Origin of the sequence: Chamaesiphon sp. (assembly GCF_041738855.1) — a bacterium.
Lineage (GTDB): Bacteria > Cyanobacteriota > Cyanobacteriia > Cyanobacteriales > Chamaesiphonaceae > Chamaesiphon.
In genome coordinates, this window is sequence record NZ_JBGSPA010000108.1 from 1 (window position 1) to 49,202 (window position 49,202).

The 49,202-nt window shown below is 48.6% G+C and carries 34 protein-coding genes and 1 pseudogene; 26 read left to right on the plus strand and 9 right to left on the minus strand.

Annotated elements, in window-relative coordinates:
• On the plus strand, positions 1-193 hold a 193-nt coding region (locus tag ACEW9I_RS09960), incomplete at its 5' end, for a carbohydrate porin (protein WP_373540191.1).
• Between the two features lie 353 nt (positions 194-546).
• On the opposite strand, the gene ACEW9I_RS09965 is transcribed toward ACEW9I_RS09960, so the two are convergent.
• The 4 genes from ACEW9I_RS09965 to ACEW9I_RS09980 all read right to left on the minus strand — a co-directional run bounded on the left by ACEW9I_RS09965 (position 547) and on the right by ACEW9I_RS09980 (position 5,540).
• A complete protein-coding gene (locus ACEW9I_RS09965) occupies positions 547-822 on the minus strand; it encodes a MoaD/ThiS family protein (RefSeq protein WP_373540192.1) in 276 nt (91 codons plus the stop codon).
• 188 nt (positions 823-1,010) lie between these two features.
• Complete coding sequence (gene thrC / locus ACEW9I_RS09970; RefSeq protein WP_373540193.1) at positions 1,011-2,309, minus strand: threonine synthase; 1,299 nt, start codon at positions 2,307-2,309, stop codon at positions 1,011-1,013.
• A 115-nt stretch (positions 2,310-2,424) separates the two neighbouring features.
• Complete coding sequence (locus ACEW9I_RS09975) at positions 2,425-3,810, minus strand: alpha/beta hydrolase family protein (protein WP_373540194.1); 1,386 nt, start codon at positions 3,808-3,810, stop codon at positions 2,425-2,427.
• A 275-nt stretch (positions 3,811-4,085) separates the two neighbouring features.
• Positions 4,086-5,540: a sugar transferase gene (locus tag ACEW9I_RS09980; protein ID WP_373540195.1), complete on the minus strand. Its 1,455-nt coding sequence runs from the start codon at positions 5,538-5,540 to the stop codon at positions 4,086-4,088.
• 720 nt (positions 5,541-6,260) lie between these two features.
• Here ACEW9I_RS09980 and ACEW9I_RS09985 point away from each other — a divergent pair.
• The 12 genes from ACEW9I_RS09985 to ACEW9I_RS10040 all read left to right on the plus strand — a co-directional run bounded on the left by ACEW9I_RS09985 (position 6,261) and on the right by ACEW9I_RS10040 (position 31,815).
• Positions 6,261-13,943: an amino acid adenylation domain-containing protein gene (locus ACEW9I_RS09985; protein ID WP_373540196.1), complete on the plus strand. Its 7,683-nt coding sequence runs from the start codon at positions 6,261-6,263 to the stop codon at positions 13,941-13,943.
• Between the two features lie 197 nt (positions 13,944-14,140).
• Entirely contained in the window at positions 14,141-18,307 is a 4,167-nt protein-coding gene (locus ACEW9I_RS09990; RefSeq protein WP_373540197.1) for an amino acid adenylation domain-containing protein, read from the plus strand.
• On the plus strand, positions 18,294-19,571 hold the full coding sequence (locus tag ACEW9I_RS09995) for an O-antigen ligase family protein (RefSeq protein WP_373540198.1): 1,278 nt from the start codon (positions 18,294-18,296) through the stop codon (positions 19,569-19,571). The genes ACEW9I_RS09990 and ACEW9I_RS09995 overlap by 14 nt, the downstream gene beginning before the upstream one ends.
• Positions 19,571-20,863, plus strand: coding sequence for an oligosaccharide flippase family protein (locus ACEW9I_RS10000; protein ID WP_373540199.1), 1,293 nt, complete (start codon positions 19,571-19,573; stop codon positions 20,861-20,863). Before ACEW9I_RS09995 ends, ACEW9I_RS10000 begins: the two co-directional genes overlap by 1 nt.
• Before the next feature lie 278 nt (positions 20,864-21,141).
• Complete coding sequence (locus ACEW9I_RS10005; protein WP_373540200.1) at positions 21,142-22,365, plus strand: glycosyltransferase; 1,224 nt, start codon at positions 21,142-21,144, stop codon at positions 22,363-22,365.
• Positions 22,366-22,396: 31 nt separating this feature from the next.
• Positions 22,397-23,620, plus strand: a complete 1,224-nt coding sequence (locus ACEW9I_RS10010) for a glycosyltransferase family 4 protein (RefSeq protein WP_373540201.1) — start codon at positions 22,397-22,399, stop codon at positions 23,618-23,620.
• A gap of 133 nt (positions 23,621-23,753) precedes the next feature.
• Positions 23,754-24,551 (plus strand): WecB/TagA/CpsF family glycosyltransferase, encoded by a 798-nt coding sequence (locus ACEW9I_RS10015; protein ID WP_373540202.1) that lies wholly within the window; start codon positions 23,754-23,756, stop codon positions 24,549-24,551.
• Between the two features lie 31 nt (positions 24,552-24,582).
• Positions 24,583-25,749: an endo-1,4-beta-xylanase gene (locus tag ACEW9I_RS10020; RefSeq protein ID WP_373540203.1), complete on the plus strand. Its 1,167-nt coding sequence runs from the start codon at positions 24,583-24,585 to the stop codon at positions 25,747-25,749.
• 20 nt (positions 25,750-25,769) lie between these two features.
• On the plus strand, positions 25,770-26,669 hold the full coding sequence (locus ACEW9I_RS10025; protein WP_373540204.1) for a hypothetical protein: 900 nt from the start codon (positions 25,770-25,772) through the stop codon (positions 26,667-26,669).
• Positions 26,670-26,824: 155 nt separating this feature from the next.
• Complete coding sequence (locus ACEW9I_RS10030; RefSeq protein ID WP_373540205.1) at positions 26,825-29,146, plus strand: GumC family protein; 2,322 nt, start codon at positions 26,825-26,827, stop codon at positions 29,144-29,146.
• A 40-nt stretch (positions 29,147-29,186) separates the two neighbouring features.
• Positions 29,187-30,557, plus strand: a complete 1,371-nt coding sequence (gene trmFO / locus ACEW9I_RS10035) for an FADH(2)-oxidizing methylenetetrahydrofolate--tRNA-(uracil(54)-C(5))-methyltransferase TrmFO (RefSeq protein WP_373540206.1) — start codon at positions 29,187-29,189, stop codon at positions 30,555-30,557.
• 304 nt (positions 30,558-30,861) lie between these two features.
• Positions 30,862-31,815, plus strand: coding sequence for a DUF1517 domain-containing protein (locus ACEW9I_RS10040; protein WP_373540207.1), 954 nt, complete (start codon positions 30,862-30,864; stop codon positions 31,813-31,815).
• A gap of 189 nt (positions 31,816-32,004) precedes the next feature.
• Here ACEW9I_RS10040 and ACEW9I_RS10045 read toward each other — a convergent pair whose 3' ends face one another.
• A complete protein-coding gene (locus ACEW9I_RS10045; RefSeq protein ID WP_373540208.1) occupies positions 32,005-33,963 on the minus strand; it encodes an FHA domain-containing protein in 1,959 nt (652 codons plus the stop codon).
• Between the two features lie 115 nt (positions 33,964-34,078).
• Entirely contained in the window at positions 34,079-34,924 is an 846-nt protein-coding gene (locus tag ACEW9I_RS10050; RefSeq protein WP_373540209.1) for a universal stress protein, read from the minus strand.
• Between the two features lie 300 nt (positions 34,925-35,224).
• Between ACEW9I_RS10050 and ACEW9I_RS10055 the strand changes: the two genes are divergently transcribed.
• The 5 genes from ACEW9I_RS10055 (at position 35,225) to ACEW9I_RS10075 (ending at position 37,850) form a co-directional block, all read left to right on the plus strand.
• A complete protein-coding gene (locus tag ACEW9I_RS10055; RefSeq protein WP_373540210.1) occupies positions 35,225-35,380 on the plus strand; it encodes a hypothetical protein in 156 nt (51 codons plus the stop codon).
• Positions 35,381-35,423: 43 nt separating this feature from the next.
• Positions 35,424-36,155, plus strand: a complete 732-nt coding sequence (locus tag ACEW9I_RS10060; protein WP_373540211.1) for an HAD family hydrolase — start codon at positions 35,424-35,426, stop codon at positions 36,153-36,155.
• A gap of 63 nt (positions 36,156-36,218) precedes the next feature.
• Complete coding sequence (locus ACEW9I_RS10065) at positions 36,219-36,911, plus strand: Uma2 family endonuclease (RefSeq protein ID WP_373540212.1); 693 nt, start codon at positions 36,219-36,221, stop codon at positions 36,909-36,911.
• Between the two features lie 331 nt (positions 36,912-37,242).
• Complete coding sequence (locus ACEW9I_RS10070; protein WP_373540213.1) at positions 37,243-37,545, plus strand: type II toxin-antitoxin system ParD family antitoxin; 303 nt, start codon at positions 37,243-37,245, stop codon at positions 37,543-37,545.
• Entirely contained in the window at positions 37,542-37,850 is a 309-nt protein-coding gene (locus tag ACEW9I_RS10075) for a type II toxin-antitoxin system RelE/ParE family toxin (RefSeq protein ID WP_373540214.1), read from the plus strand. Before ACEW9I_RS10070 ends, ACEW9I_RS10075 begins: the two co-directional genes overlap by 4 nt.
• Before the next feature lie 107 nt (positions 37,851-37,957).
• Here ACEW9I_RS10075 and ACEW9I_RS10080 read toward each other — a convergent pair whose 3' ends face one another.
• Both ACEW9I_RS10080 and ACEW9I_RS10085 read right to left on the minus strand, forming a co-directional pair.
• Positions 37,958-38,359 (minus strand): type II toxin-antitoxin system PemK/MazF family toxin, encoded by a 402-nt coding sequence (locus tag ACEW9I_RS10080; RefSeq protein ID WP_373540215.1) that lies wholly within the window; start codon positions 38,357-38,359, stop codon positions 37,958-37,960.
• Positions 38,317-38,535 (minus strand): type II toxin-antitoxin system ParD family antitoxin, encoded by a 219-nt coding sequence (locus ACEW9I_RS10085; protein WP_373540216.1) that lies wholly within the window; start codon positions 38,533-38,535, stop codon positions 38,317-38,319. Before ACEW9I_RS10085 ends, ACEW9I_RS10080 begins: the two co-directional genes overlap by 43 nt.
• A gap of 191 nt (positions 38,536-38,726) precedes the next feature.
• On the opposite strand from ACEW9I_RS10085, the gene ACEW9I_RS10090 reads away from it, so the two are divergent.
• The 4 genes from ACEW9I_RS10090 (at position 38,727) to ACEW9I_RS10105 (ending at position 43,423) form a co-directional block, all read left to right on the plus strand.
• Positions 38,727-40,385: a CTP synthase gene (locus tag ACEW9I_RS10090; RefSeq protein ID WP_373540217.1), complete on the plus strand. Its 1,659-nt coding sequence runs from the start codon at positions 38,727-38,729 to the stop codon at positions 40,383-40,385.
• A gap of 50 nt (positions 40,386-40,435) precedes the next feature.
• Positions 40,436-42,208 (plus strand): aspartate kinase, encoded by a 1,773-nt coding sequence (locus tag ACEW9I_RS10095; RefSeq protein ID WP_373540218.1) that lies wholly within the window; start codon positions 40,436-40,438, stop codon positions 42,206-42,208.
• Positions 42,209-42,295: 87 nt separating this feature from the next.
• Positions 42,296-42,808 (plus strand): ribosomal protein S18-alanine N-acetyltransferase, encoded by a 513-nt coding sequence (gene rimI, locus ACEW9I_RS10100; RefSeq protein ID WP_373540219.1) that lies wholly within the window; start codon positions 42,296-42,298, stop codon positions 42,806-42,808.
• 108 nt (positions 42,809-42,916) lie between these two features.
• A complete protein-coding gene (locus ACEW9I_RS10105) occupies positions 42,917-43,423 on the plus strand; it encodes an FKBP-type peptidyl-prolyl cis-trans isomerase (RefSeq protein ID WP_373540220.1) in 507 nt (168 codons plus the stop codon).
• Between the two features lie 376 nt (positions 43,424-43,799).
• Here ACEW9I_RS10105 and ACEW9I_RS10110 read toward each other — a convergent pair whose 3' ends face one another.
• Positions 43,800-44,111: a hypothetical protein gene (locus ACEW9I_RS10110; protein WP_373540221.1), complete on the minus strand. Its 312-nt coding sequence runs from the start codon at positions 44,109-44,111 to the stop codon at positions 43,800-43,802.
• A gap of 762 nt (positions 44,112-44,873) precedes the next feature.
• Here ACEW9I_RS10110 and ACEW9I_RS10115 point away from each other — a divergent pair.
• From ACEW9I_RS10115 to ACEW9I_RS10130, 4 genes and pseudogenes are all read left to right on the plus strand, one after another.
• On the plus strand, positions 44,874-46,937 hold the full coding sequence (locus ACEW9I_RS10115) for a prolyl oligopeptidase family protein (protein WP_373540222.1): 2,064 nt from the start codon (positions 44,874-44,876) through the stop codon (positions 46,935-46,937).
• A 305-nt stretch (positions 46,938-47,242) separates the two neighbouring features.
• Positions 47,243-47,616 (plus strand): annotated as a pseudogene (locus tag ACEW9I_RS10120) (SDR family oxidoreductase).
• A 275-nt stretch (positions 47,617-47,891) separates the two neighbouring features.
• Positions 47,892-48,146, plus strand: coding sequence for a hypothetical protein (locus tag ACEW9I_RS10125; RefSeq protein ID WP_373540223.1), 255 nt, complete (start codon positions 47,892-47,894; stop codon positions 48,144-48,146).
• Positions 48,134-49,087: an alpha/beta hydrolase gene (locus ACEW9I_RS10130; protein WP_373540224.1), complete on the plus strand. Its 954-nt coding sequence runs from the start codon at positions 48,134-48,136 to the stop codon at positions 49,085-49,087. Before ACEW9I_RS10125 ends, ACEW9I_RS10130 begins: the two co-directional genes overlap by 13 nt.
• The last annotated feature ends 115 nt before the right edge of the window (positions 49,088-49,202 follow it).

The window sequence follows — 49,202 nt, forward strand, 5'->3', positions numbered from 1 at the left end:
ACCACGGGTAACTGCTGCGAGTGATGGTAGCTCGGATACGAAAGCTGGACTGCATCTGGAGGGATTTTATCAGTTCAAGGTCAGTGACAATCTCAGTATCACGCCAGGAATTATTTATCTGACGGCACCCAATCAGGATGCTAATAGTAGTGGTGCGGTGATTGGTGCGTTGCGGACTACGTTTACCTTTTAAACAGTAAAAATCCGGCGTTGCTGAATTCAAGGATGATTTTCGATCCAGATCGGCGAGACAAGACACTTGGCAGTTGCGATAGTTAATAAAAAGTTCGCCTGTGCGGACTAATTATCGATCGGATCTAATATAGCAACCGCCAAGGCGGTTAGGACAGCACAGCGATTAAAATCGCCGCTAGTGCTGCAAAGTCCGCCTGTCTTGATGCGCTAAACCCTCGGCTTTGCCTACGTATCGCGCATCGCTACGCGGACTGAGATCTAGAGTGTCTTAACCGATGTGGCGACTGCTATAAGTCTAGTTGTAATGTCGATCGCGAACTGACCAGCAGTCAAATCGATCGAGGATGGAGTCTAACCCCCAGCGACAGCCGGAACGATGCTTACTTGGTCGCCATCATGCAGTGGTGTACCTGTACCATCGAGGAACCGGATATCTTCATCATTGACATAGAGATTGAGAAACCGTCGTAATTGACCGCTCTCATCACAGAGTCGAGCTTTGACGCCAGGACAGCTCACTTCGAGGGCATCGAGCAACTCCGCGATACTATTACCATCGCATTCAATGGTCGCGCGATCGCTAGTAAATTTTTGCAGTGCAGTCGGGACTAAAACTTTAACAGTCATTTAGGGGGTAGAGGGTAGAGGGTGGTTAGGCTTTAGGCTTTAGGCTTTAGGCAGGGTTAGAGGGAATAGAGGGTAGCGGATGCACACTCGTCGGGGAACCCGACGGTTTAACGCAACCTTACAGAGGGTAGAGGGTGGCTCACATGCCGCTCCTCCTACCCTAACGCCTAAAACCTAAAGCCTAAAATCTAAACCAAGACTTGTTGCCAGTCAAGGCGATCGAGTGTTTGGGAGCGTTCTAGGGCGCGTTCAAAGCTATCGAGTTTGGCATCGATGGTGAACGGTTCGCTGACATAACCCTGGATCGATTCTTGGGTTTTGAGTCCGTTGCCTGTGATGTAGACGACGGTGGTTTCGTCGGGGCTGATTTTACCAGCTTCGACGAGTTTTTTAAGGACGGCGATGGTGGTACCACCAGCAGTTTCGGTAAAGATCCCTTCAGTTTCGGCGAGGAGTTTCATCCCTTCGATGATTTCGGCATCGGTGACGGATTCGATATTGCCGTTGGTTTTGCGGGCAAGTTCCAGGGCGTAGATTCCGTCAGCAGGGTTGCCAATGGCGATCGATTTGGCGATCGTATTTGGTTTGACTGGGACGACAAAATCCCGACCTTCAGCATAAGCTTGGGCGATCGGCGAACAACCTTCAGCCTGTGCGCCACTGAATCGTACTGGTTTATCTTCGACTAGACCGATTTTGACAAATTCTTGGAAACCTTTGTGAATCTTGGTAAATAACGAACCAGAAGCTAGTGGTGCGACGATGTGATCGGGCAATTCCCAACCTAGTTGTTCGGCGACTTCATAGCCGAGCGTTTTGGAGCCTTCGGAATAGTAAGGGCGAAGATTGATATTGACAAATCCCCAACCATAAGTATTGGCGATTTCACAACAGAGGCGATTTACTTGGTCGTAGTTGCCCTTGACTGCCATCACAGTCGGCCCATAAATCACCGTTCCTAAGACTTTACCTGCTTCGAGATCGGCTGGGATGAAGACACAACACTCTAAACCAGCATGAGCGGCGATCGCTGCTGTTGAGTTGGCGAGATTGCCAGTACTGGCACAAGAGATCGTCGAGAAGCCAAATTCTTTGGCTTTGGAGAGTGCGACAGAGACTACCCGATCCTTGAAGCTCAAGGTGGGCATATTGACGGCATCATTTTTGATGTAGAGATTCTTTAAGCCCAAGCGACGTGCCAAGCGATTGGCTTTAAGTAGTGGTGTCATCCCAGTACCGACATCGATAATATGCTCGTCGGGAACTGGTAGTAGATCTTTGTATCGCCAAATCGAGTGGGGGCCAGCTTTGATACTTTCGCGAGTTACTTTGGTGCGGAGGTAGTCATAATCATATTGGACTTCCAATGGCCCGAAGCAAAGTTCGCAAATATGGGTAGCTTTGAGTTCGTATTCAGTACCGCATTCTTTGCAGGCTAGTCCTTTGGCGGCAGTGGTTCGATTGCTGTTTAGGGTTGCTTGGGTCATAGTGGGATGTCGCTGTGATTAGAGATCCGTCAACTTGTTGAGCACAACGATATCACGTCTCGATCGAGCCGTCAAATATACCCGACTAAATTAGTCGGGTATAGGTACTATGCAGTTAGGGAGCAGGCTGAGGATAATTTTCAAAGATTGCCTCTGGGAAGAGACTACTAGTAGATTGACGATCGCTAGACTCAGGTGTGACTCGTGCGAGTAGTGGCGCAGGCTGCCCCCTTAATTCTTGTCCAAAAAATGCCAGAGTGTAGGCATTAACGATCGCCATCGCGCGCTGGGGAGAGATTTTGCCACCATCTTGGTTAAGGCGAGATCTAAGTGGATAGTCAGAAAAATTCATGTGAGCAGATCCCGTGAGGGTTAGATTGTAGCCACCGTGCTGTCGAAACCAGCGATCGCGTTGCTCGTAGCCCCAGGCATCAGTTTGCTGCGATCTTTGGTGGGGATGGTGCGGCGGACGGAGATCGGCGGCTGTTGGGCGGGGATAATCTGAGTTCATGAATAAAAAGGGCTGAGTGGCACCGTGTTGAGCTGCCGAGCCAAATAATAAGCCATCCATATTGATGCCAGCTTTGAGGCGAGAATCGATCGCGCACGCCTGGGCGGCGGCTGCTCCACCAAATGAGTGTCCAAAAATGCCGATTTGAGTGAGATTGAAATTGTTTTTAAATAGCTTGTGCTTGGCGATCTCTGGCAATCGATCGAGCACGAACTGAATATCTTGAGTTCTGAGAATTAGTTGCGCTTCGCCTACTTGTAGCAACTTGGTAAATGCGGCATCTGAAGAGGTATAGTCACTAGATAAGTTGCCGTAAATTACTTTACCGTTTGGATAGATCGCCATCGGTACCGAGCAAGGATGTTCCAGCCCAATTACTACAAATCCATGACTGGCAAGTTCTTGAGTTTGAAAAGTATTGTCTGTCCGATATCCGCCCCATGAAGGAGTATAGATAATGACTGGGTAGGGTGTCGCCGCAGTTGCAATCGGTGGAGCGAGCAGGGCATTAGTTTTTACCAATCCTAAGTGACTGAATGTTCCTGATGGAATCAACAGTGGATCTGCTAAATAAGGTGCTTTGATGCCACTAGTATCGGTGGTAGGATACCAAACTTGAATGACTAGCGATCGGTTAGATGTGTTAGCTGGATCGCATAGTTCCCTTCGCGATCGATCGACTAAATAGATCGATGTTGTCCCGACTGAATACTTACCCGTTGGAGTAGGAAATGTAAACACCGGAAATAGATAGGAAAGTAGCGCGGAAGCGATCGAGCCAATGAGTCCCAATCCGATCGCGATGGAAAATAACAGTGGTAATTTGATTTTGAACTTGAAAAGTACCAAAGTTGAGATCGCCAGCACTAGTCCACAGCTCAATGCGGGGAGCAGTTGCCATCGATAATTGCCTCGTACAAATTCGATCGCGATCGGCGCAATGATAGCTACAGTTAGGACAAGCAGGTATAAATATTTCGATCTATTCATGTTGTGAATATCTGAGAGATTATTTGCTCGTCATTGGTGATGCGATCGCGATCGATCTATCTATCTTGGTTAATAGATGTAGGGTGTGTTGGGCTGCTGCCATAACGCACCAATCCCCTGGAATCTGATTTGGGATCGCTGCAAGAGCGAATCGCTTTCTTGTCTTGCTAAACCCTCTCCTTCGGAGACGCTGCGCGTAACCGAGAGCCTGCGCCTTGCGCTTACGACAAAGCCTACGTATCGCAAGCCGCTGTCAACTGTCAACTATCAACTAATTAACAAGATCCCTCTTTTAATAAGACTACTTTAATTGTTTGGAGTAATATTTTCACATCTAGCGTCAAAGACCATTGCATGATGTAAACCATATCCCAATAAAAAATATCATCAGAATCAACATTAGCACGTCCCTTAACTTGCCATAGTCCAGTAATTCCAGGTAGGACTTCATATCGCAATAGTCGATTTTGGGCGAACTGCTGGCTAGGTTGCAGCGATAATTCATAGTCTCTGATCGGGAGTGGACGCGGTCCAACTAGACTCATTTGTCCTTGCAAAACATTGAATAACTGTGGTAACTCATCGAGGCTGTAGTCGCGCAGGAATTTACCAATTTTGGTAATGCGGGGGTCATGTTTGATTTTAAATAATACTCCGCCTTTGACCTCATTTTGAGCTTCTAGTTGCTGTTGAAGTTGGCTAGCATTTGCGACCATTGTCCGAAATTTCCAGACTTGGAAATGATTGCCTTTGAGACCGACTCGATGCTGTCGATAAAAAATCGGCCCTGGAGATGATTTTTTGATCAGGATCGCAACTACTAGTAGTAACGGTGAGATTGCTATCAAAATCAATAATGAAGCGATCGTATCAAATAGACGCTTGAGCTGAAAATTGATCCCAAAGATCGGTAGTGATTTAAAGCGAACTGTGGGGATCTCTTCAATCATTTTGATCTCAGCCGACCGTTGTGGTAGCTGTAGCTCCGTCGGCACGATCCGCAGATGGATTCCGGCTGCTTTTAATTTCCAAAATAAAATGATTTGATTGTCGATCGAATGTTGAGAGCAAATAAATACCTCGCTCACTTGACGCGATCGAATCTGCATCAACACCCGATCTAACTGACTATGGATATCCCACACTGCCAAGTCAATAATACTATCAATTTTAAATTGTTGAGATCGCTGCAATAACTTGCGAACTCGATCGATGTCTACCCGATCGCCAATCAACACGATTGATTGCTGAAAAATCGGGTTGTGCTTGCGGATCTCAACTGTCACTAGATCGAACAAAAACCGCCCACCGCCAATGAATATAAAATTGAGCACCAACGCGATCGAAAATACCGAACGCGATACCCACGCTCCTGGCTGGTAGAAAAAAACCGTAATCAGCACGATGATTTGTGCCACGATCAGCGATTTAAATAATTTGGCAAATCGGCGGAGCTTGTCATCAGTCCCATAGAAACCGGATGCCGTGAGCGTACCGATACTCGCCGCGAGAATCGGGATCGTGGAGTCAGCTAGATGAACGCCGACTGTTGGCGTACCGATCCGATCGGCGATTACCCACGACGTAAATAGCATTGTCGTGTCCAGCAAGAGCAAACTGAGCGATTTTAGCCCGATGCTCGGGATGCGCCAGCGGCGAGGCACATTTGTAGCGCGAATGTCTTCTGTCTGCCACGGATGATTGAGATCGTTTTTTTTAAAATCGGTCATACTATCGCTCCAGGGTGAGGTTGGGCGATCGGCATATCTAACAATTTTGAAATACTTTTTGTCACAGGTGATTAACGGTCTTGAGGAGAGAATTTATTTAGAAAATGTCTTCTGACATCATCACCAGAAAACATCAATAATGTCAACATTCAGACGATCGCTCTTTAAACGTATAGTATTGAACCTTATTTCAGACTATTTACCTATAACAAACTAAATTTTTGACCGAATAAATTCAGTCATTTGGCTGTTGAGTATTAAGTAATCATCGAGAAAAATTAGATGTATACCTCTAATTTTTTACGTAGTTGTCTGAAGTAGCTAATCTGTAAAGCTATTCACAGCCATGTATAGATGGTAGGCGATCGGTAAATAAATGACGATCTAAATTATAAGTATAGCTAAATTAAATTGAGGAGTGACCTGGAAAAATCAATAATGTATGACTCTAAGCGATCTGACTGAGCTGATGACAGGAGCGCGATTGGTAGATATAGACATTATCGACTTTGGTGTGATTTAGATCGTTGACAAAAAGTGGAGAATGCAGTTTTGTTAGAGATATGTTTTCAGATTACACCTGGGCAAACCGTTGGAGTAGCTAATTGGTTGAGAGGATAGTTTGGCATAGTTTAGAAATACACAAATTCAACCAAAGAGGTTGGCGATATACGATCCTCTCAGTGGCGATCGAAATAGTTGAGCAGAAGTAGCAAATTTATGAATCAACCGGTGGCTAACTCAAGCGATAGTAATGTATCTGTCATCATTCCGGCATACAACAGCGGTAAGTTTTTACCAGCAGCAATTGAAAGTGTCCTCAGTCAAACTTATACCCAGATCGAGATAATTGTGGTTGATGATGGGTCGATCGATGACACCAAAATGGTATGCGATCGCTATCCAACAGTTACATACATTTACCAAAGTAACCAGGGTTATCTGGCTGCGCGGAATCGGGGAATCGAGATTTCAAAGGCTGCATATCTGATCTTTCTCGATAGCGATGATTGCTTGCTCCCACAGGCAGTTGAGATCGGGATAAATTGCCTGAATGCACACCCCGAAGCTGGCTTTGTCTTTGGCAGGTACGTATTTAGAGCAGTTAACCCCGATGGGTCGTATAGCACCCAAAAACTATTTGATGAGCCGCCGCCAGTCGCTAGCTATGCAACTATTTTAGATGCACGGCACAATATCCAGTGTGCTACGGCGATCGTTCGGCGTGAGGCAGTCGAATCGATTGGTGGGTTCGCACTAGGGCTTGAGGATCTGAATTTATGGTTGAGGATCGCCAGTACATGTCCGATCTACTACCACGATCTAGTAGTTTCTGAGTATCGATATCACGGGAGCAATTTTTCGAGTGAATCTGCCAAAATGCTGGCTTCGACTCTGCACACGATTGACTTGGAAGGTGAATACGTTCGGCAAACTGGCGATCCAGAGCTGATAAAAGCCTACGAACGCGGTCGAGCCACTTGGATAAAATTTTATGGCAATCGCCTCCTTTACGATGCAATTAGATTGGCACAGGCGGGAGCATTGAGTATGGCTCTAGAAACAATCCAGCTAGTCTTAAATTATGACATCCAGTTGAACTGGGTCGATCGAGAAGTGTATCAGATAGCCAACGATTTGCTCTTGGCTCCACAACAACAGCAACTACTAGCACAAAGGCAGCAACCACAACAAAGTTATCCTCAAACTAAATGTCTCCATCAGTTGTTTGAAGCACAAGTCGCGCGGACGCCAGACGCGATCGCGATCTGCTATGAGCGTCAACAGCTCACTTATCGCCAGTTAAACGATCGCGCCAATCAGTTGGCACACCGTCTGCAAGCTGTGGGTGTCAAACCCGAAGTATTGGTCGGGATCGGGTTAGAACGTTCGCTAGAGCTGATAATTGGGATTTTGGGAATTCTCAAGGCTGGCGGTGCTTACGTGCCGCTCGACCCCACCTACCCCCAGGAGCGGCTGGCATATATGTTGGGAGATGCCCAAGTGCCAGTGTTGGTGACGAGCAGTCATTCGAGATCGGTTTTTGGGGGGTATGGGGGCGAGATTGTTTGTGTGGATGAGCTAGATCCGGAGTTGGCAAGAGCCAACCCAGTGGTGGCGGGACTGACACCAGACAATCTTGCTTATATTATCTATACTTCTGGCTCAACGGGACGACCCAAGGGTGTACTGGTGACTCATGCCAATGTTGGGCGGTTGTTTGATGCGACTCAGGAGTGGTATCGGTTTGACGATCGCGATGTGTGGACGCTGTTCCATTCCTATGCGTTTGACTTCTCGGTGTGGGAGTTGTGGGGGGCATTGATATATGGGGGGAGATTGGTCATCGTACCTGTAAATGCCAGTCGATCGCCGCAAGAATTTTATGAGTTGTTGGAACGGGAGCGGGTGAGTGTTCTCAATCAGACACCTTCAGCTTTTCGGCAACTGCTGCGGGTAGCTAGCGATCCGCAGGCGGCAAAGTTGGGCTTGCGGCTGGTGATTTTTGGGGGTGAGGCTCTCGATCTCCATAGTTTGCAGCCGTGGTTTGCTAAGTATGGTGACAAGACGCCGCAGTTGGTGAATATGTATGGGATCACTGAGACTACCGTCCATGTTACTTGTCGCCCGATTGGGATCGCGGATCTAGAGCGCGGTAGTACAATCGGGCGACCGATTCCTGATTTAGAATTGTATATTCTCGATCCTGAGTTACAACAAGTCAAGATCGGGGTGGAGGGAGAGATGTATGTTGGTGGCGCGGGTGTGGCGCGGGGGTATTTGAACCGTCCCGAATTGACAGCCGAGCGGTTTATTCCGCATCCTTTTCGCATGGCAAGTGGGGATGTATTGTACAAAACTGGCGACTTGGCGCGGTATCTGCCTAATGGCGATATCGAGTATCTGGGACGGATTGACAATCAGGTCAAAATTCGCGGATTTCGGATCGAGCTGGGAGAGATCGAATCGACGCTGGCGCGACAGCCACAGGTACAAGCGGCGGTAGTTGTCGTCACCGAGGATGAACCAGGCGATCTCCGGCTGGTGGCTTATCTGGTGCCTGCAAGTGAGACACCGATCGCGATTGGCGATCTTAGAGCCAAGCTCAGAGAGCAGTTACCCGACTATATGGTGCCGTCGAGCTTTGTCTGCGTGGCGGCGATCCCGCTGACAGCCAATGGCAAGATCGATCGCCAAGCATTGGTGGCATTGCCTAATTCTAGTCCGAGCTTACCGCCGAAAACGGTCGGAGCGGGGATATCGATCGTTGCGATCTTGACGACGATTTGGGCGGAAATCCTCAGAGTGGAAAGTGTCGGGATTGAGGACAATTTTTTCGATTTGGGTGGTAACTCGCTCTTGGGATTGAAAGTTATCGATCGCATCCAAATTCGATTTCAGCTCAAAGTCGCGGTGGTGAGACTATATCAATATCCGACAATTCGATCGATGGCGGCATATCTGACTGAAGCGATGCAGGGGCGATCGATTGTGCCCACGCCAGAGCCAATTGCTGCGCCCAATCCAGCCACACACACAGGTATCGCCGTGATTGGGATGGTGGGGAGATTTCCAGGTGCAGCTAGTGTCGAGCAGTTGTGGGAAAATCTGTGTGCGGGGCGGGAGTCGATAACTTTTTTTGAAGAGGACGAAATCGATCCGAGTATCGATCGAGCATTGCTTGCCGATCCCAATTATGTCCGTGCTAAGGGGGTGCTGGCTGGAGCCGAATTGTTTGATGCGGGCTTCTTTGGGATGGGTGTCAAAGAAGCGGAAGTGATGGACCCCCAGGCGCGAATTTTTGTCGAGCTGGCGTCTGAGGCTCTCGAACAGGCGGGGTATACGGCGACTGCTGACAATAAAATTGGTGTCTATGCTGGCTCGGCGGAGAATACTTATTTTGAACGGCATCTGAGCGGTAGAGCGGAAATTATCGATCGCTTTGGCGAACTTCAGACACATCTAGTCAACGATCGTGATTATCTTCCCACCCGCGCATCGTATAAACTCAACCTCAAGGGGCCGAGTATCAGTATCAGTACGGCTTGTTCGACATCGCTAGTCGCCATCATTCAAGCGGTACAGGGATTGTTGAGTCACCAGTGCGATCTGGCTTTGGCGGGGGGGATTGCGATCGGGACGCCCCAAAATCAAGGTTACTTGCATCAAGAAGGGAGTATTTTTACCCCCGATGGACATTGCCGTCCGTTCGATGCCGCCGCCCAAGGGACATCATTTAATAATGGGGCGGGGATTGTCGTCTTAAAAAGAGTTGATGACGCGATCGCGGCTGGCGATCGGATTTATGCTGTCATCAAAGGTGTGGGCATTAATAACGACGGTGCGGATAAAGTCAGTTTTACGGCTCCGAGTATCAGCGGACAGATGGGGGCGATCCTCCAAGCTCAACAGATGGCAGGTGTCGATCCAGCGACGATCGCGTACATAGAAGCACACGGTACAGCTACCGCATTGGGCGATCCGATCGAAGTTGAAGCACTGACTCAGGCTTTTCGGACAAAAACAAATGCTACTCAATTTTGTGGCATCGGTTCGATCAAGAGCAACTTGGGACATCTCACCGCCGCCGCAGGTGTCGCGGGCTTGATCAAAACCGTGTTGGCGATCTATCATCGCCAAATTCCACCGAGTATCAACTTCGATCGACCCAATCCGCACATTGATTTTGCCAGTAGTCCATTTTATGTCAATACTAAATTAGTTGACTGGGACACTCCAGAGCCGCGCCGCGCGGGGGTGAGTTCCTTTGGTGGCGGCGGTACCAATGCCCACGTCATCCTCGAACAAGCACCCCCCAGTTTGGCTGCTAGTCCAGCGCGTCCTTACCAACTGTTGCTACTTTCAGGTAAAACCGAACTGGCGATCGATCGACTGACTACCAATCTCCAGGAACACCTCCAGCACCACCCAGAACTAGATCTAGCCGATGTGGCTTACACCCTCCAGCAGGGGCGCAAAACCTTCGAGCGGCGTCGCTTTATCGTTGCCAAAGATCGCGCCCAAGCGATCGACTATCTCGCTACTTTACCGCCCCACCACACCGCCACTCGCCGCGCACCCAGTCAGCAGCCCGAACTGGTATTCATGTTTTCTGGGCAAGGGACACAGTATCTAAATATGGGTGCAAATTTGTATCGATCGGCACCCGTATTCCGACAAGCGATCGATCGGTGTACGGAGATTTTACAACCGTTACTAGACTTGGATATCCGTAATCTCCTATATCCAGCCGCCGCCAATTCAGCCATTAGTAAGGAGCTGCTAAATCAAACTCGTTATACTCAACCTGCAATATTTGCGATCGAATATGCACTGATGCAATTGTGGCGCAGTTGGGGACTGACACCCGCAGCCGCGATCGGGCATAGTATCGGGGAGATCGTCGCCGCTTGTCTGGCGGGGGTATTCTCGCTCCCAGACGCGCTCAAACTCGTGGCAGCGCGCGGAAAACTGATGTGGGACTTACCTACAGGGGCGATGCTTTCCGTCCGTCTTCCCGCCGCTGATGTCGCGCTCAGGCTCACCCCCGCACTGGCGATCGCTGCCATTAATGGGTCGCATCTATGTGTCGTATCGGGGACGCATGCGGCGATCGAGCAGTTGCAGCAGGAGTTAGAGCGGGAGGAAATAGTTTGCAAATTATTACAGACATCCCATGCCTTTCATTCCCCGATGATGGAGTCGATCGTCGCACCTTTTGCCGATGTGGTCAAAAATATGCGGCTATCTCCGCCCCAGATCCCCTTTGTCTCGCTAGTAACCGCCGATTGGATTACCGACGAGCAAGCCATAAGTCCCAACTATTGGGCAGATCATCTGCTAAAACCCGTCCGTTTTGCTGAAGGTGTCAAAATACTATGGCGACACAACCCAAACTTTGTTTTACTAGAAGTCGGATCGCGCCAAACTTTGACGACTCTGGCTCGACAACAAGCAACCGATCGCACTCATCAGATCGCGATCGCCTCGCTCGGCACTACCGCTGACGATGACGCCGACTGGCAATCGATCCTCCAAGCTGTCGGACAACTCTGGCTAGCGGGAATCTCGATCGATTGGGCGCAATTCTCCACCGATGAGCATCGATATCGCGTCCCCCTACCTACCTATCCCTTTGAACGGCAAAAATTCTGGATCGAGCCGCTCCCGCATCGGGATTTAGTACCTGCAATGGCGATCGATCCGATTACACCTGCAACTTCTCAAGAGCGGATTATGCACACAGAGCAACTTATACCGACAGCACCACGCACCACGCTACTCATCCCCGAGATCGCGGCAGTTTTCAAGGATACCGCCGGAGTCGAAATCGGTGCCACCGAACAGCTAGCGACGTTCTTGGAACTAGGTTTGGATTCGCTGTCGCTGACTCAAGTCGCTCTGAGCCTCAAGAAAAAATTCAAAGTCAAAGTGACGTTTCGGCAACTCTTGGAAGACTGCTCGACTCTAGATGCCCTGGCTCACTCGATCGATCGCCAACTGCCGCCAGATGCCGCTCCTGCGCCCGTGGCGAGCATTTCGACCCCCATCGTGAATCCTACTCCCGTAGCCGCTCCTAGCCCGATCTTGCCTGCTGTCAGCGTCATTAATCCTGTGCCTCCTAGCCCGATCGCTGCACCTGCCCCAGATAGCGCGATCGCCTCCCTGGTACAGCAACAGCTCCAAATCATGGCGCGGCAACTAGAATTGCTCGGTGGCAATAATATCGCCCCACCAGCTCCCGCTCCAATCCCCCAGACTCCAGTAGTTGCGCTCCCAGCCGTGGAAGCAGCTCATCAGAGTAACGGTCACAGCACTGCCCCAAATCCAATCCTCCCCGCTGTAGCGAAGCCTGTCACAGCACCAGCTCCAGGCACCAAAATCGGTCGATCGCTCGATACCAGCCTTACCCCCGCCCAACAGATCGCCCTCGCCCACATTAGCGATCGTTATATCGCCCGCACCAGTGAGTCCAAACGTCAAGCCCAAGCGCATCGCAGCTATCTCGCCGATCCACGCACCGTTTCGGGATTTACGCCTCTGCTCAAAGAAATGGTCTATCCGATCGTCATCAATCGCGCTCAGGGGTCGCGATTGTGGGATGAAGATGGTCATGAATACATCGATCTGACCAATGGATTTGGGTTAAATTTCTTTGGGTGGTCGCCGGATTTTGTGACAGAGGCACTCAGAGCACAGCTCGATCTCGGCATGGCGATCGGCCCCCAAACGCCTTTAGCGGGCAAGGTTGCCAAGACGATCGCCGAAATTACGGGGATGGAGCGGGTGGCTTTTTGTAATACGGGTTCCGAGGCGGTAATGGCAGCATTTCGGATCGCGCGGACGGTGACAGGACGCGATCGGATCGTGATTTTTGCCAACTCTTATCACGGTACTTTTGATGAAGTCCTCGTCCGCGCTGGCTCTGACGGCTCTGTACCTGCGGCTCCAGGCATCATGCCCAATGTCTGCGACAATGTGTTGGTGCTAGAGTACGGCACTCCCGCATCGCTAGAAATCATTCGCAACTGTGCGGATGAGCTAGCCGCTGTCATCGTCGAACCGATCCAAAGTCGCCACCCCGAACTTCAACCGCGAGCCTTTTTACAAGAGCTACGCCAGATTACCACGGCTGCCGAAACTGCCTTGATCTTTGATGAAGTTGTGACGGGATTTAGAGTTGCACCTGGCGGAGCGCAGGAATACTTTGGGATTCGAGCAGACATCGCCACTTATGGCAAAGTCGTCGGTGGTGGTTTGCCGATCGGGATTTTGACTGGCTCGGCGACATATATGGATGCGCTCGATGGTGGGTTCTGGCAATTTGGCGATCGATCGATCCCTGAAGTCGGGGTGACATTCTTTGCGGGTACTTTTGTCCGTCACCCGCTGGCTCTTGCGGCGGTGGAAGCAGTGTTGACGAAGCTGCAAGCAGGCGGAGCGCAAATCCAAATCTCAATAGCAAATAAAGTCAAACAACTTGTTGAGCAACTTCGAGCACACTGTCAATTAGTTGGGGCACCAATTCAGATCGAATATTTTAGTTCGTGGTTTTATATTACCTTTCCACCGACTGTCAGCTATGGTAGCTTGCTATTTTACCTATTACGGATTCAAGGCATTCATGTCTGGGAATACCGTCCCTGCTTTTTGACACTCGCTCATAGTGACGAAGATATCGAGCGAATTTTGTGGGCGTTCAAAGTCAGTATTGCCGAGTTGCAATCGACGGGATTGCTAGCAAGTGCGGGCAATGCGATCGCCATCAATCACAATCTTCCCCCCCAACCAGGTGCGAAACTCGGCAAAGATCGCCAAGGCAATCCAGCTTGGTTTATCAGCGATCCGCAGCATACGGGTAAATATCTCCAGCTCGTTAAACAGTTGACAGTTGACAGTTGACAGCGATTCGCGCTCCTCGGCTTTGCCGAGGGTTTAGCGCAACCTTGCAAGCGAATCAAGACAGCGAAGTGATTAGCTTTGTAGGGTGGGCAGTGCCCACCAGATGGGTTTCAGGCATTGTCAATATTATAAATACTTGCAAGAATCTACTTACAAACATTAAATCGATATTATCGTTTAGCTAAAACTGCTCCGTTATGATGGATTGCATCTCCGAATCTAGTACCACAGATATTGAGTTTCATTTAGTTGCCGAGCGGCAATTAGTCTCGATTGGAGCGATCGATGAGGTGTCGATCGCTCCAGCTTCGATCGCGATTGAATTCGATCCATTTGCCGATGGCGAACTCGTACTGACAGCACCAGCTACTGAGTCTCAGCAGGAAATTTGGCTGGGCGTTCAGCTCAGTCAGGAAGCCAATCTAGCCTGTATGCTATCTCAATCATTGCGATTAATAGGTCGGTTAAATCTCCATGCTTTGCAAGCTGCTGTGAATGGATTAGTCAATCGCCATGAATCCTTGCGGACGACTTTTAGTGGTGATGGCACGATGATTCTGATTGCCAAACCTAGCAAGTTACAGTTGCCAGTTAGCGATTGCTTGGGGACACTCAACCGAGAGCGAGAACTTCAAAAATATCAAGAGCTGGCAGTCAGTACACCGTTCGATCTCACTCACGGCCCATTATTTACCGCCCAACTGATTAGATTTGATGAATGCGAACACGTACTGATACTGACAGTCCATCATATTATTTGTGATGGCTGGTCGCTAGGCGTCCTCGGGGCAGATTTAGCCAGACTTTATAACGCGATCGATCGCGGTGTCGAACCTGATTTAGAGCCAACCGCATATTTTAGTGAGTATGCTTTTTTAGAGCAGGAAAAGCTCGATTTACTGCCAAATGCACACGATCGATTACTAATAGACGAAGATAGTAGTTTAGTAACTGTAACTAGCAGCGAAATCGAAGCTTATTGGCTCAAGAAGTTTGCGGATTTACCGCCAGTTGTAGAATTACCTACAGATTATTTCCGTCCACCACTGCGGACATTTAATGCGGCTCATGAGTATCATCGATTGCCAGCAAGTTTGGTGCGATCGATCGAGCAATTGGGGATCGAGCATGGATGCAGTCTGATGACGACTCTCCTCGCAGCATTTGAAGTATTTTTATCAAAAATAACCGATCGCACCGAATTAGTAGTTGGTGTACCCACATCGGGACAAATTGCTGCTGGTAAGGACAATTTGGTCGGGCATTGTGTCAACTTTTTGCCCTGCCGCAGTAGGATCGATCCCCAATCAAAGTTTAGTGAGTATCTGAGGGCGAGGAATAGTCAGCTCTTAGATGATTACGAACATCAGGATTTCACTTTTGGGAGTTTATTAAAAAAACTCGCAATTCCGCGCGATGCGAGTCGGATACCGTTGATTTCGGCGGTGTTCAATATCGATCTCAATCCCGACGACGATCCACATCGATTCGATCGATTGACTGTTGATACTGTTACCAATCACAGTGCTTTTGCCACCTTTGAGTTTTTTCTCAATGCAGCAACTACTACCGATGGTCAATTACATCTAGATTGTCAATACAACACCAATTTATTTAGTGCCGCAACAATCCAGCGGCGGTTGGCAGCATTTGAAAATATTTTAGAACAAATTGTCGAGCCAGTAACGCGATCTATTAGTGAGCTATCGTTATTGAGTTTGAGCGCAGAGCATCAGTTATTAGTGACCTGGAATGATACTAAAACTGATTATCCCCACACTAAATGTATCCATCAATTATTCGAGCAACGCGTCGAGATCGAGCCGGAGGCGATCGCCCTAATATGCGAGCAGCAACAACTCACTTATCGAGAGTTAAATCATCGAGCGAATCAACTGGCAAACTATTTAATCGGATTGGGCGTCCAACCAGATGAATTAATCGGGATGGCGATCGAGCGATCGATTGACACGATCGTCTCAATTTTGGGCATTCTCAAAGCTGGTGGTGCTTATCTACCCCTCGATCTTGCCTATCCACCCGAACGGCTTGCCTTCATGCTGGAAAATGCTAACGTGTCCATCTTACTGACCAAAGCAGCACTGGCTGAGAAGTTACCCACTCATCATGCACGAGTTGTCTGCGTGGATACTGACTGGGAAGAGATTGCCACCAACCCGACCAATCCTCCCTGTCTGGTGCGATCGACTAACTTAGCTTATGTGATGTATACATCTGGTTCGACAGGTCAACCCAAGGGTGTCTGTATCCCACATCAAGGGGTAGTCCGGCTGGTTACAGCGACTAACTATGTAGATTTTAGTCCCGATCGAGTATTTCTCCAACTGGCTCCGATTTCCTTTGATGCGGCTACTTTTGAGATTTGGGGGAGCTTGCTCAACGGGGCAAAACTAGTCCTGTTTCCAGGCGATAAGCCATCTCTAGCAGAATTAGGTCAAATCATCCAACAGCAGCAAATTACCACCCTCTTTCTGACCACTGGACTATTTAACTTGATGGTTGATGAGCGATTGGCAGATTTACAACCACTCCGCCAACTCTTGACTGGGGGAGAAATCATGTCTGCCGTACATATCCGCAAGGTATTATCCATATTAGTAAATTGTCAGTTAATTAATGTCTATGGGCCGACCGAAAACACTACCTTCACTTCCTATTATCCGATTTCCAAAACCGAGGAATGGGTAACTCCCATACCAATCGGGCGACCGATCTCGAATACTCAAATCTATATTCTCAACCCTCAACTCCAACCCGTACCGATCGGGATTCCTGGGGAACTTTACATCGGTGGCGATGGATTGGCGCGGGGCTACCTCGATCGACCTGAATTAACCGCCGAGAAATTTATTCCTCACCCCTTCGCTACCGGAAAACTTTACAAAACAGGCGATCTGGCTCGTTATCTCCCCGATGGGAATATTGAATTTCTGGGGCGGATCGACAATCAAGTCAAAATACGCGGCTTTCGGATCGAACTAGGCGAAATTGAAGCCCAGCTAGCTCAACACCCCAGCGTGCGAGAAGTTACAGTCATCGATCTTCCAGATCGATCTGGAACCAAAAGTTTGGTTGCTTATTTAGTCTGCCCACAAGTACCGCCCACAGTCAGAGAATTACGGACATTTCTGCAATCGCGGTTACCCGATTATTTGATTCCTTCAGCATTTGTGACGATCGCCGCTTTACCGCTGACGCCCAATGGCAAGATCGATCGTCGCGCCTTACCCGCACCTGAATTCGAGCGATCGCCGTCCGCCGCGACCGTAGCTCCACGCAACGAGTTAGAACGACAACTGACAGAAATTTGGGAACGGTTATTAGGTGTGCGATCGATCGGGATTAATGATAATTTCTTTGAATTAGGCGGTCATTCATTAATTGCCGTGCGGCTGTTTGCCGAAATCGAGCAAACTCGGGGGCAAAACCTCCCATTAGCGACCTTATTTCAACAACAAACGATCGCCGAGCTGGCTAGTGTACTTCGTCAGGAGGAATGGTCTGCGCCTTGGTCATCGTTAGTAACGATCCAACCCCACGGCTCCAAACCACCTTTATTTTGCTTTCATCCGGTTGGCGGTAACGTGCTCGAGTATTACCCTTTAGCCGAGTATTTGGGACAAGATCGACCGATTTATGGGTTGCAATGTCAAGGTTTAGATGGCAAGCAAAAATTGATAAGTAGCATCCCCGAGATGGCAAGCAACTATATCCAAGAAATGTTGACAATTTGGCCCCAAGAACCATATTTACTGATCGGTTATTCGTTTGGTGGATTATTGGTCTATGAGGTCGCCCAGCAACTCCAAGCAATGGGTAAACAAGTAGATTTCTTAGCATTATTGGACTGCGGCTCCCCTCAGCTCGAAGCAGTACGTCCCTCGTTTACCAAATCAATTCAGATTCATTTGAGCAACTTATCTCAACTAGCAAATCAGGATAAGATCAAATATATTAAAGACCGAATTGACTATCGATTTAATAATGTCGATTATCGAGAATTTTTACTGCGGAGTTTCCCCGAAGATACACCACCTTCGATCGAACTCCTCCAACTGATCGATGCCAATTTCCAAGCAAATGAATCCTATGTCGCTCGACCTTATCCTGGCAATCTCACGTTATTTCGATGCCAAATGCAGACTTTAGACTATTATCTATCTCCAGATCTAGGATGGGGCGAGCTGGTAGGTGGCAACCTCGAAATTTATAATATTGCTAGTTCTCACTATACTATTTTGAGAGAACCAGTCGTCAGATCGGTCGCCGAAAAAATTAAATTGTGTTTAGACCAGATCCCAGCAAGTATGGTAGGAGATCGTAAATTACATGCTTGTAAATAAATATTTAAATGCCGCCGAGCGAGTATTTGTAACTTTGTCATTGATAGTTTATTCGTCGGGGCCGCTACCACTACTACTATCAAGTGGTGCCGGACAAGGGATTGATGAGCAAGATTCAGTCGCTCCGGTCGATTATACCTTGCAGCAGACAATATTTTTTATTAACTACTTTATTTCGCTGTTTTTATTAACTATTCGGTGGAAAAAATCAATTTATACTTTGAGTAAGGAGTATTCGATCTGGTTGCTAATGTTAATTGCACTAGGATCGATCGCTTGGTCTTACTCACCAGCAGTAACTAGAGCTAGAAGTATCGCTCTAGTTGGCACTAGTCTGTTTGGATTATATATGTCTGCTCGGTATAGTATGCGCGAACAACTCCGATTATTAGGCTGGAGTTTTGGCATCATTATCGTTCTGAGTTTTATATTTGCGCTGTCAAATCCTCATTATGGGATGATGGTTTCTGGCGTCCACTCAGGTACTTGGCGAGGGATCTACGTTCACAAAAATGTGTTGGGTAAAACGATCGGCATCGGTGGGCTAGTTTTTCTGCTCTTAGCAATGGATACCAAAACACAGCGATGGCTACCTTTGACGGGACTAGGGTTATCATTTTGTCTATTATTGCTATCAAAATCTTCATCGTCGATGATTAATTTCCTGACGGTATTGGCTCTAATTCCCATTTTTCAAACTTTGCGATGGCGGTATCAGTTGATGATCCCCACCGCGATCGCGATCGTCATTTTTGGTGGTGGATTATCATTGTGGGTGAATGAAAATGCGGGGATGTTATTGGGTGCGATCGGTAAAGATCCAACCCTAACGGGCAGGACGGATATGTGGCCATCTATTCTCGAAATGATTTGGAAGCAGCCGTGGTTGGGCTATGGCTACAATGGATTTTGGGGTGATTGGGATAGTCCTGGATCTTACGTCTGGTATATCGTCAATTGGACGCCACCAAATGCCCACAATGGATTTTTAGATTTGTGGTTGGATTTCGGATTAGTGGGAGTTATCATTTTTGGATTAGGATTCTGTCAAACACTAATGAGGGGCTTAAAATGGGTACGAATCGATAAGCATTGGGTGAGCTTTTGGGGAGTACTGTACTTGACATATCTAGTTTTAGGTAATCTCACAGAAAGCTCTCTAGCAATCCGTAACGATCTTTTTTGGCTGCTTTATATCACCACAGCATTCTCATTGGCACTCACCAACTTTGCACCAGACGAAATGTCTGCCGAAAAGTCATAATGACGCATTTACATCAGCTCCAAACTTATATCCATCGCCTCATGCAAAAGCCGCTCGTGAGAGGGGCGATCTGGCTGTTCATTGGCAGAGGATTGGGCTTGGTGTTGCAAGCTGCTTACTTTGTGATTATTGCGCGGACACTCGGTGTCGCCCAATATGGCGAATTTGTGAGCATGACAGCTTTAGCGGCGATCGTTTCGCCATTTGTGGGGCTAGGGATGGAAATTCTACTCCTCAAGAATGTCGCAAAAAATCGCAGTCTATTTGCAGCATATTGGGGTAACTCGCTAGTGGTTGTCTTGGTAACTGGAGTAGGATTTATTTCCTTGCTAGTACTCCTATCGCCGCTACTATTGCCGCGATCGATCTCACCGCTCACGCTGTTATTAGTAGCCGTGGGCGATTTGATTTTTGGGAGTATTACCAATCTCGCAGGGAGATCGTTTCAAGCAGTAGATCGATTGAATGTATCGGCACAAATTGGGATCTTTATTATGTTTACCAAAGTGCTAGCGGCGATCGCTTTATTGAAGTTTTTCCCCAATCCCAATAGTCTTGAATGGGTATGCTTGTATTCAGCTAGCAGTATGGTATCAGCACTATTTGCCGCGATCTTAGTGCAGCGGTGGTTGGGATCGCCAACCTTGGAATTGGCACGAATTAAATCCGAACTTACCGAAGGGTTATCATTTTCGGTGAGTAATTCAGCCTATACCATCTACAGCGATATCGACAAAACCATGCTAGCGCGACTATCGACATTAGCAGCAACAGGTATCTATGCTGCTGCATATCGCTTGATCGATGTGGCATTTATCCCCGTAATTTCGATCGCGGGTGCTGCTTATGCCGACTTTTTTCGGAAGGGTAAAGATGGTATCGGCGCAGCGTTAACTTTTGCCAGACCATTGGTGGCAATTACTGCCACTTATAGCACGATCGCGGGTGTCGCGATGTTAGTGCTAGCACCGATTGTCCCCCTAGTCTTGGGTGATGAATATCGAGAGGTAGTCGCAGCATTGCGGTGGTTGGCACCGATTCCCCTCTTTAGAGCCATGCAGCATTTTGGGGGCGATATCCTCAGCGGTTCTGGATTTCAACGTTGGCGGAGTATGCTCGAAGCTGGGATTGCCATCTTCAATATCGCTATCAATCTCTGGTTGATTCCATTGTATTCATGGAAAGGTGCTGCTTGGGCTAGTTTGACTTCAGATGGATTGCTGATGTTAGTTTTATGGATATCTGTTGCGTTCTTTTATTGGAAACAAAAATCTCAAGCTGATGGAGGATAATCGATCGATTCAGCGATCGATCTATAGATATATTTGATATTTTTAATTAAGTTATTAGACGCAAATATTGGCTGCGAATAAACTGCATAAACCTTAGCTGGTAGGCAGTGCCCACCCTACTTCTGGCTTATAAATTACGATAAAAATCTTAACTAAATTCTAGAATAAAGTAAATGCTGCACCACGCTTCACACCAGCCATCCATACGCAGAGGAGTTTGAGGAGCGGCGTCCCGCTGTTCAGATTAATTTCTAATTTTCTCACTAAAATATTAAAACATGAAAATAACTTTAATCTGTCAAGAAATTCCTTATCCAGCCATGCACGGTAGCCGGATCGATATGTGGCGCAGGATTAAAGCTTTTGCAGAGCGAGGTGTAGAATTACAATTGATATTTTGGTGGTTTGGTACCCCCCCAACCACTGAAACAATCGCCCAAATCTGTAAATATGCTAGCAAATTACATCCAATTCAGATCGAACAAACATCGCTCTCCCGACTTCGCAGAATCACCGATCTTTTTAGTTATCCGCTGGAAACTTCTTCGCGACTGATTAAAGGACAAAAATTGGCTAACTTGATGAATGAAGCGCGAGACTTCAATCCAGATATCATTTTTTTAGATGGGATTCATGGTGGCGCGATCGCTACTAGATTGAGTCAGGAGCTACAGGTGCCAATGGTCACCCGATCGCACAATATCGAACATCTCTATGCTCAAAAAATGTTCGCCGCCGCGATTAGTATCAAGGATAAATTTAGACGATATTTAGCGATGCTGCACTTAGAGCGATATGAGAAGAAGCTATTAGCAAGTAGTGCGTTATTCTATGATATTTCGGCTGACGATCTCAGGTTTTGGCAAGCTCAGAACTTGACAAATGGTCGCCTGTTACCACCATTAATCGAGTTGGCAGCCGTCGAGAGTCCAAACATTCCAGCACTGAATGAGTCCTACGATATCGTATTTTTGGGTAACTTAAATGCTGAGAATAATGTCGCTGGAGTAATCTGGTTCTTGACTGAGGTATTGCCGCTCATCCGCGATCGATTGCCGCAAGTAACAGTACTCATCGCTGGCTTCAAACCTGTCGATCGGATCGTCCAGATTTGCCACCATACGGAGCGCGTAAGTCTCCAGATCGATCCCATTTCGGCTAGCGATACATATCAGTCGGGAAAAGTATTAATCAATCCGATCTTGACAGGTAGTGGCGTCAAAATTAAATCGATCGAGATGTTACAGTTTGGTAAACCGATCGTCTCGACTAGTGAGGGCGTATCGGGCTTACCAACAGCGGTGAAACAATACTTTAGCATTGCTAACGAGCCAGCAACTTTTGCTGCCACCATCGGCGATTTTTTGCTCGCCAATTGCACTGTACCGCCGAGCGACTGTCCAGGGGAGATGCTCCGCAGACGGCAATTACTCCAGGCGTATTTTGGTGGCGAAATCATCGATAAGACGATCGCCGAGATCCAATCGATCGTCCGATCTTAACCTCCTCTCCAGCTAGCAATTATTACCATCGATGCTTGACTCCAACACTACCGCCCACAAACTGCCAGATCGGGATTCGTACCAGGCGTTGCGAATCGCGCTCCTATTTCCGACCGTAGAATTGGGTACCTACTGGCAACCAGTTTTGTCCCAATTGGCACAGTCTCACCAAGTGAGATTGTACACAGGTCGCCCGTGGGCAGGCTTCGACCCAGATGACCCCAAAAATGCGACTGTCGAAGTCGTCGGGACGACAGTCAGGGTGACGAGTAGTCAGGACAAAACCGACTACAGTGGCGGCTATATGCGCTTATCACCCGCGATCGTCGGACGGCTGTTGCAATTCAAGCCACAGGTGGTAATTGCTTGTGGCTTCTCGATTTGGACGATGCTGGCGATCCTTGCCAAACCGATCGGTCGCTGGCGGATCGTCCTCGCCTGGGATGGCAGTTCGCCCAATGTGGACTTTCGCGACTCCCCGCCGCGCTTGCTGGTACGATCGCTGATCGCGCGGTTTGTCGATCGGTTTATTACCAATAGTGAAGCTGGTAAAGCTTATTTTTGCGAGTATTTGGGGGTGGATAGTCAGCAGATTACCGTCAGACCATATCTAGTTCCCGATCCTCAGACTTTATTGGGGATGTCTGGATCGCCAGCAGCGATCCCGCTCGATCTGCCGTCGCCGATTTTTCTCTATGTCGGTCGGATCGAAGAGCGCAAAGGGCTTCAGCTCTTGCTGCAAGCTTGTCAGATGTTGCGGCAATCGGGCGATCGGTTTTCGCTCCAGATCGCGGGGCGCGGCCCCCAACAGGCGGAACTCCAAGCTTACTGCCACAGCCACGATCTGGACGATCGCGTCCAGTGGTTGGGGTGGATTGATTACCGTCAACTGGGGGGCTATTTTCAGCAAGCTGACGTATTTGTATTTCCATCGCTAGAAGATATCTGGGGGATGGTGACACTAGAAGCGATGGCATTTGGCAAACCGGTGATGTGTTCGCAGTGGGCTGGATCGTCAGAGCTGATCGCTCATGGCGAAAATGGCTGGATTTGCGATCCGCACGATCCGGCGGCGATGGCAGCAATGATGCGATCCATCATCGCGTCACCAGAATCGATCGCGACAATGGGTCGAGCCGCCCAAGCGACGATCTCCCAGCACACTCCCGCAATGGTCGCCCAGTTTTTGGCAGATACCAGTTTCCAAACACTCGATCGCGAGTCTACCACCAGCTCAGTAGAGGGTAGAGGGTAGCGATGCGCGCTCCTAGGCTTTGCCGAGGGTTTAGCGCATCAAGACAGAGGGTAGGGGGTAGAGAATCGATCGGCTCAAGTTGTTAGCACAAGACAATCTTCAATTACTTTCGCAGGAAGTCTAATCTAGACACATGCACTCACTCAATTCAGTCAACTTACCACTACATCGCCGCATTCTCAGAATGCGCGTCGATGCGACCAGTTACGAACTCGCCACCCACCAAATTTTGGACTGGGCGCAGCACCGAGAGCATCGCTATGTGTGCGCTGCCAACGTCCACATGGCGATGTCCGTGTTTGACTCGCCCCAGTTTGCGGAAGTAGTCAATCAGGCCGATCTGGTGACGCCGGATGGAATGCCCTTGGTGTGGGCACTGCGCTGGTTTGGTATTCCCGATGCCCAGCGCGTCTATGGGCCGACATTGATGCTCCAAGTCTGTGCCGCTGCTGCCACACAGCGCGTCCCGATCGGTTTATATGGCGGGACAGTGGAGAGTCTGGACGATTTTGTGAGCTTCCTAGAGTCCAAGTTTCCAGGCATTGAAATTGTCTGCCGGATTGCGCCACCGTTTCGAGCGGTGACGCCAGTAGAGGCAGCCGACTATCGCCAGCAGATTATTGATTCGGCAGCACAGATTGTGTTTGTCGGGATCGGTTGTCCCAAGCAGGAGCAGTGGATGGCGGCTCACACTAGCCAGATTCCGGCGGTGCTATTGGGTGTGGGTGCGGCGTTTGATTTTCACTCGGGGCGGGTCAAGCAAGCTCCAAGCTGGATGCAGAACAGCGGGTTGGAATGGTTGTTTCGCTGGTATCAAGAGCCAGGTCGATTGTGGCAGCGGTATCTGTACAACAATCCCCGCTTTATCGTGTTTTTGGGCTATCAATGGTTGACCCAGCGGCTCAATCGCCAGTCTTCTAACGCTAAATAATTTAATGGTAGTTAGTGGTGAGATGTAGATCGTGAAATTATTTCGACGGCGGTTATATTCGCGGCGACGCGCTCTGAGATTGGGTCTGGGGGCGATCGGTGCGCCGATTGTTTGGTCATTGACTCGATTGGCGATCGATCCAGCCCATAGTATCAACGACAACCAAAAATTCACAGTCGTTGGCAAAAAATCGCTCCGGCAGCGGGCGCAAGCTAAAGGGTTAATTTATGGAGCTTTCCCGCAGGCTGACGATCGCCAATTTGCCAGCGATCTCGCCCTCCAATCGCGGTTTGTGCGCGAATGTGGCATGATGACAGTCGGCTGCTATTGGGTGACATCTCGCCCGAGCGTGAGTACTTTCGACTTTACTGCAAGTGACTATTTTGTCAAGTTTGCTACTCGGCATCAGCTCCGATTGCACGGGCACCCGTTGATCTGGCATGAAGCGATGCCACCGTGGGTGGAGGCGACGCTCACCCCTACCACTGCCGAGCAGATCTTGACCGAGCATATCCAGAGGGTCATGGGGCGTTATGCTGGCAAGATCTCCTCGTGGGATGTCGTCAATGAAGCGATCCATGTCGGACACAACCGCCGCGCTGATGGATTCAGGGACACCCCCTGGCTCAAGTTGCTCGGTACAGACTATCTCGATCTCGCCTTTCGGGTGGCAGCTACAGCCGATCCTCAAGCCAAATTGGTGTACAACGACTTTGGGATGGAGTACGATACCCCTGAAGCTGATGCCAAGCGCGAGGCGATTTTGAACTTATTACAACGTTTCCAACAGCAGGGTACGCCGATCTATGCGTTGGGGATTCAGTCGCATCTATCAGTCAACCGCGATCGGTTCAATCGGGCTAAATTTAGATCGTTTCTGAGCAGTGTTGCTAAATTGGGCTTGAAAATCCAGATCTCTGAGCTAGATGTCACCGATCGTAATTTGCCTGTGGAGATTGCCAACCGCGATCGCGCGATCGCCAGGATGTATGCGGATTATCTGACGACTGCGCTCGACGAACGTGCGGTCATCTCCGTGACTACCTGGGGACTGAGCGATCGCTACACTTGGCTAGCACAAGAAAAACCTCGCACCGATCGAGCACCAGTGCGTCCGTTACCATTCGATCGTCACTACCAGCCCAAACTAGCCCAGCAAGCGATCGCGTGGGCATTCGATCGCGCTCCCAAACGTTAATTACTCAAAGTCTCGTCATCATGTTTTCAGCTCGTAATTCCGACAAGATTTCCGGCAACCGTCAGTCTTCAGTCATTTGTATCAAACCGATCGGTGGTTTAGGTAATCGACTCCGCACCATCGATGCCGCGATCGCTTTAGCTCAAGCAAATCATAGCTATCTAGAGGTGATTTGGCAACTGAATGCCGATCTAAATTGTCGATTTGAAGATTTATTCGAGCTGCCTTCCAGCATCGATCGGATCGTCCAAATTGATACTAGCGATCTATTTAGTCGCCTAGTCGAAAAAATTTGTCGTACCAAAATTGGCGGGATGATTCAAAGCCTATATTTCAAATATGTATTGAAGTCATTCGATCTAGTTTTGACATTCGATCGAATGGAAAGTTATCATGCTCGGGACTATATCGGGTGTGATTTTCAACAACTAGCTGCTGATAAGCGAGTGTATATTGCTACGGTACATCGCTTTTATCCATCCGCGCATCCTTTTGCCAATTTTGTCCCAGTGGAGCGGTTGCAGCGGATTATTACCGAGATCGCCACCAATTTCGATCGTGTCATTGGCGTGCATATTCGACGTACTGACAATCACCAATCCCTAGCATCCAGCCCGACGACCGCATTTATTGAATTAATGCAAGCAGAGATTTCTCTAGATAATAACACCAAGTTTTTTGTCGCCACCGATTCACAACTAGAAGAAGAGCAGTTAAAACAAACCTTTCCAAATCGCATCATTACCTACCAGAAGCAGTCACTCGATCGTGACGATCCTGTGGCGATTGAAGATGCCGTCATCGATCTTTATTGCTTATCAAAATGTCGAAAATTGATTGGTAGTTACTACAGTTCTTTTACTGATACCGCACATCAAATCGAGGGGATAGATTACACGATCGTCAAAACTAGTTCCTAAACAGTTAATATTGAAATTTTTAGGATAGATTAAAGCCCTAATTTGATTAAATTATCACTTACAAATAATATTTATAGCTGAATTAGAGTCAGTATTTTGACTGATTTTATCGAATGATGTCCTATGTTAATATTTAATCAATTATGAGAATTGTTATGGAATCCAAGGAATCGATCGATTTAGACCTCAGTAATTATTTATTAGCAGTCAAACGACATTGGATTCCTGCCGTTAGCATTTTTGCGACTACAGTTGCGCTGAGTATTGTTGCTGCCTCATTTCAAAAGCCAACTTACCAAGCCGAAGGAAGACTATTATTCAAGAATCCTACCTTCAAGGTGGTAGGCTCCAATCTCGTACCGACGAGCATGGAAGGTGGCGAGTCAGGAGACTTAAAGTCACTAACATCAACTCAAAATCCACTTGGCACCCAGATCGAAATTATTACTTCACGCCCCTTGTTGCAGCAAACTATCGATCGGCTCCAGCTCAAAGACGAGCGCAATAAACCGCTGGAGGTGAGCGATCTTCAGACTGGGTTAACATCTAAAATTGTTGGTGGCTCAGATATACTGCAAATCAATTACAAGAGTCGCGATCGTCAAGCAGCGGCAAAGATCGTTAATACACTGATGAATGTTTATCTAGAAAATGACATTCGGACAAGTCGAGCTGAGGCGGGAACTGCACGCCTATTTATGGATCGGCAACTCCCGCAGACACTAGCTGCTGTCAACCAAGCCGAAGCAGTAGTCCGTAAATTCAAACAAGAACATAACATTGTCGATTTATCAGAAGAAGCCAAATCGGCTGTTGGCGTGATGGGGAATTTGGATACTAGTATCAATGCCGTGCGCTCTGAGCTAGAACAGGTAACGGCTCAAAGCAAGGACTTATATAAAAAAATTAATCTAAATTCACAAGAGGCGATGACGATTAGTGCAATTAGTCAGTCACCAGCTATTCAAGGAAGTCTGAACCAGCTACAAGATGTCGAGCGACAACTGGCAACTGAAAGTAGTCGCTTTTCGGAAACCAATCCAATTATCATCAGTCTCAAAGAGAAGCAATCTAAATTGTCAACCCTCTTACAGAGTCAAATTCAGACGGCGATCGGTAGTCAAACACAAGTGCCGCAAGGCATACTCAGAATTGGAGAACTCAAGCAAAGTATGATTGGGGAGCTGCTGCGATCGGAAGTGCAGCAAACTGGCTTAGTTAACAAACTAACTTCGCTCCAAAATTCTCGTGCGGCTTATGAAAAAAGAGTCGGTGCAATGCCGCAGCTATTGCAGACTCAACGGCAGCTAGAGCGGCAGCTTGAAGTCTCTCAATCTACATATCAAACGTTATTGAAGAAGGTGCAAGAACTGCAATTAGCACAAAACAAAAATATTTCAAATGCTCGGATTTTGACTAATGCAGCGATTCCTAAAAAACCCGAATCAGGTAAGCAGCCACTAATTTGGGGCTTGGGAATGCTGCTCGGTGCTTTATTGGGTACTAGTGCAATTGCTTATCTAGAATCTAGAGATAAGTCGCTCAAGACAGTCAAAGAAATCGAGAAGATCTTTGGGTATACTTTATTAGGATCGATCCCTGCAAATAAGCAAAAGTCGCGCAAACGCGATCGCCAACCAGAGTCAACCACACTAGAGGTTGCAGTTAGAGATACACCCCAATCTCTAACTAGTGAAATGTCTCGGGATATTCAAGCCAATTTACGATTTCTGAGTACAGAACGACCATTGAAAACGATCGCGATCTCAAGCTCGATCGCCAATGAAGGTAAATCTAAAGTAGCAGCCAATTTGGCCGCAGCGATCGCCGGAATGGGTCACAAAGTCCTCTTGATTGATGCCGATTTGCGCGTTCCTTATCAGCACCGTTTCTGGAAACTACCGTTGGCGAAAGGATTGAGCGATCTCCTAATGGGCAAATCCAAAAAATTCAAACAAATCTTGTGGACAGTGATGGAGAATTTGGATGTATTGACGGCTGGAACTCGACCGCATAATCCGCTCTCATGTCTGGAATCTCAGCAGATGAAGTCATTAATTAATGAAGTTACCGATCTGTACGATTTTGTAATTATCGATACGCCACCGATCTTGGTAGCTAGTGATGTCCTGAGTGTTGGGCAGATCGCCGATGGGCTGTTGTTGGTCGCGCGCCCAGGTGTCATCGACGCCAATAGTGCTAATGCTGCACTAGAAAAATTAAAAATGGCTCATACCAATGTATTGGGACTAATTGTGAATGGAGTAATTGCCAAAAATGAATCAGCAGATTATTTTTCGGCGACTGAAGCCTATTTTAGCGTAGAGCCAGATCTGGAGGCACCTTGGACAGATTATATGACCCAACTCGGCGAAACGATCGCCGATCGATCCAGGCAAGAAACCAGATTTACCGACCCAGTCGCATCAACTACCATGTTTGGCAAACCTGAGCCGCTCAAAAGACCGAGTAAATAAGGATTATAATGAGACGGCAGGATTTATAATCTTAATCGATATGCGCGTTCAGGTGATTGGTGGTGGATTAGCAGGTACAGAAGCAGCTTGGCAGATCGCGCAGGCGGGTGTACCCGTGACTCTACATGAGATGCGTCCCCACACTTTGAGTCCAGCACATCATAGCCAAGAATTAGCAGAACTGGTGTGTAGTAACTCATTTGGTGCCCAATCTACCGATCGCGCCGCCGGATTACTGCACGAAGAATTGCGCCGCTTGGGTTCGATTATTATTGGCAAAGCCGACCATCATGCCGTCCCCGCAGGTGGCGCATTAGCAGTCGATCGCGGTCAGTTTAGCCACGATCTGACCGCAACCCTCGCCAACCATCCCCTGGTCGAATTTCGCCGCGATACAGTACCCGAAATCCCCCGCGATGGGATCGTGATTTTAGCCACTGGGCCGCTGACAGCTCCCGCGCTTGCTGAGGATATTCAGCGGTTGGCAGGGATGGACTATCTCAACTTTTTTGATGCCGCTAGTCCGATTATCGTCGGGGATTCGATCGACAAAAATATTGCTTTCTTTGCCTCCCGCTATGACAAAGGCGAAGCGGCATACCTCAACTGTCCGATGAATAAGGAGCAATACCTCCACTTCCAGCAAGAGCTATGTAATGCCGAGCAAGCCGAACTCAAAGATTTCGATCGCGAGACTGCCAAATTCTTTGAAGCTTGTCTACCGATCGAGGAATTGGCGCAACGGGGTGAGGAAACCATGCGGTATGGACCCCTGAAGCCTGTAGGCTTATTCGACGCCCGCAGAGGCGATTTCAAAGCACCTGAGAACCAGATCCATCGTCCCTATGCCGTGATTCAATTGCGTCAGGAAGACAAAGCCGGACAACTGTGGAATATGGTGGGTTTCCAGACCAATTTGAAGTGGGGCGAACAAAAGCGGATTTTCTCGATGATTCCTGGCTTGGAAAATGCCGAATTCGTGCGCTTGGGAGTGATGCACCGCAACACCTTTATCAACTCGCCGCAGTTACTATCGTCCTCGCTCCAATTCCACAGCCGCCATACCTTACTAGCCGCCGGACAAATCATCGGTACCGAGGGTTATACAGCGGCAGCGGCGGGTGGGTGGTTGGCTGGGACAAACGCAGCACGGTTATTCTTGGGACAAGAACCGATTACGATGCCGCGTGTGACGATGATGGGTTCGCTGTTTGATTTTATCAGCACTGCCGAACCCAAGTATTTCCAGCCGATGCCGCCGAACTTTGGGATCTTCCAAGAGTTGCCAACCAAGATCAAAAATAAGCAAGAACGTTATGGAGCGTATCGCGATCGCTCTTTGAGTGCGATCGATCGACTGATTGCCGAGCAGCTAGCTCCACAGTCTGCGCGTCCAGCCGTATTTGTCTAATGTGAATTTGGGACAGGAAGAGCCTAGAGACTGAAGTCTCGGCTCATGATGCAAAGTCCGCCTTCGCGGACTAGTTTGTTATGCGTTGCTCAATTAAGGTCTGAAACGCCTAAAAATTTTTGGTAGGGGGAATGCCTGTCTTGACCCAAACGCTTAGCACGACCGTATGGGGTTATCTCTACATCGATCGACATTTCTCCTGCCGAGTCCCCTACGTTAAAATTGAAGAAATTCGATAAGTAAAGACTTTCAACTGTCAAAGTCGTTACATTAAAAGGATGGATAAGTTTTTATACAGGTGGTTATGCTCCAACAACTACTCACTCTCATTAAACCCGTGATGAAATCCCTCGTAGCAGTCGGACTTGTCTTAACTCTCGTCATGTCCCAGGCTGGTGATGCGCTGGCTGCACGTAGTGGCGGACGCATTGGGGGTGGTTCTTTCCGCTCACCTAGTCGTGGGTACAGTAACCCGAGTGGTGGTTCTTACGGCGGTCGTGGCGGTGGCTATTATCCAGGTGGCGGTTTCTCACCGTTCTTCTTTCTCCCATTCATCGGTGGTGGCGGCGGCGGTTTATTCTCGCTGTTGATTATGGTTGCGGTGGGGGGATTTTTACTCAATACTTTCCGACGAGTCGCTGGTGGTGATAGTTTTGAAGGTGGCGATGTCTACAATCCCAAAGTATCGATCGCCCAAATTCAAGTCGGTCTATTAGCTGATGCACGTAATGTTCAGTCTAAATTAGACCAATTGGCAGAGACTGTCAATGCGGATACGGCTAGCGGTCGGATGTACCTGCTCCAAGAAACCAGCCTCGAACTATTACGTCACCCTGAATACTGGACGTATGGTCAGACTGGCGTCCAGCAAGCCAAACTCGATCGCGCTGAAGCTGTCTTCAATCAATTGTCCCTCAACGAGCGCGGTAAATTTACCACCGAAACTCTGAGCAAAGTCAATAACCAGCTCCGTCAAGCGAACGCTAATCCCGTACTCAACTCTACAGGTGAATTGGCAACAGCAGAGCAAGAACGCCCTGAGTATATTATTGTCACCCTCTTGGTGGCGGCTACTCGATCGCTCGAACTCCCCATCATCAATGGGCAAGACGATCTGCGTCGAGCGTTGCAAATGCTTGGTAGTCTGGATGCTAGTGCGATCGTCGCAGTGGAAGCGATCTGGACACCTCAAGCCAATGGTGATGCGTTGACGACTGATGATATCATGGCTCATTATCCCAATCTCAAGTTAGTTTAGGATTTTATTAGATTTAAACAGCCTCCCAGTTTAGGGAGGCTTTTTTAGTAGTGTCAGTTTGGGATATATAGCAACCACCAAGACTGTTAGGACACTCTGCCTTTTAGTCTGCGGAGGCAGACTTTGCACCGTGAGCAACGACTTCCAGTCGTTGTCATCTCCTCAGCACTGTGGCGGTTGCTATAAATCTCAATCTGGCGATCGATTATTCATCCATTTCCACCATTGACTGAGGGAGCGGGTAAATACTAGCGGCTGGAGTTCCTTTGCCTTGCGGGATGTGAGATCTTGAGCGATCTCAAAAGCTGCATATTGCAATCCTAAAAAACTATCGACAGGCGCATAGTAATTACCCAACGTAATCGCACCTGAGGCATAGACTTTGCCCGACTGATTTGCCAACTCTGCTAATTCAAACTCAGGTGTCACCGTCAGTCTCCCAAGGGGATTGAGCGGTAGACTATATTGTTGTACCAAATCTTGAAGCAAGGGACTTGCCAGAATCGGCGCATCGACAGCAGTAGCATCGATGATAAAATCTGATTCCAATGGCAGATCGCTCTTGGTTCCTGACTCGCGGATTGTCGTCGTCGTGCCACCATGAGCATTGGGGACGACTTGCTGCACTTCACCATAGTAGATCTGATACCAGCCTTTGTTGATGCCGCCAGTGATGATTTTTCGCCAGTCGGGGCGGTTCATCGTCGTCACGCCACCCCAGTCAGCGAGGAGGTGCTGACGTTGCTCTGGTGTTGCTGTGGCGAGAATAGCTTTATGGCGTCCACCCCATGCAGATTTGGGCCAATTGAAGGGCTGAAATTCATAATTGTGCTCGACTTTGCGCTCGGCGACACCGTATCTACTCCCTTCAACTTTGGGAGAGCGGAGCAACTGGATCACCCGAATTTCGACGCGATCGTGAGTCCGCCGCAGTGTGTAGATTTTTTGTAAGATCCGCGCGGCGACAATGCCTGTACCGCGCAGTAGCAGTGTTCCCCCAGTGGTGGCGAGAGCTTCATAGATGTGTTCGTGTGGTTCGTAGGCATTGACTACGGTTTTCACATCTTGGGTACGGTCGCGATAGGCTTGGAGATCTGGCAAAAATTGGAGCGCGGGATAGCCAGTGGCGATATGGACGTACCGCGCGATCGTGCAGGCATAATCAGTCGGTTGTTGACAGGTATAGACGATCGCATATCGCCCGTCAGTAGTCTTGCGAATGGCTTTTACATGTGCTGTCCGAGTCATCTTGCGCCAACCGATCCGGATTGCTTCCCGATCGATCGCGGCGATCACATCGCCAGCTTTGGGGGTATAGGTAGTTGCTAGTGTCGGCTCAGCGAATACCTGCCACAGGTGTCCGAGACTCGATCGCCATTTCCCTCTAGCGATGCCTCTAGTCGCCTCCAAGGTCGCATAGTTGGGAAAACCCCAAAGATTGTCAGGGCAAGCATCCGCAGGGGATCTGAGCCGCTCCTGGGGGACGATCTGGGTATTGAGACAGAGTTGCTGATAGCGTCCGTAGGGTTGTTGCTCCATCCCCAATACGCGCACCTGCTCGGTACTCACCCCACTAATTCTGAGCAAGTCTACCCAACTAAAACTCCCCAACCCGCCACCGATGGTGGCATATTCGACTTCTTCGACAGGCAATCCCGTGGCGTGAATGACCTGGGGTTCGATCTGTTGCTGCTGAAAGATTGGGGGTAAACAGCTATTTACGGGAATAATCGGTGGGGGAGTGATGCGCGGATCTGGGCGATTGGTGACGGAGTTGAAGCCGATTTGAGATTGACTAGCTGGGGTGGTAACGGGTTGAGCATTGGTAGGGAGCGCGATCGCGATTTGGTAGTTCCCGATCTGGATGATATCCCCAGGCGCGATCTGGCTTTGAGCCTGTTTTACCCCGTTGACGATGACACCATTACTACTCCCGCGATCGACGATCGTCAGTCGATCTTGGTGGATCTCGATCGAGGCATGATAGCGGGATATGTCCAAACTACTCAACACGATCCGACAGACACGTTGACCATCTAGGGTATTGGGAAGTCGCTCAAATTCACGCCCCAAGGCAATTGGGACAGTTAACAGGGGTTCTTTGCGTTCTCCTGTGGCTGGATCTTCCCACATCAAACGGATTTGCACGAGCGATTTACAGAGTATTTAGTTATCAATTTTACCAGGATGGACGAGATTTTGGTCGCTTGGTCGATTTAAGCGTTCATTCAATCCCTAAAGCCTAAAGCCTAAAGCCTAAGACCTAACTTCCAGCCGATCGATTCAATAATACCGGACAGGGAGCTTTGACTCGCACATAGTCCGAAAGTGAGTTACCGAGTAAGCGATCGAGATCGGGTAAATTCTTGGCGATCGACGGACGACGTTCTGGTGAGCCGATCGTGACGAGATCGACATTGAATTCTTCAGCAGCCTTACAGATCTCTTTGCCTGGATCGCCGACAGCGACGATACATTTATAGGCGACACCGAGTTTTTTTGCTTCATTGATTGCTGGAGCAAAAATCGGATCGCGATCGGGATTGATTAAAGCATCGGCAGTTTTTTGGTCGGCTTTTACTTGCACCAATAGTAGTTGACTACCTTTGATATCTCGTAACAACGATAGAGCTAATTTGAGTGCGGCTTGGGCAGCGATCGAGTGATTATATCCCACCATAATCCGATTGATACGTTTGATATCGACATCATCTTTGACCAATAACATCGGACGCGAAGTGAGCTGAAAAACATATTGACTGACAGAATTGGCAAGGATCGACTGGAGCCGATTGAGTCCGCGCGAACCCATAATAATCAAGTCAGAATTTTCCTCATCAGCAACTTGACAGACAGTATCTTTGGGATCGCCTTGTTTGAGTCGCACATTGACTTTCGCCGGATCGAGCTTGAGATACTCGATCGCACTAGCCAAGATCTTACCGCCATCGGTTAGCTTTTGAGCCATCAGTTCGGCGGTGACTTGAGGCGTGACTACATGTAGGATGGTGACTTTTGCCCCTTGGATGGCGGGGATTTCCATCAATATTTTGAGCATTTGTTCGCACTTACCCAAGCCAGCGACGGCAATTAAAATATTTTGAATCATTGGTATTGCATCCTATTTAATTCTAAAATTAGCTGGTGGTGAGATGAAGCTTGACACCCCCGACAATTGGCTTTTTTAACCGATGAGAGTTTTATCGTCGCAAGGTCGTTAAAATTTTTGTTATATTCTCGATCTTGCACTGTAGCGATCCCCGCAGCGATCGATCGCAATATTATTTATCATTTAATTACATCGCCAATCGTAAGTTGAGTTTCGCGTTGCTCTATCCAACGAACCGATCGCGATCGTCTGTGTGAGTCGATCTGAGTTGGACGATGAGCAGGGATTCGATTTAGCTTGATGTCCATACTATCCACCATTCACCACTCACCATCCACCATCCACCATCCACCATCCACCATTCACCATTCACCATCCACCATCCACCATCCACCATTCACCATCCACCATTCACCATCCACCATCCACCATTCACCACTCGATCGATTGAAATGAGAGAATAAACATCAGTATCTTTATCCTCCTCCCCCTCACACCGATGACCTCGATCTCCTGCCACAGTCGCAAATTTACAGATATTCAAGCGATTATTTTTGATAAAGACGGCACCCTCGAAGACTCTGGCGACTATCTTCGCAATCTCGCCCAAAAACGATCGCGACTGATCGATGCTCAAATCCCTGGTGTCGGCGAACCACTCCTGATGGCATTTGGGGTGCATGATGGTGCGCTAGATCCAGCCGGATTGCAGGCGGTGGGTAGTCGGTATGAAAATGAAATTGCGGCGGCGGCGTATATTGCCGAAACAGGTAGAAGCTGGAGTGCGGCTCTAGAGATCGTCCGTGGAGCTTTTAGCGAAGTCGATCGAGTGATGGAATCTACCCCCAATGCGATGTTTCCTGGGTGTCAGGAAGCGATCGCCTTTTTCGCAGGTGCGGGGCTAAAATTGGGCATCGTTTCAGCGGCGACGACTAGTCAAGTTGTCAAATTTGCTCATTATCACAAGTTACAATCTCACTTCCAGGTGCTTTTGGGTTCCGATCTTCAGTTCGCCAAACCCGATCCGCGCTTGTTTCAATTTGCCTGTCAGGAACTCGGCGTAAATCCCGCTCAAACCCTGATGATTGGTGATAGTAGCTGGGATATGATGATGGGCAGTCAAGGCGGTGCTTTGGGCTGTATCGGCATCTCCTGGGGGCGATCGATGAAGCCTTTAACTATGGCAGATATCTCGATCGAGGATTTATCCCAGTTACAAATTACTATCTAGTTGTGACAAGACTCTCACCTATAATTGAGACAAGCTTTTTAAACACTTAACCCAGCAACAGCAATGGTTAAAACACCCTCCCAGCAGCGGCGTATCCCACCACTAGAAAATGGCGACAGGCTCACTCGTTATGAATTCGAGCGACGCTATGATGCCATGCCAAGTCTCAAACAAGCCGAATTAATCGAAGGAGTTGTCTACATGGCTGCTGCGCTGCGCTTTAGGAGTCACGGGCAACCTCATGCCAAGCTGATGACATGGCTGGGAAATTACACCGTTGCGACTCCAGGAGTTGCGCTTGGGGATGCGCCGACGGTACGGTTAGATTCAGATAACGAACCTCAACCCGATGCCGTATTGCTAATTGAAGCACAATCCGGCGGTCGATCGCGTGTGAGTGAGGATGACTATATCGAAGGGACACCAGAATTGGTAGTAGAGATTGCCGCGAGTAGTGCCGCGATCGATCTAGGTGACAAGAAACGCGCCTATCGTCGCAATGGTATCCCCGAATATATCGTCTGGCAAGTATGCGATCGCCAAGTGGATTGGTTTTGTCTAGAAGCAGGGGACTATGTATCTTTACCTGTAGATGCGGATGGGACGATTCGCAGTCGAGTATTTCCAGGGTTGTGGCTGGCAGTAGAGGATTTACTCGCTGGAAATATGGTGCAAGTTTTGGCAGTGTTGCAGTCAGGGTTAGCAGCAGCAGAGCATGATGTTTTTGTGCAGCAGTTGTCGCAAGTAGGCGACTAGTATAAGTCAAACAGAAAATATAGACCTGTAGGTTGGGTAGAGTGAAGCGAAACCCAACTTACAATTACTTAATGAGCGAATTAAAATCTTATTAATATGTCGGTTTGGCAGAAATAAAACGATCGGTAGCTCAGTGTCCTGACGGTACAGTAATTCGATCGAGTACCGATTTGAAAAATTGGAGAAGCGATGATGCTTGCCTGCAAATCGATATTATCAAAGATAGTCTATTTATTTGCTCTGTATGTAGCTCAAACTTGTCAGATGTATGGAATTTTGAATAATGACGGGCGATCGTTGCGGGGTAGTCTGGTCTGGATTAAGATGGTGAATGAGACTGCCTATTGAGATGCTGGCAACTATGAACATCCTCCTGACCCCAGAGCAAGCAGAAATCATCCACCAAAAACTCCAAAGTGGTCGTTACCAAAATGTGGATGATGCGATCGATCGAGCCATTCAACTTCTAGATGAGTGGGATGATGATACCTGCATGGAAGATCCGGCTTGGATTGCTAATACTCAGCACAAAGTAGACCTTGCGATTGATTCTCTGGTGGCAAATGGTGGTACTGATGGCACCACTGTCGTCAATCTGCTGTTGGACAAGTTTCGGCAAGCGCGTCAAGTATGAGTCAATATGTTATTTCTGATGAAGCAATTGAAGATCTAGATCGCATCTCGGAATACTTTCTCAAAACTAACGTAGAAGCTGGCGAACAATTTATCCAAGCCTTTAATACCAAATGCCAGCAATTGGTGAGCTTTCCCAAGCTAGGGCGCAGCTATAGCCATATTCGATCGGATGTATGTGGTATCTCGCTCCGAGGGTTTATTATTTTATACCAGACATCTGGAGAATCGGAAACACTTGATATCGACATCCTGAGAGTTGTCAGCGGTAGGCGCGATCTAAATTCGATCTTTTCAACAGATTAAATATCATCAATAAGTTTGGGAGCAAGTATTGATAACATCCCAGTCGATAAATCTGAAGGCATCAATTATGAATGTTGCACAGTAGGGGTAGGTTAATATCCTAAATACTAGTTTAAAAGATCTGAAGAATCGTCAAGATCTCTATCCATAGCATCGAGTTCTAAATAAGAGCAGAGAATTGACTGAACTTGGCGAATTTTGTCAGTACTCAATCTGCCTAACTGTTGCACCAATCGCTGCTTGTTAAAAGTCATCGGATCGACACAAATAATTAAGCTATCGGTAGTTAAACCATTAGTGGGGTTGGGTTCGATCGGGACAACTACAGGGAGGAGTCGATTGTCTGGAGCATCAGATATAATTGGTAGGATAGTTACCTTCCGTCGCTGATTAAAGAGTGTCCCAGACACAATCATCACTGGGCGGGGCTGGCGAATTTTATTACCAATCTGGGGATCGAAATTGACTAGCCAGATACTTCCCAGTCGGTAATTGTGACTTGTTGCCATTCCTCGTCCTCAATCGATGTTTGTGCGTCCAAAGTTAAGCAAGCCGATAAGATTGCGTGTTGCTGCTGTTTTTTTTGCCAAGCTGACAGCAATGATTCAATTAGTTGGCTGCGGTTGACTACTCGCTCATCAACATAGCGCACCAGTTCGTTGGGCAATGAAATGGATATTTTCACGATCGGTTGCTTACTGCCACTCGTTATACTACCCATCATACGACCATCAAGCCCACTCGATCGCGAAATTTTTCGGGATCGATGTGAGTACGTAGCATGAAGCAATTATTGCAGGGTAGTTTACAATGATCTAGTCGAACGGCTTGCCGTCTACGACAGTAATCGAGTAAGTAGAAAAAACCCAAAGCAACATGACTAAGTTTGTATTCGTCACTGGTGGCGTAGTTTCGAGTATCGGCAAAGGGATTGTCGCAGCTAGCTTAGGACGATTGCTCAAATCACGCAATTATTCGGTCTCGATCCTCAAGCTCGACCCTTATATCAATATCGATCCTGGTACCATGAGTCCCTATCAGCATGGGGAAGTATTTGTGACCAAAGATGGAGCGGAGACAGATCTAGACTTAGGACATTACGAGCGATTTACCGACACATCGATGTCCCGCCTCAATTGCGTCACGACGGGAGCGATTTATCAAGCAGTAATCAATAAAGAACGCCGTGGCGACTACAATGGCGGCACAGTACAGGTAATTCCCCATATTACCAACGAAATCAAAGCCCGAATCGATCGCGTTGCCAAGAATACCAACCCCGATGTCGTCATCACCGAAATCGGTGGTACCGTCGGCGATATCGAGTCCCTCCCTTTCCTCGAAGCAATTCGGCAATTTCGGAAGGATGTCGGACGACGAAACGTAGTATACATGCACGTTGCGCTCGTGCCGTGGATTTCGACCGCTGGAGAAATGAAAACCAAGCCAACACAGCACTCAGTTAAAGAATTAAGATCGATCGGGATTCAACCAGATATCCTCGTCTGTCGCAGTATCCAGCCACTTCCCCAAGGAATTAAAGAAAAGCTGTCAGAATTTTGTGATGTACCTGTAGAGTGCGTGATTAATGCGCCCGATGCTGGGAGTATCTATGAAGTGCCCCTAATTATGGAACGCGAAGGACTGGCAACACAAGCGATCGAACTACTCCAGCTCGAACAACGCACCCCCGATCTGACTCAGTGGCAGCATTTAGTCGATCGAATGCAGACATCTACTCAGGAGGTCAAAATCGCCCTCGTCGGTAAGTATACCCAACTCGGCGACGCATATCTATCCGTCGTCGAAGCCCTCAAACATGCCGCGATCGCCTCAGGTGCTAAGGTAGAAATCGTCTGGGTTAATTCTGAAGATCTTGAGTGCGATGGTGCGGCTAGATACCTCGCAGACGTGCAAGGAGTTGTCGTACCAGGCGGGTTCGGTATTCGCGGCGTAGAGGGTAAAATTGCCGCCATTGAGTATGCACGGGAACATCAGATCCCGTTCTTGGGATTGTGCTTGGGAATGCAGGCGGCGACGATCGAATGGGCGCGAAATGTAGCTAAACTCGATCGAGCCAATAGTTCGGAATTCGATCCGCAGACTCCCAATCCGGTGATCGATTTACTCCCCGAACAGCAGGATGTCGTCGATCTGGGTGGGACGATGCGGTTGGGCTTGTATGCCTGTAGACTGGAGCCAAATAGCCTCGCGCACCAGCTTTATCAGCAAGAAGCGATCTACGAACGCCATCGCCATCGGTATGAGTTCAATAATGCCTATCGCAAGCTGTTCCTCGATAGTGGTTATCTCGTTAGCGGTACCTCTCCCGATACACGCCTAGTGGAAATCATCGAACTACCCGCGCATCCGTTTTTTATCGCCACTCAATTCCATCCCGAATTTCAGTCTACGCCCAGTTTGCCGCATCCTTTATTCACTGGTTTGATGTCCGCAGCTTTAGCGAGAATTGTGGATACAGTTTCCGTGTTGGAGCATCGTCTTCCCGAACTGTCTTTCGATCGAGTAGATTAGATGCTTTAGTAGGGATTTTGAGTGGCGGCGTAGTTGAGGAAAGTAGCAAGATGGCGTTAATCGTTCAAAAATACGGGGGGACATCAGTTGGTTCCGCCGAGCGGATTCAAGCAGTCGCACGGCGAGTAGTTGAGACTGTCAAAGCTGGCAACCAATTGGTAGTAGTCGTCTCAGCGATGGGCAAAACCACCGATGGTTTGGTAAAGCTGGCACACGAGCTATCGAGTGAGCCGTCCCGCCGCGAATTGGATATGCTGCTAGTGACAGGCGAACAAGTGACGATCGCATTATTGAGTATCGCCATTCAGGAGTTGGGACAACCCGCGATCTCGCTTACAGGTGCCCAAGCAGGTATTTTTACTGAAGCCGAGCATACTCGGGCGCGGATTTTGGAGATCGTGCCCGATCGCGTCGAACGCCATCTCAAAGAGGGTAAGGTGGTAGTAGTCGCTGGATTTCAGGGCGTCATTGCGACGGAAGATCGGGAGATTACAACTCTCGGTAGAGGTGGCTCGGACACCTCGGCTGTCGCCCTCGCTGCCGCGCTCAAAGCCAGTGCCTGTGAGATTTACACCGATGTACCAGGGATTTTGACCACCGATCCGCGGATTGTCCCAGCGGCACAACTGCTCACCGAGATTACCGCCGATGAAATGCTCGAACTCGCCAGCCTGGGAGCGAAAGTATTGCATCCTCGCGCTGTCGAAATTGCTAAAAATTATGGCGTACCGCTCGTCGTGCGATCGAGTTGGACGGATGAGCCAGGGACATGGGTAATGTCCCCAGTGCCGCGATCGCGCTCTCTGACTGGCTTAGAAATTGCTCGATCGGTAGATGCCGTTGAGTTTTCCACCAATCAAGCCAAGATCGCCCTGTTGCAGGTACCCGATCGCGCAGGGATTGCCGGACAATTATTTGGGGCATTAGCCCGCGAACATGTCGATGTCGATCTGATCGTCCAATCGATTCACGAAGGCAATACCAATGACATTGCTTTTACCGTCAACAAACAAGCCAGCAAACTCGCCCAGGCGGTCGCTGAAGCCATCTCTCCCGTCCTGCATGACAACTTTGTTCCCAGTCACGATCGCGTCCTCGTAGCGGGCGATATTGCCAAAGTGAGCATCGTCGGCGCAGGGATGATTGGTAGACCAGGAGTAGCCGCTCAAATGTTCAAAACCCTGGCAACTGCGGGGATTAATATTCAGATGATTTCGACTTCCGAAATCAAAGTCAGTTGTGTGATTGCTGCTGCTGATAGCGATCGGGCGATCGCCTCACTCTGTCAGCAGTTCGAGATCTCCACCTCATCCAACGAGCACGATCGCCAGCACCCCAATGCACCCTCAGTCCGTGGCGTCGCTCTCGATCTCGATCGCGCGAGATTGGCGATCCTCCAAGTACCCGATCGTCCAGGTATGGCGGCAGAGTTATTTGGGATTTTGGCAGCAAATAATATCAGCTTGGATGCGATCATTCAGTCGCAACGCACTCGCGTCATCGCTGGAGTAGCTACGCGGGATATCGCCTGTACGGTTGCCCAAGGTGATGCCGCCGATGCCAAGCGCGCACTCGAAGCATCTGTCGCGCAGCTAGGCTGTGGCGCAGTAGTAGTCAACAAATCGATCGCCAAAGTGAGCATCGTCGGTGCAGGGATGATTAGCAACCCAGGGGTAGCAGCCAAAATGTTTAATTGTCTCGCTGAGGCTGGCATTAATATTCAAATGATTTCCACATCTGAAATTAAAATTAGTTGCGTAGTCTCGCAATCCCAAGGTGTCGATGCTCTCAAAGCCATCCATCAGGCATTTGGATTAGGCTAGAAGGGAGGCTTTCAAGATCGGGGATAAGCTCCAATCCCCAAGTCTCCCAGTCTCCCAGTCTCCCAGTCCCCCAACTCCTCTCCTCCCGTGGGTTTAGCTCCAACTATCAAGTCCATATCTGTTGATGAAATTGAACCGATCGTCATCCTCGATCGCTTATGCTTTGGAGGGTTGTGGTCGATCGATAGTTATCGGCGTGAATTAACCAACGACAATAGCCATTTTATCGGCAGCTCGATCGATCCGCACCTAGAGCCAGAAACCGCTGGTTTAATTGGTTTTGGCTGCTTCTGGGCGATTTTGGATGAGGCTCACATCACCTTACTTGGCGTCCATCCCCGCTATCAGCGGCAAGGATTGGGACAACAGATCCTCAGCGCATTACTCACCAAAGCACGCGCGATCGAGATGGCACGCGCCACTCTCGAAGTCCGCGCTTCCAATGACGGTGCCATTCGTCTCTACGAAAAATACGGTTTCCAAACCGTCGGACGTCGCAAGAAATACTATCAAGACACTGGCGAAGATGGCGTCATCATGTGGCGGGGTGGTTTACAACATCCCAATTTTACCCTCGTCGAAAATCAGCCGCTCATTTAATTTAATCGATCGCTAATTTGTAACAGGTTTCAACTAATGATGTTCAAAATTTATTTGAACTGAGATTAATTCATGATATGGTGTTTAACTAGAAATTCAGGTGTATTTATGAGCAGATTTTTGGTTAATTCTAGTTGGATATTGTGTGCTGGGATGTTGGGTTCATTGTGCCAAAGTGCGATCGATAACACAGCCGCGATCGCCGCTACTAATATCTCGCAGCAACAGCCCATCCAAAATATCGGATTGTTAGCAGTAAATAAGGATGCAAAAATAATTACAACTCCTACTGGTTTAAAATATACCGTCCTCAAAGCAGGTAAAGGAGCTAACCCAAAACCAGGACAAACTGTTATCGTTCACTATACTGGTACGCTCACCAATGGAAAAAAATTCGACAGTTCTCGCGACAAAGGTCAACCTTTTAGTTTTATAGTCGGTCAAGGACAAGTAATTCCAGGTTGGGATGAAGCTCTACTGACGATGAAAGTTGGCGAGAGACGTAAGTTAACTATTCCACCCAAATTAGGCTATGGAGTGGCAGGTGCTGGTGGTGTAATTCCACCGAATGCAACGCTAGTCTTTGATGTCGAACTGCTCAAGATTAGTAATTAGAAATTGTCAGCGCGATCGAAATAAGTGTTTCATCGTAAGTTGGTGTTTATTTTCAGCCCAACTTACGAGTCTAAATTTAATTATTGAGGACGATTGAAGAGATATTCTTTAATTTGATTTTGCTCTAAGCGTTCTTCTGACATTGAAGGTTAAACTCAAAGTATTGGTGATATATGTGATTAAATAATATCACAGCCTTTCGCTTGCATTCAAGGTCGTTATCAGAGAAATAGTTTCAAAATATAAGCTCGACATTAGCGTTAAACTAAATCATCTTCAAAAACAAACAAGCCTCGAGCGAGCGAGACTTGTTGGCAGATTAGATTAGGAGAATGCGATTCTCCAAAGGAGAGGCTACGCCAACGATCGAGACGATTTAAGTCTCATCGGTAGTTACGTCTGTTGCAGCATCGTCTGTTGCAGTAGCTTCAACATCTTCAGTGACTTCTGCATCTGCGGCTTTGATGACTGGCGGCTTTGCCTTGCTGGGTTTTGGACCTCTCATGAGGGCGAGATTTTCTGGTGCTCTGGGTTCGTCTCTTTTGTTTGAGTCTCTTTTGCCACCTTTGTCCGCACCGCGATTAGCACTACTGCTCTTCTTACTGGGAGCTTCAGAAGGTTTGGGGGTACCGTCACTCTCAACAGGTGGATTTTGACGATCGGCTTTCTTGATTGGACGGTCTACCATTGTTCGGTTTTGAATTACTACTTATATTTTAGCTTGTGAGGGCGCGCTCTCCATGCTCACATCTTGCACCAATGCATAGATACTATATTTGAATCGAAACTAATTCCAAAGCCAACCCCTGAGCAGCCAGTAGATCTCGTTTACTCTCGACCTCTATCAGTAGCAAGCTGATGGCGATCGCTGGCACTAACTGCTGTAGTGTTAACAATTGTCCAGCTCCTGGAGTACCTGTTTTCTGGTCGCACGAATTACTGCTCTAGTTGGCCATCCATATTCATTGAGTTTAAGGCTACCACCCAAATTTGGACTAATTAGACTTTTGTCAGTCAACCAGGATGCTGGTGGTACAACCAGCTCTAGTTACTTTTTTAAAGCATAAATTAAAATAACTTTATTTATTTCATAATTTCCTTGCGTTTATCATACCTTTCAAATGTGGAGAAATTGTGAGCTATTTGCAATCTACTTTTTGATTGATTCAACAAAATAATATCTCAAAGCCTGTCTGGGAACTATCAATGCGTCTTGAGGTGGAGTATTTATTGGCATAATTTATATATAAAATAATATAAAAATTATCATTGTATTTTCTATTTTATTAAGATGTTTCTATCTATGCCTTTAGAGAGAGTGCTTTAGATATTTAGGTGGTTAACTTGAAGGTATCGATTACCTCCGGTAGGCTACGCCAACGATTAATTAAACTCTACTACCCATTTCGCCTCCGCCTGCACAGAGTCTACAATCACGGAGTCTACCACAATGATGCCTACAATCGCCTATCCTGAAACCAAACGCGTCGATGTCGCCGAGCAGCCTTTCGGGCAGAAGATCGCCGACCCCTATCGCTGGCTGGAAAACGACGTTCGCAGCGACAAGGAAGTCGCCGCCTGGGTCGAATCGCAGAATAAGGTCACTAATGCTTATCTGGGTACGCTGCCAGGGCGAGATATCTTCAAGAACCGACTGAAGCAGTTGTACAACTATGAGCGGTTCACCATTCCGGTCAAAAAGGGTGGACGGTATTTCTACCGCCATAATTCCGGACTTCAGAACCAGCAGATCCTCTATGTCCGCGACAGCGTGGATGGCGCAGGGCGAGTGCTAATCGATCCCAACACTTGGGCGAAGGATGGGACGACCGCGCTGGCTGAATGGTCGGCTGCCGACGATGGAGCGCAGCTAGCTTATGCGGTGCAGGATGGCGGCACGGACTGGCGCACCATTCGGGTGCTGGATGTCAACACGGGCAAGGTGATGGGCGATGAGGTCAAATGGGCAAGGTTCACCACTATCGCCTGGGCGAAGGACGGCTCCGGCTTTTTCTACGCTCGTTTCCCTGAACCGAAGCAGGGCAAAGCGTCCCAGGGAAACGTGGAAAATCATGCCGTCTATTTTCATGCGATCGGTATGCCCCAGACCCAGGATCGGCTAGTCTATGCAACTCCCGACCAGCCGACCATAGTGCATTCCTTAGTGAGCGTAACCAAAGACGGGCGTTACGTCACGATCTTTTCTACGCCCGGTTCCTTGGTAGCCAACTTACTGACGGTGGTAGACCTGAATAGTGCCGACTGGAAACCACGCAGGCTCGTCAATAAGCTCGATTATTTATGGGGCGTTGTGGGCAATGTGGGGACGAAATTCTTCTTAGAAACCACCAAGGATGCACCCCGCCTCAAGGTAGTGACGATGGACATCGCTGCCGCCGATCCGGTGGTTAGAGATGTGGTGCCAGAACAGGACTCGGTGCTCAACGGCGCATCATTAGTCGGCGGGCGATTGCTGCTGTCCTATCTAGTTGACGTGAAAACGGAGGTCAGGCGTTATACTCTCGATGGCAAGGCTGACGGCGTAGTGAAGCTGCCCGGTATTGGCACCGCGATCGGCTTTGAGGGCGGCGAGGACGACAAGGAAACCTTCTTCGGCTTCACCAGCTTCAACGCTCCGGGCATTATCTATCGGTACGATGTCGCTAGCAACACAGCGCGCGTATGGAGCTTGGCAAAAGTGGCGAGCGATCTCAACCGGATCGCGGTCGAACAGCGTTTTTACACCTCGAAGGATGGCACCCGCGTCCCGATGTTTATCGTCCGGCGCAAAGATGTGACCGCTCCAGCACCGACCCTGCTCTATGCGTATGGAGGATACGGACTGATCGACCCCCCTGCATTCTCGCCGGAGCGGCTGGCGTGGGTCGAACAGGGCGGGGTGTTCGCGATCGCCTATATTCGCGGTGGCGGAGAATATGGTCGGGCATGGCACGAAGCGGGTCGTCGTCAGAACAAGCAAAATGTGTTCGATGACTTCATCGCTGCTGGCGAATATCTAAAGGCACAGGGGATCGCGTCCCAAGACGGCTTGGCGATTCAGGGCGCATCGAATGGCGGACTTCTAATCGGCGCAGTGGTCAATCAACGACCGGATTTGTTCGCCGCCGCGCTGCCCCAAGTCGGTGTGATGGACATGCTCCGCTTTGACAAGTTCACAGCCGGAAAATTGTGGGTAGACGAATATGGGTCTGTGGCAAAAGAAGCAGATTTCCGTAACCTTTTCAAATATTCGCCTTATCACAACATCCACTCCGGCAAGGCATATCCCGCGATCCTCGCCACCACCGCCGACACGGACGATCGGGTGGTGCCAGGACACAGCTTCAAATATGTCGCCGCGCTCCAAGCGGCGGATATCGGCTCCAAGCCGCACCTCGTTCGCATTGAGACACGCGCGGGGCATGGAGCGGGCAAGCCTGTGGACAAGGCGATCGAGGAAACGGCGGATCTGTTGGCTTTTGCCGCTCATTGGACGGGGTTGAAGGTGAAGTAAGCGAAACGTTGGCGTAGCCTACCGGGGGTAATCGCCGCCTTTTTCCAAGATTCCAATACCTGCGAGACGGATAACTGTCGATTACTAGGGTTATTTGCCACCAAGAATTTAATCACCTCATACCAACCTCACACCAATATGCAAACATTCGGAATTATCGGCTTCACGTTTAGAACAATACTTCGGACAGTTTTTTTAGACGGTTCTACAAGGCTTGCAGAGCTTATGGTTCAAGGATTGGTCTACTTTTTCAAAATTAGACCGTTTTATTCACGTTCAAACTCAACCACACAGGATTCATCATCATGAACAAACTCGAAGGAAAAGTTGCACTTGTCACTGGCGGCACCAGCGGCATTGGTCTTGCCACTGCCAAACGCTTTGTCGCTGAAGGTGCCCATGTCTTCATCACGGGTCGTCGCCAAACTGAATTAAAGATCGCCAAGTTCGCGTCAATGCCATCAGTCCTGGCACGGTGCCGACTCCTGGTTACGATGGTTTAGGACTGAGCGATCGGCAGTTGCAGGAATTTGTGGACAGCCAAGCCGCTACTATCCCGCTGGGACGAGTCGGCACACCCGATGAGATCGCCAAAGCCGTTGTCTTTCTTGCTTCAGATGACAGCAGCTTTGTCAACGGTATTGAGCTGTTTGTCGATGGCGGCATGGCACAGATTTGACGGCTGTTTATTGTTTATTACCGCAGCCATGACGATTCTCCTTCGGAGAGGCTACGCCAACGGCGGTGGATGTATGTGAGTAAGCACTGCGATCGTCGCGATGCCCGACGTGCTGCCCACCGATTGGAGCGGCGTGGTTATCGAACCTACGTTTGAGTCAGTCGAGAAGTCTATGGTGGCATGAATCGAGGCTAATATCTGCAATCGTCGCGGAAACGGCTGCCTGAACCTATCAGCAACTTAAATCAACAACTAGATCGAAGGAGTTTATAACCATGTCTCAACGTTTCTCTAAAGACCAATCTCCACAACGACCACCTCCTCCCAATACCGAACACCCGCTTCGGCGATTTCTTCGCAAGCCCTTTCAGATCGTTCGCGACAGGAACTATCGTCAGGGTTACGTGCGTGGGCTACAACAGCTCGGTTGGCTGAGCCTGTCCGCGCTCCCACTGTTCATAGTCGGCGCGATCTGGGAGGCGTTCTCACTCCGCTACCTGATTCAGCCGCTGACCCAATGGTTGTTGTAGCGTCTTCCACTGCGCGAGGGCGACTGGGAAAAACTGATGGTCAACTCTACAATTTTAAGGTGGTGAATAAAATGATTAAGTGCCAAGATTTTGCGCCTCGGATTACTAAAAAGTCTGTTGAGGTTCACATTACAACATCAACAGGCACTCTCTATGGCACACAGATTATTCCAACGTCTAATGTGCCAGAGCCAGTGGTGCTGCTCGTTGCGGGTTCAGGTCCGACCGATCGCGATGGAAACAATCCTCTAGCTGGGCAGAATAACAGCCTCAAACTACTAGCTGAAGGATTAGCCGATCGCGGCATTGCCTCGATTCGATACGACAAGCGCGGTATTGGGGAAAGTTTAGCCGCAGGACTTGAAGAAGCCGATCTGCGTTTCGATACCTATGTTGAAGATGCTGCACTCTGGATTCAGCAATTGCAGGCAGATTCTCGTTTCTCAAGCGTTACCGCGATCGGTCACAGTGAAGGATCTCTAATTGGAATGCTGGCGACTCAAAAAACTGGAGCAGATGCTTTTGGATCGATAGCAGGACCTGCTCGAACTGCATCACAAGTTTTACGAGATCAACTGCGACCTAAATTGCCAGACGAATTATGGCAACAGAATGAGCAGATTCTTGCTGCTCTAGAGCAAGGTAACACAGTGGCCTCTGTTCCACCAGAATTAGACACGCTCTACAGATCGAGCGTCCAACCCTACCTCATTTCCTGGTTTCGCTATACCCCTGCCCAAGAGATTAGGCGTCTCACTGTACCTATTCTAATTGTTCAAGGAACAACTGATATCCAAGTGCCTGTCAGTGAGGCGCAAGCCCTGAAGATGGCTAAGCCGGATGCGGAGCTTAGAATTATTGAGGGGATGAATCATGTCTTAAAAGCTGTTCCATTAGATCCTAAACAGCAAAATGCTCTAAGTACAGGACAAAAGTTGTAAAGCTTGATGGAACTGGGTTTGCAGCTGCTCAATATTCAATAGCACCCTCCGCAGATAGTCAAAACCATACCGAAAAATACTCTTGGCTTTCCGCCCATGCTTTTTGATGACAATC

Coding starts and splice junctions, on each gene's coding strand:
- ACEW9I_RS09965 (WP_373540192.1), bottom strand. CDS start 822: ATGACTGTTAAAGTTTTAGTCCCGACTGCACTGCAAAAATTTACTAGC.
- thrC (WP_373540193.1), bottom strand. CDS start 2,309: ATGACCCAAGCAACCCTAAACAGCAATCGAACCACTGCCGCCAAAGGA.
- ACEW9I_RS09975 (WP_373540194.1), bottom strand. CDS start 3,810: ATGAATAGATCGAAATATTTATACCTGCTTGTCCTAACTGTAGCTATC.
- ACEW9I_RS09980 (WP_373540195.1), bottom strand. CDS start 5,540: ATGACCGATTTTAAAAAAAACGATCTCAATCATCCGTGGCAGACAGAA.
- ACEW9I_RS09985 (WP_373540196.1), top strand. CDS start 6,261: ATGAATCAACCGGTGGCTAACTCAAGCGATAGTAATGTATCTGTCATC.
- ACEW9I_RS09990 (WP_373540197.1), top strand. CDS start 14,141: ATGATGGATTGCATCTCCGAATCTAGTACCACAGATATTGAGTTTCAT.
- ACEW9I_RS09995 (WP_373540198.1), top strand. CDS start 18,294: ATGCTTGTAAATAAATATTTAAATGCCGCCGAGCGAGTATTTGTAACT.
- ACEW9I_RS10000 (WP_373540199.1), top strand. CDS start 19,571: ATGACGCATTTACATCAGCTCCAAACTTATATCCATCGCCTCATGCAA.
- ACEW9I_RS10005 (WP_373540200.1), top strand. CDS start 21,142: ATGAAAATAACTTTAATCTGTCAAGAAATTCCTTATCCAGCCATGCAC.
- ACEW9I_RS10010 (WP_373540201.1), top strand. CDS start 22,397: ATGCTTGACTCCAACACTACCGCCCACAAACTGCCAGATCGGGATTCG.
- ACEW9I_RS10015 (WP_373540202.1), top strand. CDS start 23,754: ATGCACTCACTCAATTCAGTCAACTTACCACTACATCGCCGCATTCTC.
- ACEW9I_RS10025 (WP_373540204.1), top strand. CDS start 25,770: ATGTTTTCAGCTCGTAATTCCGACAAGATTTCCGGCAACCGTCAGTCT.
- ACEW9I_RS10030 (WP_373540205.1), top strand. CDS start 26,825: ATGGAATCCAAGGAATCGATCGATTTAGACCTCAGTAATTATTTATTA.
- trmFO (WP_373540206.1), top strand. CDS start 29,187: ATGCGCGTTCAGGTGATTGGTGGTGGATTAGCAGGTACAGAAGCAGCT.
- ACEW9I_RS10040 (WP_373540207.1), top strand. CDS start 30,862: ATGCTCCAACAACTACTCACTCTCATTAAACCCGTGATGAAATCCCTC.
- ACEW9I_RS10050 (WP_373540209.1), bottom strand. CDS start 34,924: ATGATTCAAAATATTTTAATTGCCGTCGCTGGCTTGGGTAAGTGCGAA.
- ACEW9I_RS10055 (WP_373540210.1), top strand. CDS start 35,225: ATGTCCATACTATCCACCATTCACCACTCACCATCCACCATCCACCAT.
- ACEW9I_RS10060 (WP_373540211.1), top strand. CDS start 35,424: ATGACCTCGATCTCCTGCCACAGTCGCAAATTTACAGATATTCAAGCG.
- ACEW9I_RS10065 (WP_373540212.1), top strand. CDS start 36,219: ATGGTTAAAACACCCTCCCAGCAGCGGCGTATCCCACCACTAGAAAAT.
- ACEW9I_RS10070 (WP_373540213.1), top strand. CDS start 37,243: ATGAGACTGCCTATTGAGATGCTGGCAACTATGAACATCCTCCTGACC.
- ACEW9I_RS10075 (WP_373540214.1), top strand. CDS start 37,542: ATGAGTCAATATGTTATTTCTGATGAAGCAATTGAAGATCTAGATCGC.
- ACEW9I_RS10080 (WP_373540215.1), bottom strand. CDS start 38,359: ATGGCAACAAGTCACAATTACCGACTGGGAAGTATCTGGCTAGTCAAT.
- ACEW9I_RS10090 (WP_373540217.1), top strand. CDS start 38,727: ATGACTAAGTTTGTATTCGTCACTGGTGGCGTAGTTTCGAGTATCGGC.
- ACEW9I_RS10095 (WP_373540218.1), top strand. CDS start 40,436: ATGGCGTTAATCGTTCAAAAATACGGGGGGACATCAGTTGGTTCCGCC.
- ACEW9I_RS10105 (WP_373540220.1), top strand. CDS start 42,917: ATGAGCAGATTTTTGGTTAATTCTAGTTGGATATTGTGTGCTGGGATG.
- ACEW9I_RS10110 (WP_373540221.1), bottom strand. CDS start 44,111: ATGGTAGACCGTCCAATCAAGAAAGCCGATCGTCAAAATCCACCTGTT.
- ACEW9I_RS10115 (WP_373540222.1), top strand. CDS start 44,874: ATGATGCCTACAATCGCCTATCCTGAAACCAAACGCGTCGATGTCGCC.
- ACEW9I_RS10125 (WP_373540223.1), top strand. CDS start 47,892: ATGTCTCAACGTTTCTCTAAAGACCAATCTCCACAACGACCACCTCCT.
- ACEW9I_RS10130 (WP_373540224.1), top strand. CDS start 48,134: ATGGTTGTTGTAGCGTCTTCCACTGCGCGAGGGCGACTGGGAAAAACT.